The sequence below is a fragment of the Micromonospora sp. CA-249363 genome (assembly GCF_050950185.1).
In the GTDB taxonomy this organism is placed as follows: domain Bacteria; phylum Actinomycetota; class Actinomycetes; order Mycobacteriales; family Micromonosporaceae; genus Micromonospora.
In genome coordinates this window covers 1,590,788-1,648,035 of the sequence record NZ_CP192020.1, presented here as the reverse complement: position 1 = coordinate 1,648,035, position 57,248 = coordinate 1,590,788, and the positions used below count along the sequence as shown (strand labels likewise).

Genomic DNA, 57,248 nt, shown 5'->3' with positions numbered 1-57,248 from the left:
ACGTCGAAGTGCACCGGGCGGACCGTGCCGTCCGGTGCGACGAGCAGGTGCCGGCTGGCGTCGAGCGTGTCGTCCCGCAGCAGGCAGTCCCGGCCCAGCAGCCGGGCCAGCGCGGCGATGCTGGCATGCTCGGAGAGCCGCTCGGGCACCCCGTAACAGTCGATCACCGTCGGGAACTCGCCCGGCGCCTGCCAGACGTCACACACCACCGCGTACGCCGGCAGTCGCGCCGGGTCCGCCGCGGCCAGCGGCATCACCACCCGACCGAGCGCCTCGGCCAGCGCCGGGTAGACCTCCACGGGTCGTACCCGGTCGATTCTCCAGTTCCACAGCTCGGTCATTCCGCCTCCTCGCTGCGTTCGTCCCACCGGCCTCCGGATCGGGCCTTACTGACGATGGTGGGGGGCATTTGACCCCAGCCGGGGGCAAGTTACCGGTCTGTGACCATTCCGGGCAAAATTTCCCTGAGCGGCATTGCTCGGAGTAGCGGGAAGGTGACAGTTTATCGGGTATCGTGCGCCGACCGAACCACCGGGGCCGCGTGTCCCGGCACCGGTCAGCGCAGGACGACCAGATGCTCCCCGCGGGGCAGCAGCTCACCGACCACGGGCGCGCCCGGCAACTCACCGGCCACCAGCAGACCGCCGGACGTCTGCGCGTCGGCCAGCAGCAGCCGCTCCCCCTCGTCGGCCGCGCCGAAGTCCGTCCACGGGGTGACCCACTCCAGGTTGCGGCGGCTGCCGCCACTGACGTACCCGTCGCGCAGCGCCTCCCGCGCGCCCGCCAGGTACGGCACCCGGGCCGTGTCGATGGCCACGGTCAGCCGGCTGGCACGGGCCAGCTTCGAGGCGTGCCCGAGCAGGCCGAAGCCGGTCACGTCGGTGCCGCACCGGATACCGGCGGCGACCGCGGCGCGCGCGGCGTCCCGGTTCAGCGCGCTCATCGAGGCGACCGCCTCCGGGAAGCTCTCGCCGGTGGACTTGTGGCGGGTGTTGAGCACGCCCACGCCGAGCGGCTTGGTCAGGGACAGCGGTATCCCGGCGCGGCCGGCGTCCAGAGTGATCAGCTCTTCCGGTCGTACGGTGCCGGTGACCGCGAGCCCGTACTTGGGACCGTCGTCGTCCACGCTGTGCCCGCCGGCCAGGTGACAGCCCGCCTCCCGCGCCACGTCCTGGCCGCCGCGCAGCACCTCCCGGGCCAACTCCAGCGGTAGCACGTCACGCGGCCAGCAGAGCAGGTTCAGCGCCACCAGCGGGGTGCCGCCCATCGCGTACACGTCGGACAACGCGTTGGCCGCGGCGATGCGCCCCCAGTCGTACGCGTCGTCGACGACCGGGGTGAAGAAGTCCGCGGTGCTGACCAGGCCGGTGCGCTCGTCCAGGCGGACCACCGCGGCGTCGTCGCCGTGGTCCAGGCCGACCAGCAGTTCGGCGGTGCCGGTGGCCGGGCCGAGGCCCGCGACCATGGTCTCCAACTCGCCCGGCGGGATCTTGCAGGCGCAGCCGCCGCCGCGCGCGTAACGGGTCAGCCGTACGGGTTCCGTCATCTCCCCATGATCTCGGCAACCCGGTGCCGTCGCCACCGTGACGGCCCGGCGGTGGCCGAAACCGGACCCCCGTGGACGATCGTGACCGGTGTTACCGCTCCGTGACCAACTGGGTTGCGTTCCGCCACATCACGCCGCCTACAGTTGCCCAACCGGGGGTCGACCGACCCCGCTCCGGGGAGACGACAGGGACGGTGGACGACGTGACGACGGGCGAACCGCTCATCGTGCTGGACGCGGTCAACAAGTGGTTCGGACCGCTGCACGTACTGGACGACGTCTCGCTGTCGGTGGGTCGGGGCGAGGTGGTCGTGGTCATCGGCCCGTCCGGCTCCGGCAAGTCGACGCTGTGCCGTGCCATCAACAGACTGGAACCGATCAACTCCGGCACCATCACCTTCGACGGCCAGCCGCTGCCCGCCGAGGGCAAGCCCCTCGCCCGGCTTCGCAGCGAGGTGGGCATGGTCTTCCAGTCCTTCAACCTCTTCGCCCACAAGACCATCCTGGAGAACGTCACCCTCGGGCCGATCAAGGTCCGCAAGGAGAAGCCGGCCGTGGCCCGCGAGCGCGGTCTGGCCCTGCTCGACCGGGTCGGCATCGCGAACCAGGCGGACAAGTTCCCCGCCCAGCTCTCCGGAGGCCAGCAACAGCGGGCGGCGATCGCCCGGGCCCTGGCCATGCAGCCCAAGGCGATGCTGTTCGACGAGCCCACCAGCGCCCTCGACCCGGAGATGGTCGGCGAGGTGCTGGACGTGATGACGTCGCTGGCGCGCGACGGCATGACCATGGTCGTGGTCACCCACGAGATGGGCTTCGCTCGGCACGCCGCCAACCGGGTCATCTTCATGGCCGACGGCCAACTGGTCGAGGACGCCCCGCCCGCGGAGTTCTTCGCGAACCCGCGCAGCGACCGGGCCAAGGACTTCCTCTCCAAGATCCTCACGCACTAGGCGTCCGTAGTGGAGCGCGCCGCACAGGGGCGGGCTCCGTCGAAGAAGGAGAAGAGTATGCGTATGACGCGCGTGGCGGCGGTCGCCATGATGGCCTCCCTCGCCCTGTCCGCCGCGGCCTGCGGCAAGGAGGGTGAGCCGACGCCGAGCGCCGGTGGGAACGCCTCCGGCGCCGCCCAGGGCGACACCTGCAAGAGCTCCGGCGCGACCTTCACCCCGAAGACGGACGCTGCCGTCGCCGGCAGCCCCGCCTTCGAGAAGATCAAGACCGCCGGCACCGTCTCCGTCGGAGTCAAGTTCGACCAGCCGAACCTCGGCTACAAGGACGCCCAGGGCAAGCGGTGCGGCTTCGACATCGAGATCGCCCAGTACGTCGCCAGCACGCTCGGCATCGACCCCGCGAAGATCCAGTACAAGGAGATCGCGTCGGCCAACCGGGAGACCGCGATCAAGGGCGGCGAGGTCGACTACTACGTCGGCACCTACTCGATCACCGACAAGCGCAAGAACGACATCTCCTTCGCCGGCCCGTACTTCGTCGCCGGTCAGGACCTGCTGGTCCGCAAGGACGAGTCGTCGATCACCGGCAAGGACACCCTCAAGGGCAAGAAGGTCTGCTCGGCCACCGGCTCGACCCCGATCCAGAAGGTCCGCGACGAGGGTCTGACCGAGGCGAACAACATCGTCGAGTTCAAGACCTACTCGGAGTGCGTCTCGCAGCTGCTGGACAAGAAGGTCGACGCCGTCACCACCGACGACGCAATCCTCAAGGGCTACGCCGCGCAGGACCCGGACGGCCTCAAGGTGGTCGGCCAGCCGTTCAGCACGGAGAAGTACGGCATCGGTCTGCCGAAGGACGACAAGGCGCTGCGCGACTACGTCAACGACCAGATCGAGGCGGCCTTCAGCAACGGCACCTGGCAGAAGATCTACGACGGCACGCTCGGCCTGTCCGGCTCGGCCGGCACCCCGCCGAAGGTCGAGCGGTACTGATCGACCGGCTCGACACGAGTTGCGGCGCCGGGCGGGGTACGTCCCCGTCCGGCGCCCGTGGAGAGGGACTGAGAGCGAGGCATGGGCGAGTTCTTCCGCGTACTGACGGACAACGGGCAACTGTTCGTCGACGGGTTCACCAACACCGTCAAACTCTTCCTGATCGCCGCGGTCGGCAGCCTCGTCCTCGGCACGCTGCTCGGCGCGATGCGGGTCTCCCCCGTGCCGGCGCTGCGCGCGTTCGGCGCCACGTACGTCAACCTGGTGCGCAACACCCCGCTGACGCTGGTCTTCGCGTTCCTCGTGTTCGCGGTGCCGAAGCTCGACGTCAACTTCGACTACGACACCAGCGCCGCCATCGCGCTGACCGTCTACACCTCGGCCTTCGTGTGTGAGGTGATCCGCTCCGGCGTCAACACCGTCGCCGCCGGGCAGGCCGAGGCGGCCCGCGCCCTGGGCATGACCTTCAGCCAGGTGCTCTCCCTCATCGTGCTGCCGCAGGCGCTGCGCGCGATGGTCCCGCCGATGGTGAGCGTGTTCATCGCCATGCTGAAGAACACCACGATCGCCGCCGGTTTCTCGGTGCTGGAGGCCGGCGCGATTCCCGCGTACATGGCCGAGCGGGGCGAGCCGCAGTTCGCCGTCCTGCTCTGGATCACCATCGGCTTCCTGATCCTGATCCTGCCGCTGGTGGCGTTGCAACGGTTCCTCGAACGCAAGTGGCGGGTGGCGCGGTGAGCCCGGCTGCGGCGAACGGAAGGTGCGCGGTGAGCGCGAGGAGTGAGCTTGCGAGCCCCGCAGTCGCGAACGGAAGGTGGCTGAGTTGAGCCAGGCATCGGTCCTCTACGACCTGCCCGGGCCCCGCGCCAAGCGGCGCAACGCGCTCCTGGGGGTCGTCTCCACGGCCGGCATCATCGCGCTGCTCGCCTACATCGGCTACAAGTTCGCCGACACGGGCCAGTTCGAGGCCCGCAAGTGGGAGCAGTTCCAGTACGCCTCGGTGCAACGCGAACTGCTCGGCGGCCTGTGGGCGACGCTGAAGGCGGCCGGCATCGCCGCGGTCCTGGCGCTGCTGTTCGGCGCGATCTTCGCCAGCGGTCGCCTCAGCGACAAGTGGATCCTGCGGGCGCCGTCGACGTTCGTGGTCGAGCTGTTCCGCGCGATCCCCCTGCTGATCCTGATCTTCTTCGGCTACTACGTGCCACTGCAGTACGGCTGGTCGATCGACAAGCTGTGGGCGCTGGTCATCGGGCTGATGCTCTACAACGGCTCGGTGCTCGCAGAGATCTTCCGCGCCGGCATCAACGCGGTGCCGTACGGGCAGACCGAGGGCGCGTACGCGATCGGCATGCGCAAGAACCAGGTGCTACGGCTGATCCTGCTGCCGCAGGCCGTCCGGTCGATGCTCCCGGCGATCGTCAGCCAGCTCGTCGTGCTGCTGAAGGACACCGCGCTGGGCTTCATCATCACGTACCCCGAGCTGTTGTTCGTCGGCAAGCAGATCGGCGGCCGGTTGCCGTTCGGGCTGCCGTACGTGCCGACGTACCTGATCGTCGCGACGATCTACATCGCCATCTGCGGCGCGCTGTCGATCCTGGCCTGGTGGTTGCAGAAGCGGATGGGCCGCGCCCCGCGCACCGCCGCGAAGGTGCTGCCCGCCCAGGACGCGGGCGCGGACTCGGCCCGGATGATCTGACCGGGACCAGCACGAACAACGGGCGGGTGGCCTCAGCCACCCGCCCGTCGCGCGTCTGTCGGTCAGCGGGCGATCTCGGTGACCCGGGACTCGCGGACCACGGTGACCCGGATCTGACCCGGGTAGGTCAGCTCCTCCTCGATCTGCTTCGCCACGTCGCGGGCCAGCACGGCCGCGCCGATGTCGTCGACGTCGTCCGGCTTGACCATCACCCGGATCTCCCGGCCGGCCTGCATGGCGAAGACCTTGTCCACGCCGAGCTTGCCGGCCGCGATCTCCTCGATCCGCTCCAGCCGCTTGACGTACGCCTCGAGGCTCTCCCGCCGCGCGCCCGGCCGACCTCCGGAGCAGGCGTCGGACGCCTGGGTGAGGACGGCCTCGATGGTCTGCGGCGGCACCTCGTTGTGGTGCGCCTCGATGGCGTGCACCACGTCCTCGTGCTCGCCGTACTTGCGGGCCAGGTCGGCGCCGATGATGGCGTGGCTGCCCTCGACCTCGTGGGTGAGCGCCTTGCCGATGTCGTGCAGGAACGCCGACCGCTTGATGGTGGGTACGTCCAGCCGCAGCTCGGCGGCCATGATGCCGGCGATGTGCGCGGTCTCGACGAGGTGCTTGAGCACGTTCTGGCCGTACGAGGTGCGGTAGCGCAAGCGGCCCAGCAGGGTCACCAGCTCCGGGTGGATCTCGGTGATGCCGACCTCGACCAGGGCGTCCTCGGCGGCGCGCAGGCAGAGCTGCTCCACCTCCTGGCGGGCCAGGTCGTAGACCTCCTCGATCCGGTGCGGGTGGATCCGCCCGTCCAGCACGAGCTTTTCCAGGGTGAGCCGGCCGACCTCGCGGCGCACCGGGTCGAAGCAGGAGAGCAGCACCGCCTCGGGGGTGTCGTCGATGATCAGGTTGACGCCGGTGACCGACTCGAAGGCGCGGATGTTGCGGCCCTCGCGGCCGATGATGCGGCCCTTCATCTCGTCCCCGGGCAGGTGCAGGACGCTGACCACGCTCTCCGCGGTCTGCTCGCTGGCGACCCGCTGGATCGCGTCCACCACGATGTGCCGGGCCCGCTGCTCGGCGGTGTTGCGCGCGTCGGACTCGATGTCGCGCACCAGGAGCGCCGCCTCCCGCTTGGCGGACGTCTCGATGGCCTCGATCAGCTCGAGCCGGGCGGACTCGGCGGTGAGGCCGGCCACCCGCTCCAACTCCCGGCGGCGCAATTCCTCCGCCTCGGCCAGTTCGGCCTCGCGCTGGGCGAGCGCGGACTCCCGGGTGCCGAGGGCGGCGCTGGCCGCCGTGAGCTGCCGCTCCCGCTCGGCGAACCGCTCCACCTCCTCGGTGTGCAGTCGCTCCCGCTCGTCCATCCGAGCCGCTCGACGCTCCACCTCCGCAGCCTGTTCGCGGGTGGTGGCGGCGAGCACCGCGACCTCCCGCTCGCCGCTGCGACGCGCGGCCGTGCGGAGCTGCTCGGCGTCCGCCTCGGCCTGCTTGTGCGCCCGTTCCAGCACGGTGTCCGCCTCGGCGCGGGCGTCGTCGAGCACGCGCCGGGCCTCGGCCCGGGCCGCCTTCGCCTCGGCCTTGGCCGCCGCCGCTTCGGCACGGGCCGCGGAGGCGGCGGACTTCGCCACGTCGATCGTGCTGTTCGCCTGGTCTGCCGCGTCGCGCAGGGCGGCCAGGGACTGCTCCTGACGGTCCTTCTCGGCGATGAAGGCGGGATCCTCCGGGACGGGCGCCGAGCCGATCCGGCGCAGCGTCCGGATGCCGACCAGCACCGCCGCGACCACGACCACGGCGAGGATCAGGACGGCCGCGAGGAGCACCACGTCGAGGGCGTTCATGCCGGAACCCCGCGAGGTCCATCCGTGCGCCTGTGCCGCCGCCCCGCCATGGCCGCCTCCCCTGAACGTCATGACCGCAGCGACCGTGCCCAGGGCACACTCCTGCGGCTGTGGACGCCCGACCGGAGCGGCTGGCCGTAGATAGCTCTCTCCGCCGGCGGTGCCCTCGGGCATCGTCGGCGACCGGGTGCAGTTGTCGCGGCGTCCCGGACCGGCCAGTCCGGAACTGCCGCCAAAGGCCGTGGAGCCGGCCAAAGTGATGCTGTTCTGTTACGAGATCTATGTTGTGCGCTTAGCCTGCGATGGTCGGGCAATGTGAGCCTGTATGGCGAGGCTAGGTCTCCGAGGGCGGTCTGGTCAAGGACTCATGATCAAACCCCCCGAACGGAGAGAAGTTGAAGCGTCACGCAAAGCTGATGTCGTGTCGGACACGGCAGGACAAAGACGGCGAGCCGACGCCTCGATTCGGATGTCGTGCCTGTTCAGCGGCGGCGGCACCCTGCGCGGAGCCGACTCTGTGATACCGGCGACCCGATCCGCGCGCGCGGCGGCGCGGCGCGCACTCGCACCATCGGCGGATTGTCGATCATCTGACCTTCCCATACCGTCCACCCATGCTGCGGAGGTTGCTCCTGTTCGTGGGTGTGTTGGCGTTGTCGTTCGGTGCCGTGGTGGTGTTCGCGAACTGGCGAGCGACAACCGGCTCGGACGACCCGGCGGCGCTCAAGTCCGGTGAGCGGACCACCACCGCGGACGGGCGGATGAGCTTCACCGCGCCGGCGGGCTGGACCAGCCGTCCCTGCCCGCCGCGGGGCGAACCCGACTGCATCCAGGTCTCGCCGAAGGCGGGGGGCGACGGCGACATGGTCATGCTGGTGACCACCGAGCCGAACCCGGTGGAGGGCTCACCGATGGACCTGTTCCTCGTCGACGACCCCGCCGTCGTGCCATCCGATCCGACGGTCCGACGACTCACGCTCGACGGCGCGAAGGCCGTCCGGCTCGACGCCTACAAGCTCCCGCCCGGGCCGATGGCGAACATGGAGGAGTTCCCCGGCGTCCAGGACGTGATGGTCTTCGGCGTCATCCCCGACAGCACCGACGAATTTATGATCATGTGTCGGCACGGCGTGCTGCCGGCGGCGCAGATGCGGGCCGGCTGCGACCTGATCGTGGAGAGTCTGCGCTTCCCTCGCTGATCCGACGGTCGCGGCTCAGCCGTCGCGCCGCTCAGTCGATCGGGCGGTTGTCGCGCTCCAACTCGCCCTCGGCGTCGGCCAGGGCGTCGGCGTCGATCTGCTCGGCGAACTCGGCCGCCTCGGCGCTCTGCGCGGCGAGCGCGTCCTTCACCGCCCGGATCGCCACACCGGGCGGGTAGCCCTTGCGGGCCAGCATGCCCACCAGGCGGCGGAAGACCGCGTCCGGCTCACCCCGGGCGGTACGCAGCTTGCGCTCCACGAGGGCACGGGCGGTCTCCGCCTCGGTCTCCTCGTCCAGCTCGCCCAGCGCCTCGGTGGCCACCTCGCCGTCCACGCCCTTGCGGCGCAGCTCGTTGGCGAGCGCCCGGCGCGCGAGACCGCGCCCGGAGTGTCGACTCGACACCCAGGCTCGGGCGAACGCGGCGTCGTCGATGATGCCGACCTCGTCGTACCGGTCGAGCACCTCGGCCGACACCTCCTCGGAGATGCCCCGCTTGGCCAGCGCCCCGGCCAGCTCGGCGCGGGTACGCGGCCGGACGGCGAGTTGGCGCAGGCAGATCTCGCGCGCCACCTCGGACTCGTCGCGCGGCGGAGACGCCTGCTCGTCGGCCGGCGACTCGGCCCGGCGGCCGCCCCGGCGGGGGCGCGGCGGATCGGCGGCGTCGCCCGTACGGGGCGGACTGGCATCCCAGCCCCGCCCCGTACGGGCGCGTCGTCCTGCCATCTGTCAGCGACCGGTCAGAAGTCGACCGGCGGCAACTCCGGGCCACCGGCGGCGTCGCCCGCGCCGACCCCGACGCCGAGCTTCTCCAGGATCTTCTTCTCGATCTCGGCGGCCACGTCCGGGTTCTCCTTCAGGAACTCCCGGGCCTTCTCCTTGCCCTGGCCGAGCTGGTCGCCGTCGTACGTGTACCACGCTCCGGACTTGCGGATGATCGCCTGCTCCACGCCGACGTCGATCAGCGAGCCCTCACGCGAGATGCCCTTGCCGTACATGATGTCGAACTCGGCCTGCTTGAACGGCGCGGCCACCTTGTTCTTCACGACCTTGACCCGGGTGCGGTTACCGACCACGTCGGTGCCGTCCTTGAGGCTCTCGATGCGGCGCACGTCGAGCCGGACCGAGGCGTAGAACTTCAGCGCCCGACCACCGGTCGTGGTCTCCGGGCTGCCGAACATCACGCCGATCTTTTCCCGGAGCTGGTTGATGAAGATCGCCGTGGTGCCGGTGTTGCTGAGCACACCGGTGATCTTGCGCAGCGCCTGGCTCATCAGCCGGGCCTGGAGACCCACGTGGCTGTCGCCCATCTCGCCCTCGATCTCGGCGCGGGGCACCAGGGCCGCCACGGAGTCGATCACGATGATGTCCAGAGCGCCGGAGCGGATCAGCATGTCCGCGATCTCCAGCGCCTGCTCGCCGGTGTCCGGCTGGGAGACCAGCATCGCGTCGGTGTCGACGCCGAGAGCCTTCGCGTACTCCGGGTCGAGCGCGTGCTCGGCGTCGATGAAGGCGGCGATGCCACCGTTGCGCTGGGCGTTCGCCACGGCGTGCAGGGCCACCGTGGTCTTACCGCTGGACTCGGGACCGTAGACCTCGATCACCCGGCCGCGTGGGAGGCCACCCACGCCGAGCGCCACGTCGAGCGCGATGGAGCCGGTCGGGATCACGGCGGTCTGGACGACCGGCCGCTCTCCCAGCCGCATCACCGAGCCCTTGCCGAACTGCTTGTCGATCTGAGCGAGAGCAAGGTCGAGTGCCTTCTCCCGGTCAGGCCCTGCTGCCATGGTTGCCACCCCTGCCTTCGCCGGCGTCTTTGCTGAGCTTCGCGTCACGCGGACACGCTAGGCGCTAGGTCCGACAGAAAACCAGCCGACGGGCCGCGAGCTGTGGACGAGCACCCCGCTGTGGACAATAGCCGAACAGGTGTACGACTCGACAAGCGACACGCGGAACCGGCGAAAAGGCTGCTCAGCGTAGTCGCGCGGGTACGCGGTCGGGGTACGCGGCGCACACCGCCCGCCACACCAGGTGCGTCTGCTCACCCGCTGCCAACGCCTGCTCGACGGTCCGGCCGCCGAGTTGGGACAGCACCTGATCCCGGGCGATGCTGGCCGCGTAGCCCGGCCCGAACGCCTCCTCCAACCGCGCCCAGAAGTCGGTCAGCCGCACGTGATCAACCCTCCTCATCCGGTGCCCCGGTCGGCACCGGGCGCAACGCTAGCGCCACCAGGGGCACGGTCGCGACCGCCGCGAGCAGGGTGAGCACGGGATATCCGGCCGCCTGCATGACAAACCCGCTGAGCACCGCGGCACTCGCGCCGGCCAGTCCCATGATCATGTCGGAGAATCCCTGGACGCTCGGCCGCACACCGGCCGACACCGACTCGGAGAGCAGCGTCGAGCCGGCCACCATGGTCCCCGACCAGCCCAGCCCGAGCAGGGCGAGACCGACCGAGAGTCGTGGCGTGTGGTGCCCGGCGGTGCCGGCCACCGCGCAGGCGGCCAGCAGCAGCCCGACCCCGCCGAGGATCACCGCCCGCCGGCCGAGCCGGTCGGTGAGCCAGCCGACCACCGGGGAGAACGCGTACATGCCCGCGATGTGCAGACTCAGCACGACCCCGACCAGCCGCAGCACGTCGGCGTCGGCGTGCGACTCACCGAGCCGGACCGGGGTCATCGCCATCACCGCCACCATGACCAGGTGACCCACCGCCACGGCGGCGATGCCGAGCCGGGCGGCGGGCTGTGCGCGTACCACCGACCAGGCCGCCCGCATCCCGGCGCCGCGCGGCGCACGCACGCCGACCGGCGCGGAGGCCGGCCCCTGACCGCCGCCCGCCGGCGTCCCGGCGGCGTCCCGGCCCGGCACGGCGTCCGCGTCGACGGCCGACGGGTGACCGGTCGCCGGTGGCGACACCGCGTCGCCCGCCGCGAGTCGCCGCGCGGTGAGCAGCGGGTCGGGCCGCAACAGGCCGAGGAGTACGACGGCAGCCAGCACGAACGCTGTCGCGCTGAACGCGAAGGGGCCGGCCAGCGGCGGCAGTCCCCAGCCGGTGGTCACCTCATCGGCCAGGGCGGCGAAGTTCGGCGCGGCCACCGCGCCGATGGTGGTGGCCCAGACGATCAGCGAGAGCTGCCGACCTCGACGGGCCGGCTCGGCGAGGTCCACGGCCGTGTAGCGGGCCTGGAGGTTGGCGGCGGTGCCGCCACCGAACAGCAGCATGCCGAGAAGGAGCAGCGGCACCGAACGGGTGGCGGCCGCCACCACCACGAGGACGCCACCGACGGCACCCACCGCGTACGCCAGCACCAGGCCGGGCCGGCGACCGTGCCGGGCCATGATCCGGGTGACCGGGACGGCGAGCAGCGCCGCGCCGACCACCCCGGCACTCTGCGCGACGCCGGCCAGCGCGGTGCCGGCGACCCGGTCGGCGAGCAGCGCGCCGACGGAGATGCCGATGGTCACGCCGATGCCGCCGATGATCTGGGTGCTGAAGAGCAGCCGCATGGTGCGCCGCTGGATCGGCGCGACGTCGAGCCGGGCGGCGCTACGCGGCGCGGTCAGGTCGGTGGCCATCGGTGCTCCTCGAGGACGGGGACTTCCCATCCTCGCGCACCCACCCCGACCCCGACGCCCCGCGCCCGCCCGCCCGCACGCGCCCCGCGCCCCGCGCCCCGCGCCCCGCGCCCCGCGCCCGCGCCCGCGCCCGCGCCCGCGCCCGCGCCCGCGCCCGCGCCTGAAAGATCTGCGCAACTTCAGGGAAGTTGCTGGCTCGGCGCGCCGGGAAGCAGCAGTTTCCCCGAAGTTGCGCAGATCTTGGTTGGCGTCGGAGGGAGGGGCCCGGGGTGGACGTCAGCCGGTCATCACCCGCTGGTGCAGGGACGACACCGCCGCGCGGGCCGCCACGAACGCGCCGTGCTGCCAGGCCACCTCGTGGCTCAGCCAGTCCCCGGCGAAGTAGACCCGCCCGGCCGGCTGGAGCAGCAGGTCGTACCCGGCGGTGCCGTACCGGGGCGAGGTCCAGGCGCCCTCGATGTAGCGGGTCCGGTCCCAGGCGTGCGAGTACGAGGTGACGAGCTCGCTGCGGTACTTGTCGCCGTGGATCTTCACGCCCTGACTGACCGCCCGCTCCTGGCGGAGTTCGGGGGTGAGCCCGCTGTACGCCCGGGCGTTCGCCCCGGTGTTGTAGTAGCCGACGACCAGGCCCCGCTTGCCGTGGAAGCCGTAGGACGGGTACCAGATGTGCGACAGGTCGAGGTCGGTCTCGGTGATGCCGCCGTAGATCCGCTGGTCGGTCTCCCACCAGCGGCTGCGGTACTCCAGACCGATCTTTCCGGCGGCGGTGGCGGGGAAGTCGGCCAGCGCGGCGGTCACCGAGGCGCCGAGGTTGTGCGGCACCCGGGCCATCAGGTGCGGTGGCAGCGCGGCCACGCAGTAGTCGGCGGTGATCTGCGAGAGCCGGCCGCCCTGGCGATAGGTCACCTCGACCCGACTGCCCCGGTCGGTCACCCCGGTCACCTCGGCGTTGAGGCGGATCCGGTGCCCGCCGACGGCCTTGGCGAGGGCGCGGGGGATCTGGTCCATGCCACCGACCGGTTGGAACATCAGCATGGCCTGGTCGTAGCCGAACTCGAAGGAGAAGTACCGGCCCACGTTGCTGGCGAAGACGTCGGAGAGCGCGGGCGGCGCGCCGAGCATGCTGCCGACGTCGTTGCCCGCGCCGGGGTACGAGGAGAAGCCGCGACGGGTGGTGCCGGTATATGCCCAGTCGCTGGCCCGGCCGCCGATCGCGCCGAAGCTCTGCAGGAACGACAGCAGCCGCTCCCGGTCCTCGGTGGTGAGTCGCGCGTCCAGCGCGCCCTGGTCGGTCGCCTTCGCGAGCATCTCCGCGACGTAGCCGTAGACGTCGGCCTTGGCGGTGCGGTAGCGGACCGGCTCGGTCATCCCGGCGGACTCGTTGTAGATCCAGGCGTCGGCGTTCTGGTTGGTGAAGACCTCGACGGGTACGCCCAGCTCGCGGCAGTAGTCCATGGTGACCATCCACTGTGCGATGCGGCCCGGTCCGGCGTTGAAGTAGACGCCGTCGGAGAAACCGGCCCGCTGGGTGTGGCCGTCGAGGTCGGTCTCGACGTCGCCGCCGCGAATGGTCAGGTTCCGCCCGCCGACGCGGTGCCGCGCCTCCAGGACCGTGCAGTGGTAACCCGCCTTGCCCAACTCGTACGCGGCGGTGAGCCCCGCGATGCCACCGCCCAGCACGACGACGCTGGCGCCCGGCCGCCCGGACAGGGTGAAGTCGGACGGTTCCGGCGCCCGGAAGGCCGGGGTCGGCGACGCGGCGGCGCTGGGCGCGAGACCCATGGCGCCCATCGTGGCGAGCATCGCGCCGGCCCCTCCGCTGACCCCGACCGCGCGCAGGAATCCACGCCGGCTCACCGTCGACTGCGTCTGATCGCTCATGAACGCCTCCCCTACAAGATCGACTCAGGTGAGTCTGTGGAGGTCGTGTTACGCCGATCACGCAACGCCGTTTCCAGGAGGTATCAGACGTCCGATTCCTGTCGCGACACTCAGGACGGTGGGTGCCGCTCCACGGCGCGGAGAACGGCGTCCAGGCCCTCCTCGAACAGCAGGTCGTCGCCCCACCGGGAGTCGTCGAGGTGACCGGATGCGGTGAGGGTCGGGTAGGCGTCGGCGTGGGCGGTGACATGGTCGCGGGCGGCGGCCCGCGAGTCCGGGTCGGCGCTCCGGTGCCACGTGGCTTCCGTGAGCGAGGCGCCCACGACGTAGTTGGCCAGCGTTCGCGTGGCCACCGCGAGGTGGCGGCCACGGCAGCCGCCGCGCAGCAGCGCCGCCTGGAGGAACTCGGTGCGGGCCAGCACGTTGGGCCCGAGCATCGGACGCCCGACCAGGCCCGGCGCCCAGGGATGCCGGAGCATGGCGGAGCGCCAGCCTCGGACGAGGACGCGGACGTCCTGGCGCCAGTCGACGGTCGCGTCCGGGATCGGCACGTCGCCGAAGATCCGATCGAGCGCCAGGTCCAGCACGTCGTCCTTCGTCCGCACGTGCCAGTACAGGGCGGTCGCCGTGACGGCGAGGCGCTGGGCGAGGCTGCGCATCGTGAGGCCGTCGATGCCGTGCTCGTCCAGCAGGTCGACCGCCGTCCCGACGATCCGGTCGATCGTCAGTGGTGGCCTGCGCTCTGTTCGGGAGGGCTCCGGGCGTAGCCATACCGACGATGGTGGGCGGCGCTCTGTCATGCCGTCACCCTAGTTCGGTGGACAGGTAACTTAACATTGGTAAGCTACCTGAACGCCTGTACATTCCCCGCGAGGAGGTCACGTCATGCCTCTGCTGCGAGTCCACCTCGACACCGACCGGAGCACCGCTCGGCGCGTCCTGCACCTGCACCAGGAGGGCAGGAGCCATCACGAGTCGCGGGAGGCGGCCCGGGAACAGGCGTGGCGGCAGGGCCGGACCCCGGCCGGGGAGCCTGTCTTCGTCGGCGTCACGAACGGCCGCCGCAACGTGCAGTTGCTCTACGACGTCGAGGTCTACGCCGACACCGCCGACTGACGCCCCGCTTCCCGCGAGCCGCCGCAGCGCCGACTATCCGGCGAGGGCGCGGGCGGCGACGGTGAGGTCGGCGACCAGCCCCTCGTACGCGGCGTCCTGGTCGTCGGCGCGCAGCACCGCGGACGGGTGGATGGTCGCCAGCAGCCGGGTCGGCGGCGCGTCGGCCACCGCGCCGGCGCTGTCCACCGGGACCCGCTGGAAGTCCTCGGGGTGCTGGGCCGACGCGGGCCAGGGCAGCAGTTCGCCGCGCTGCCTCGTCACCCGGAAGGACGGGCCGAGCAGCGCCTTGGCGGCGGTGGCGCCGAGCACCACGACGACCGCCGGGTCGAGCCGGGCGAACTCGGCGACCAGCCAGGGACGGCAGGCGGCGATGTGGATCCGGTCCGGCGTCTGGTGGATGCGCCGCTTGCCGCGCAGCTCGAAGCGGAAGTGCTTCACCGCGAACTTCGGGGGTTGTAGAAGCCATCGGCCGATCTCTTAGAAGAGATCAACTAGAGGAGAGCACCCCCATGAGCACCGAGAAGGTAGAGAACGTGGCACGGCTGCTGATCGTGGCCGTTGTAGGCCTGGCCGCAGGCGCAGCCTCGTTCACGCACGTGCACGACTGGACGATGAGCAACAGCCCTGCCGGTACGCCTGGTTGGTTCGGTTGGGCTAACGCCGTCATCTCTGAGCTGCTGCCGGTCGGCAGTCTCCTGACGCTGCGGCACAACCGCCGGACCGGCAAGGGCATTGGCTTTCCGATTGCCGTGCTGATCGGCTCTGCTGGCTTCTCGCTCGCTGCGCAGTTGGCAGTAGCCAAGCCATCGGCAAGCGGTTGGTTGCTGGCAGCAGTTCCGGCAATCGCCTTCATGCTGCTGGTCAAGATGGTGCTTGCCGGTTTGCCGAATGCTTCTGTTGCCGATGACCAGCAAGCCACTCCCCTGCCGGTTGCTGATCAGCAAGACGTTCCGGAAAGCACTCCTGTTGTCCCTGCTCAGCAGCCTTTGCCGATTGCCGATCCTAAGCCTGTAGCCACTCCCCTGCCGATCGGCAAGTCACGCAAGCAGCGCAAGCCTGTTGTCCCGGCGCATCCGGAATCGGCAAAGACGAACGTTGCCGAAATCGTCAAGCGTGCCGAATCGCTCAAGCCGGAACTTGGCACCTGGCCCAAGGTTGCCGACGCACTTGGCATCAGCACTCGCACCTTGCAGAACTATCGCAAGGCGGTACCGGCATGAGACTCCGAGACTTCCTGCCGACCCCGCGTGAGTGGGCATACGGCACTCTTGCCGCCTTGCTGATCCTCTGCGCATACGGACCGGTCACCCACTTTCTAGGCATCCACTAATACCAACGAGAGGCACCAACATGAACCAGCCAACTTGCGTCACGCACGGACCGGTCACCGGCTTTGAGGCTCGTAAGGTGTGGAGCTTCACCGAGGATGACGCGCTAGAGGGCATGGCCTCTGTGCTGCTGTCCTGCGGCTGCTTGCACGAGGGAGTCACCACCCAGACGGACTACCTGGACGACAGGAAGATCACCACCCTGACCTATTACACGGGTGAGCCGATCATCACCTACGTCTCTAGCTACGACGACTAACAGCACCAGGCGCACGAGGAAGAGGGTCACCTTTCAGGGTGGCTCTCTTTTTCTTTGCCGTCAAACCGAGTTTGGTTCTGGCTGGTCCCGATTAGTTAAGTAGGCCACGAGGAAGAGGAGAAACCCGATGAGCCAGCAGAAGCGAATTGAGACAGCACTAGAGGTAGCCATCAAGCGTCAGAAGGAGATTGAACGCCTGACAAGTGAGCTACGCAAGGCACGGAAGGATTGGGAGTATGCAGACGTGTTTCCTATGCCCTGGTGAGGCAAGCGTCAGGATGGTGCACGTTCCCACAGGAGAGCGAGCATGGTTCTGTCAGGAGCACTACACGAAAGCTGAACAGCTTTGGCTAGCAATCTTCGGATGGGTACCGGAGCAATGAGAAAGGGAGCCCTCTTCGCGGAAGGCTCCCTTTCGATATCCGGAGTCATTAGCAGGAACGCCCTTTGCAGGATGAACCTCTCCGGAAACCTATGCTTCCTCGTCGCTCTCATTGAGGTGAGGACGCTTCTCAGCAATCCACTTCTCTACATCCGCCTTGAGCCAGATAGAGCCCATCTTGAGCGTGGCTGCTGGTGCCGGGAAGTCACGGCGGTTGATCAGGATGTACGCGCGCTGACGAGAGATGCCAAGCCGATCTTGGATCTCTGCTGCCCCGTACACCTCAAGCGCCATGAGCAGAGGCTAGGTCCACTTTGAGTAGGCATGTCGCGTCTATCACGTGCCTGCCCCCACAGGGGATGACACGTAAGGTTGACGTCCTGTAACCCCCCGCAACTTTGGAGGCAGCGTTGACCAGGCAGAAGCGCAACCACCGGACAGGCATCCTGGCGCGGTTGCTCAACAGGCTCCGCAAGCGGCCCCAGGTAGCCCTAGACGCGACTGGCTCTGCAACGGCATACCCGCACGGGGCAGGGGCGTATCTGCGCACTGAGAGCGCACCAGGGATGCCCGTTGGACACCGTCGCCAGGAAGACACGCCGACCATGATCATTGCCCGGCCGATGACACGAGGCGCTGAGTGGCGCAGCAGTCATGCCCTGAGGCGCATGAACCAGAGGAGCTACCGATGAGCCAGGGATCATCCGAGGTGGCTGAGCTACCGATCATCTCCGTAGAGGCTGGCACCAAGCCTGAGCTGATCGTGATGAAGCGAGACGATGAGGTTGTGGGATGGGCTCTCGTCTTCCCTGACGGCTCAGCCTGGCTGCTGCGCTCTGGTGTCCGCAGCATGATCCACTCAGGCTCCCTGGCGACGCTGGTCAACTTCTGGGCATCCATCTTTGACTGTGACGTCGGAGTGCCCGAGGAAGCCTAGAAACAAAAATAGCCCGGTACTCATCCTCAGGGACGGTACCGGGCTATTTGTTTGTCATGAGCTGTGGCTACCAAGATGGTCATCAAGCCTCTGCCCTAATAGGTCAACCTTGTCTCGCAGCGTTGATCCGCCGTTCGGGTTTAGTTCCTTCTCGATCCTCGCTAGGCGCTCAGGCACGCCAGGGATAGCAGCACGGCCAGGCCTAGCCGCCACCCCGTACCAGTCCTCACGGAACTCATCGTTCTGCCTGGCAAGCTTTCGGATCGGCTTAGCTATGAAAGCAATAAGCGTGATGAGGGTCAGAAGAGCACCAGCACCCGCGCCGACTATCAACAAAATTTCCATGCCCATAAGGCCTCCCCATTACTGGCCTTCAGGCCTCACATGATTGATTATGCGGACACCCAGAGGACATCCATTGATGCTTGCTCGTCGCTACCAACGGCAGTGTTGAGAGAGCCACCGGAGCTTTGGTATGCCTTCAGCTCTAGATAGTCACCCTCGTTCAGATAGATGACTGCCGTCCGCGCTGGAATACGTGTGGTGTTTCCAGATACCGCAGCAAGCAGCACATCAACACCAGGGATGATGCTTCCGTTTACTGACCAACTCAACAAGCGGAATCCCGTTGAGTTGTTAGCAAAGGCGCAACCACCTGACACCCGATACCAGCCCGGATACCGGGCAGTCCAACGAGTTGTGTTCGTTGTAGTCGAGTGACCTCCGACGCCATCAATATCGTTGTCGACAACCTCAGTGGTGAACGTCAAGGCTGTAGCGGTGATGTTCGGAATGGCCTGTGCAACAGTCTGGCGCAGTCTCGCCAAAGGTGGCTGAACCAGGAAGCCTAACCGTGCTGCTGTTAGGCGTGTGCCTGGCGCAAATGATGGTGGACTTGGCATAGATGTCTCCTTATAGACAAACTCCTTACAGAGCGACGATTGCTGGATTGGCTACACGAACAGGAGTGTTAGCACTCTGAGCCTTGACGATTCCGTTTACTGACCTGGTTACGGTGAAGATCTGCGGAGAGAGCGTCGTAACGTTGTCCCAGCTCGTCAGCAGCGGAGCGTTAGACACTCCACTGAGCAGCCCTGAGTACAGCCTGATTTCGCCTTCAGCTACGTGAGTAACTGTGGTCGAAACTAACCAGTCAGACGGCTCAGGCTGGCCGGTCACCCACACCTTTGCCTGAACGCTCGTACCGATGGCCTGTAGGCGCACTGTCAGGCTTGATGTGTTCGTGGCACCAGGCACCGTCACAAACGAGCTGACGGCACTCTCAACGCCACCAATCACCTGACGCACTACGGCGTTAACGTCGCCACTTGAGCGCCGGTAGAACCGAACGTCAACATGAGACGTGCCAACCACTCTGGCTCTCACGCCTAGTTCAGCGTGGTTGCCTGTTGGCGCTACAGAAATTCCAGGCTGGCTTACGGTGATATCGAGATCTGCTGTCGTGACACTTGTAACGGCTGTCTGCACAGAGCTACCAGCCGCACTGAGCGTGTGCCTGCCTACGGTGCCGTTGACATCGAGATTCGATGCGGACCCAGCAGCCAGAGTCCAGCCGCCACCCCAACCGTTGCTTACTGTCCTCGTGAAGGTGTCAGCAAAAGCAGGTGCGATAGCGGTAGCTGACATCTCTTCCCCACCAACCAGGATCGGAATAGGGAAGTTGGTTGCGTCAGTCGTCCACACGTCAATTGGCTTTGAGCTAACCAGCATGCTCGTAGCCGTGCTGGTGATAGCAGAAGCCACCACAGACGAGTCAGAGTCAACCCGTGTATCTGAGTCAACCTCGCCGACAGTCCATGGTGTGCCTGGTGTGGCATTGAAAGTGATATCCCAGTCATAGGCATCTAGGCGCTCTGTGTAGCCCTGAACCATGAGATCGATTGGGCCTGGTGGCAGAGTCGACGGTAGGTCAGTGACGGCTAGCAGATCACCTGAATCAAGCGCCGCAGCCTTTCTGGTCAACAGAGGATCAGCCGACCATGCAGACGAGGCCAGGTCGAATCTGACTCTTGGATAGCGAGCCTCATCGACTGTGCCTAGGTGCGTACGCCAACCAGCAGCATTAGAAGCCTGGCTGTCTGCTGCCAGATTCAGCGTTACCGCTTCCTCATAGACGCCAACACCATCGGGTGCCGATTGAATCGACAACGGGCCGGACTCAACAGCTACACGAGCTGACGAACCACCCTGACGAGTAACTGTCACGTCATTGCGGATAGCACTGTCATCCTCGATTGGTTCAAATGGAGTAGAGACGTGTCCACCCGAGTAAGACGCTTCTACCGGCGTTTGGTTGTAACAGCTAGCACGTGTCCGGTAGACCAGGCCTAGACCTGCTCGTGTCTCATGCAAGATTCCGCCGTCAGCGTCAGCACATGACTTGAGCAAGTTCAGGAACGTGTCTGCGCCTTGCTTACCCATCGGCTCTGTCACGTCAGGGTCACCAGCGACAATCACAGGAATTCCCTGCTCTGACCCTAGGCGCAATGCACGTCTGCCAGCAGTCTCACCAACGTAGCCGGCTGAGCCCTGAACGAAGCTAGTGGTACCGAATTCAGCCTCTTGAGGGAATACCGCCATGTGTGCCAAAGACATAGGAGGCAGAGTGTTCGGACCGACTGTCACTGAGGTGACGTTGCCTACGGTTCCCGTGTAGTTGGGTCCACCCGGGTCCATCACAAAGAAGCCACCCGAGCCAACGGCATGCCACTTCGAATTCACATCAACACTTCCGCCAACCTGAATCACATTGAGCTGCAAAGCAATCCAGCCGGTAGGCGAAACACCACCACCGTAGGTGCCTGTGCCGTTGTATACCGTTGCTCCGCTGGCATCCGTGCCAGTCCAGATGAAACCAGTGTTGTCAGCCGTCAAAGCCCAATCAGTAACGGTTCCTGTTGTCTTGAGACGTAGCAGGACTGGCGCACCTGAAGGAGGCGTTGAGTCGAACTTGAAGTAAAACAGGAATGTCCATGACGGCACGCTTGACTTTGGCTTGTTGTAAAACGTCAAGCTTGATGTGTTGGACTCCAAGCGTGCTGACGTAAACGCGCCAGGCAGGGAATCATCGCTAGCGAATGACACATCAGTCACCGCACCTGCTAGACCACCTGGCAGAGCACTAGCCGCACTTGTGCTATCAGAGCCATCCTCAAGAGGCAGGTACGCCGTTGGGGAATACTCGCTCAGTGCACGATAAATCGGAGAGCTGAAAGCCTTCTGACCCTGCCCGAGACGACGCATAATGCCCGCCGCCTCAACAGGCACCCACGAGTCTTCTTCTGTGATGTCCCATCTCTGAGGCCATGCCGAGATCTCACCTTGGAAGCGAGGATTCGACACGCTGTAGTTGCTGAAGCTGACAGTTGGAATCGGATTGTTCGTGTTGGTGGCAACAATGTATTGCCGGAATCCGCCGTTACCCGGACTGCGTAGAGACGCGTCCCCCACTGTCAGGTGCCATTCCTTAGGCTCAGGCGAACCGACCGGCCAGGCCTTGATGCTCAACTGAGAGCCCGCTACGCAGGCACGTACCCGAATAGGTGTGTTGGCATCGTAGGTCACGCCTGGTGCTGGCCTCGTCATGCCAAGTTCAGCCTGCACACCATTGACTGCTTTGGAAATCTTCAGAGTCATGACGTTGCCAGGATCGAACTCAGCCCTGAGCCAATAGAAGTTACTTCCATTTAGGTATCGAGCGACAAAGCCAGTCACGAGCGATGCGCCAGTCATAGCCGCAGACGGCGTAAAATCGGCTACTTGCTCTGAGTCAACAGCCAGGGCACCACCACCGAGGATCGCTGTCCGAACAGTGTTCAGAGCAGTCAGAGCCAAGGTTGCCTTACCCGCGCTCACGGTCCACTCTGACGCTCCACTGACAGACCAGGAGTAGCCGTCACTCGACGTACCTAGTCCGCCTGAGACAGTGCGGTTAAAGGTGTCCTTGAAAAGAGGCAGGCTGAATCTGACAGGAGTGTTCCTACCAATGAGCCCGTAGTAGACGCTCAGCGGATTGCGCGGACTGTACTTGCCCTGACGGTTGTTCAGAACAAAAGAGCAGCTACCCGAATCAACCGCTGATCCTTCTGCGGAACGACCACGCGTGATAGAGATTCCTCCGCCTGATGACGCGCTGCTCAGCCTGACATCCGAGGTGAAGTCAACCCAACCAAGGGTGTTCACATATAGCTCACCCAGCAGCGGAAGGGCAGTCTGCGGAAACGCCATGACTGCCTCCTCTCGTATTTATCTACCAAAAGCGATTTGCACGTCGCCGCGACCCTTGACGCGTACGAAGCGACGAATGATTTCTACGATTGCGTCATCAAACGCTGTGCCGCCCGAGTGGATTTCCAGCACGACAGTTCCGCTACCAGCAGCGCTATTGCTTCTGCCAGTCAGAGGAGTCACCTGAGCGCCACGATTCAGGCTCAGCAGCTCAGGACCACGCTCACCAACAAGTGCCAGACCCGAACCTGTGATGGTTCCACCCTTAGCCAGGAATGGAATGTTCGGAGTACCGAAATGCGCTGACGGAATGCTCATGCCGAGGAACGAGCCGCCACCGATGGTGAAGCTCAGGTTGTTCCACTTGCTGATGATCCAGTTCAGACCATTGCGGAAGGCATTCTTGAAGCCATCGAACATGCCTGAGGCTGCGCTAGAGATCTTGCCCTTTAGACCCTTGATCATGCTGACAAAGGCGCTGATCTTGCTGCCTACCCAATTCAGGGTCGATGCGGCAATCTCGCCTACCTTGCGCCAGGTGCCCGAGAAGAGCGCCCACCAGGCTTGTACGCCTGAAACGAGCATGCCAATGGCCCACTTCCAACCGCCAACAATCCAGTTGAAGACGAACTCAGCAGCAGCCTTGATGGCTCCCCACACGGTATTCCAGATCGTCTGAAACCATGTCGTCTTAGTAGCGATCAAAACAATTGCTGCGACCAGCACGATTATCGCCAGAATGATCCACGTTCCCGGCCATGACCACATCGATAGGTTGAGTACAGTCTGAACAACCGCCCAGATCCGCATAGCAACAACGATGGTGTAAATGGCACCAGCAAGAGCAGCGATACCGGCAGTCAGCGGAACAACCCAAGAGGAATTCTTAGCCAGCCAACCAAACGTCTTTTCGATAGTCGGGATAGCCTGCGCCAGTGTCGTTACCAAAGCCTGCTGTGCACGACGCTTGAAGCTCTCAAGCTTCGCACCAGCGCTTTGCTCAAGTGTCTTGCCTGCCGCATCCGCAGCACCAGCCACGTTGCCTAGCTGTCCTACAGCCTTGCTCGTGTCCATAGACAACAAGGCCTTTTGCATGTCCTCAGACTTGGTACCGAACAGGCCTACTGCAATCTGCGCACGCTGCGCCGGATCTTTGATTCCCCGTAGCTTGTCCAGAACAGATCCCAGGGCAGCAGTTGCCTTAGGTCCACCAGCAGCCACTGCCTGAGTCATTGACTTAGCATTCAAGCCAAGTGCCTTGAAGGCCTCAGCGCTGGTCTTAGAGCCGTCCTGAGCACGGATAGCGAATTCCTTCAAAGCATCCGCAGCAACGTCAGAGTTACGAGCACCACCAGCAACAGCCTGCGACAGCAGACCCATAGAGGTAGTGGCGTCTAGACCTAGCTGACGGAAGATGACCGGATATTCAGTGAACGTGTCTAGAAGATCCTGCTGCTTGTTGACACCCTGCTGTGTTCCTCGGGTCAGTACGTCAAAGGCCTCTTCCGCAGACTTCGCCATACCCGTCTTGAGCATGGTGGAGACAGCCGCAGATACCTTGTCTGACTCCTCAGTCATGACGGCACCAAGAGTCATGACCTTTGACGACACAGCCTCGATAGCTGCGTTGCTCGCATCCGATGGGACTAGAGCATTCTGGATGACACCCTTGATGGCATTAGTTGAATCCTGAATGGACTCACCTAGACCCTTGGCATACAGAGAGCCTGATACCTGGCCTAGCTTGGCAGCAACCTCAGGAGTAGCGCCTACCTGTGCTGCAAGCAGCGCATCAGACTTGCTCTTTTCCAGAGTGCCAGCCAGACCAGTAGCCAGACCAGCAGCCAGTACGGCACCAATCGCGGCACCAGCAACAGCCGCCTTACCTCTAATGTTGTCGAAAACCTTAGAAGCCTTATCCTTGGCGAGGACGTTAAAGACTACGCTTGTATCAGCCATCAGAACTACCCTCGCTCAGCTTCTTTCAGTTGTTTTTGCAAAGCCTCCAACGAGGCACACATGTCTTCGACTTCATCCATGGTCAGATCTGCCCAGTCTTGAGGATGAATGCTCAATTCCGCAGCAGCGGCAATCCACCACTTTTGCTTTAGCTCTTCGACCCTGCTTTTCCCAGGCCTTCCGGAGCTAGCGCCATAGCCATTTCGATTGTCTCGCGCTCTTCGGCAGTCAGCTTGCCTGTCTTGTCGGCATCAACAAGCATTCGGCCAAACTCTTCCTTGGTGAATTCAACCTTCAGTTCATCCATCATGAATTCAGGCATGTCCTCAAAGCGCAGCGTGTGATGATCCCTACGCAGGCAATGCCAGAGCATGACTCTACGGGCACGTACGTCACCCGACTGAACACCAATTGCGAACTGATCCCAGGGACCACCGAAACGCTTCTGTAGGATCTCTGCCTCAGACGACCTAATACGACCAGGACTAAATTCCCAAGTCTGCGCCTCTTCGCCTTCCGGCGTGTACGTAACAATCATCGTGTGTTCCTCGCGATTCTCTTTGCAGTCTTCTCCATGGCCTCTAGAACGGCCTTGCGATACTTCGCTGCGTTGTCTTTGATTGCCCTATCGAAATAGCCGGGCTGGCCTTCCTGCTGCACCCACACGTCACGGCCGAACACCTTGTGTCGCCAACCGCCTAGCCTGTTAAGGCGCTTAGGTGCGTGTGTGAAGCCACGTACGCCAGGTGTGCGCTTGATACGCAGACGGGCACCAGTAGCCTTGCCAGATAGCCGAGCCTCAGCCTTCAAGCCCTTCAGGACTTGTGTACGCAGACCAGCACCCTCTACGGGCATCCCGCCTGTCTGCATAGACATCAGTGCTGAGCGGACTTCTGACTTCGCAGGCTCTAGCGACTGGCGCATTTCCCTAGCCAGATCTCGACGAAGAGCTTTTCCGTCTGCCTCGTGCTTCAGTGCCCTACCCAAAGCCTGTAGCGCCTGCTGATCTACGCTCAGCTCAATCATGACTATCAGGCCGTTGCGCGAGTGACAGCACCAGAGGTCGGGTAGGAAACCTTGACCGACGCGTCGTCACCGACGTTGCCGCTAATAGGTGCCCATTCCTTGACCAGGACTGATCCTGTGTACTTAGGGTTTGATGTGCCTACGGACGCGTTCGATAGTCGGACTTCAAAAGTTACGACTGTGCCGAACAGTGCCCACATAATCGAGTCAAGCGCAGAAGCAGCAATATCCTGCTTGAACTCAATCGACAGGCCACCTGAACGCAGACCGCCTAGGACTTCCTTCCAGCCACCAGAGCCGAAAGTAGTAACGTCCTTCTCGTCAACCTCAGTCGTCAGCTCAATGCTGTTCGTGTAGGTAGACAGGTCCGTACCGTTGATTGCCAGGTACGCGGCAGTAAGAACCATCTTTGCCATTGGAAGCTCCAAAAGGTAATAAGAAACCCGGCACTCGCTATGAATGCCGGGCTGTGAGATTGCTTGGGATTAGGCCACGCCTAGAGCCACCATGAACAGGAAGCTAGGAGTAGTGCCGGAAATGGTGTAGCTGACCCTGTAGTAGGTGTCAGCGCTTGTAGTTGCAGATCGGAGGATCTGACTTCCAACGGCTGTAGCCGCAGCGAATGAGAGACGAGTAACCGGAGAGGCAAAGCCGGCGGCATCGTCAGAGTCGACAGTCACCGTCAGGCTTGGTGAGCCAGTGCCAGCCACAGACAGGACGTGTAGCGCCGCGTAGAGCTGCTTGCCGGCAGGGACGGCTACGGCCTGCACGCCTGGTGCGCTTCCTGTAGCCGTACGAGCTGTGCCAGGACTGTGCAGGGAGACACCCCGTACCAGCGGCCAGGTGCCTGAGGCCTCTGCCTTCCACGGAGCTACGTCACCAGGCTTGCCGCCAACCTCGTAGGAGGTCCGTAGGGCGTTGGTGAAGTACGCCAGGTTGCCTGCGCTCGCTGCGGTAGGGCAGACGGTCCAGGCACCAACAGCACCCAAGCCAGACCAGGAAGCATCGTCCACCTTGGACGGATCTCCTGACTCCCACTGACCCTCACCTGAGATCTTGGTTGAGGCCAGGCCTCCTAGAACTTCCTTCCAAGCGGGCTGACCCTCAACAGGGTTGAAGGCGGTTACCTCTCGCTCTTCACGCTCACTCGATAGCTCGACCTTGTTTGAAACTCCGGTTAGGTCAGCAGCACCAGCGAAAATACGCGTGTTGTGCAATACGAACTTCGCCATTGCTAGTCACCTACGTTCTTTCCTAGAACCTCTACGACGATCTCAGCGCCGAAATAGGCCTGCTCGTCGCCAAACTTGTATTTGCGGTAGCCCTGAATACGCTTGATAGAGAAGTCATCAGCGGCACCGTTCAGGGCGTACTCCCCTGGCTCGCCTCTAGCGGCATTGAGCGCAGCCCTGACGGACTTAGGTCCGGTACGAGACAGCAACTCATCTAGAAGCTTTTGGCCTGACTTGTCATCAGCAGACGAGACAAGGACAAGGCACGTGATCGTGGCTTTGTCGTATCCGCCGTAAGACTGGTTTGTGTCTAGCTCGACATCAGCCGGGAAGAAGCACGGCACGTTGACCGAATCCGGGTAGTAGCCGTAGCAGACAACACCAGGGATAGTGTCGACAGCGTTGGCTAGTTCCTTGCGTACCTGTGAGACGTTCATGGCTATCACCCAAATCCTGGTGACATGAACGGCCAGATAAGCGCCTCAACGTCAGGGTCAATCTTGCCTAGGCGGATGGCTCCCCATTCGGAGTTACCAGCAACGCCCTGAGGAGAGTCCTTACGCATATAAAGCCTGTTGGCCTGAATTAGCGTGGCTCTCTCGATTTCCTCAGGAACAGCAGGGAAGCCAAAGCGGGCTGTAACCCGCACACGTACGCCGCTGCTGCTTGACCAATTAGAGAAGGGCAGAAGTAGCCGGCTAATCGGCATTCCACGCTCTAGAGCGTTCTCAGGTCCCGTCTCGTAGCCTGTGACTGTCGACCAGGATGAGGCTCTACCTGTCTCGACCAGCAGGCCTGTCAGGCTGCCGATGTCATCGACTAGAAGCCACTCGCCTTCACGGTCCACGTAGGTCCGGCCGGCGGTTGAGTAGGTACGGCTGGTGATCGTTGCACCCAGGGCAAAGCCACCAGGACTCTTAGAACACTGCCGGTCAATCTGACGAGAGGCAGCCAGCAACGGTGCCGTCATGGCTTCATCCCGTGTCTCGTCATCTTCTGGGATGGAGCGAAACTCCTTGAATAGCTCAAGGCTTGCGTAAAGCGTTGAAGACATGGCTGACCGCCTCCCCTCTCATTTACGTAGTGGTCTTGCGTGGTGTGGATGCTGTCTGCTTGCGAGGGTTAGTAGCGGTACGGCCTTCAGGCTTTCCGTTCTTCTTCATCTCGTGAGCGCGAATAGCTGCGTTGACTTCCTTCACACGCTCATCAAGGCCACGAACTTCATAGCCTCTGCGCTCTTCCTCAAGAGCAGCAATCCACGAATCCTTTTGCTCGGTCATAAGAAACTCCTTGACATAGCAGTGAGAGGCCCATCCAAAAGACAGGCCTCTCACTAGCTAGGGATTATCAGAAGGTTGGCGTTACCAGACCAGTGCCACCGATCTTCGCTACACCATTGGTGTAACGGCGGAAGCTGTAGGCAAAGTAGCCGTACATAACCAGCAGGACACCCAGGCTTGCCGCAGCAGCCTGCTCAGCGCGGATGAATACCGGCGCGTTAGGGTCTTCCCAGAGGTGGCACTCATCAGCCGCAACAACGTAGATCTCATCCTCATTGGTGCCAGCACCAAGGTTGGTAGCGATATTCGCATCAACAACCACGAGGTTTCCGTTAGGCAGAACGCCACGAATACCCTTGCTGTAGCCCTCTCCGTTGTTTGTACCAACAGACTGAGCAGGAACAAAAGGCTGAGCGATCATAGGCCACTTGCTCATTAGCTGAGACTGGAACCAGTGCCAGCGGCGAGGGTGCATAACGATGTGACTTGGAGTTGCCTGAGCCAGAAGCGCAGTCTCAACAGCCGAGTTGGCTGCCAGCATCTTCGGGTACAGCTCTTCACCAGTAGGAGAAGCGTCTGTGTAGGCAATAGCCTGAGCAACAGCAGACAGACCAGTAGTAGCCTGGTTGATCAGAGTGCTGTCAAGCTTTGTGGCGTAGTCACGGAAGAGGTCGTTCATCACAATCTCTTCAGTGCCAGTGCCACGCTCGATTGCCTGACGAGAAAGCGTCTGCTGACCAGCCGCAGTCTGCACGTTCTCAGTCAGAAGAGTGTCATCCATGTTCGTTTCCGACACGGCTGAATTCTCAGACGCCTGAAGCGCAACAGACGAACCAGTAGTGATACGGCTGATGTTGACCGTCATGCCCTTCTCGGGAAGGTCATGCTTGTTGCAGATGTCAGCGAATGGACGCAGAGCCTTTACGGTCGGTGCGTACATTTCGGTTAGGTACTGAGGAACAACCAAACCCGAGAAGTTGCCTGTGCCAGCAGCACGCTCTAGGTACTGGCCGCGCTCTACACGCTCTTCCTGCATGTGACGTGAAAGGCGGTGGTCTGCCTCTGCGTCACGGTAAAGGAACTGGTTAGCAAGGTCGCGCACGAACTGAGAGCCCTTGCGGTCTGTGTCCTTGCGGTAGGTACGCTCTTCGGTTCCTACGCGGGCTACACGGTCATAGGCAGGCTTAGCAGCACCAGTAGCACTACGCTCGCCATAGGCCTTCTCGTTGGCCTCCTGGTCAGCCGCAGCAGCACGGGCAGTCTCAAGGCGAGCCTTTACAGTCTCGATTTCCTTCTTAGCCTGCTCACGCTTCGCTGTCAGCTCACGAACCTGCTTCTCCTCATCCTCGGAAGCGTTAGACCGGTTGTCAGCCTTGCCACGCTCGATGATGTGGACGATTTCAGTATTGGCGCGCTCACGGTCGCGCTCTGCCATCTTCAGCTCTACTTCAAGAGACTGAATAAGTTCAGTTACGTTCATTTTAGTTTTCACTTTCGCGTGAAGGGAAATGGAAAACCCTTCCGCACGCTTCTGCGTCACTACCGGTCTGATCTGCCGGCTTGATCCGTAAAGCTGCTCCCTGGTCTGATTGCCAATACGAGCTTGCGGTTTATGGGCGGTATGACGGCACTACTGATCCATGTCAAGCAGGGCTTCAAGTAGCGCAAAACTGCGACCAGTAGGCGCAGAAGTAGTAGGAACATCGGCCACACCACGCAGCCGAGAATTAAGACGCTCAACAGCCGCGCGTGCGGCACCAAGCGGAAGATGCTCTAGGTCCGACATGATTTCTCGGGACCTGGCAGCAATAGACGTGTGAGGGTTAGAGCCGTAGTTGACTGCGGACACGTCGCCTCTGTGAAGGTCAAGCTGAGTAATGCGGAACTCTGAGAAATCGTCGCTCCACTCCCCTTCCTCAACCAGGAAGGCAAAACTCATTTGATCGATGTTGCGATCCTCGATAGCCAGAACCAGATCCTTGACGTCCTGGCGCTCAGGATTGAGCAGAGCTATCGAACGCAGACCTAGAGCGTCTACAGACAACTCAAGCGTCTTGTTGGTTGTCCGAGCCATGGTCACGCCTCTGTGGTTCACCAGGAACGCGACATCAGGATCAGCGGCTAGCGTCTTGTCGAATGCTCGGGCATCAATAACCTCGTTGTAGCCACCGAACATGTCCCAGATCTCATAGGGCTTCTCGACTACAGAGGCGTAGCCGTCTAGCTGATAGAAGCTCTTGCCGTCCCGCTCGATGAGGTTGGCGCGTAGCTGCTTGGCCTCAAAGCCCAGTGAACGAGCTGCACCACCAGGCGCAGCGTTGGCACCAGGACGTGTGCCCTGTGCTCCCAGAGCAGCCGCACGCAGGCTTGCCGCCTGCTGGTGTGCTGTAGAGATAGTCATGACGTAGCCGCCTTTGGTTCAGGAGTGCGATTCGGCGCACCAAACAGCCGATCGAATTCGGCTAGCTGAGAATCGGTATACGGAGGAAGGTTGTCCTGTTCCCTAGACTCACTAGGGGTCAGTTGCCGTGAACGGATCTTGATTTCGTTCATCTCGGCTCGTGTCTTTGGGTCCATCCGCAGCAGAGCGTCTGAATTCAACTTGACGTACTGCGGTGAAGGGGTCAGCTTCGTTAGCTTGTTCTCACGGCGGATGATTGCAGGTCCGAGATTCATGATGAGGAACTGAAGGTTCCGCTGTGTGATGCTCGCGTAGGTCATGTTGCTGCCACCAACAGCCGCGTCGATCAGGTCACTCGGGCAGCCAAAGAAGCGGGCAATCTCGTTGAGTCCATATCTCTTGGCCTCAAGCCATTGAGTCTGGCTGTCTACCGCCTGAATAGGCGTGTACTCCCAATCCTTGCCGTGTACAAACACGTCGCCAGAGTCGACAGTCGCCTTAAACCTCGCCTTGGCCTCTGCTGCCTTCGCAGGATCAACAGTCTTCTCATTGTTCTTCAGGATGGCTGCTGGAATCGCGTTGCCATCGAACCAGTCTGTTGCGTAGTCCTGAATCGACAGGTACTCACCGATGGACAACGCCGCGTACTGGATTGGTGAGAGTCCGTACGGCAGACCAGCTACGGTGTACTGCTTCTCATGCCAGATGTCGGCAGGATCGAACGTCTCACTACCGACCCGATAGCTAAGCTGTCCACCCCGGTAGACGACTGTCACCTCATTCAGCGGTAGCAGCTCGATCCTGTTTGGCAGGCCTCTACCGTTCCGCTCAGTGATCAGGCCAAAGGCGTTGCCAGCCCGGTCTAGGTCAACCTGAGTCGAGTAAAGCCATTCCTGCATGTCGCAGTTGTCGCCACCAGGATTGATCAGCACAGGAGGCTTAGAGACTTCCAACTGCTGTCCGTTGACTCTGCGAAAGACATCAACGGGCATTGTCGAGATCAGGTCTGCTCGTAGCCTCAGGCATGCCCAGACTGCGGAGTGACGTAGAGCTGAGTCGTTAGTGACGTTCACCCTGCCCTTACGGCCTGAGCTAGAACGAGGCGGAATCAAATCCTGCGCCTGCTGGCTGATATTGGCGTGACGTTCCTCTCTTGTGAAAACGTCACGGACTCTTTGAGTAAAACTAAGCACAGCGACCCTCCTAACCAAATGAATCGGATAGGTCGTAGTCGCCAGAGCCGACCGAATCCTTACGAGTTACATAAGCCCACCGGGCTAGCAATGCGGCAGTGAGGAAGCTGGTATCAACCTCTGAACGTGCCCGGTCGAAATACCAGACATCACGAGACGTACGAGTCCGGGCACCTTCAACCGCTAGGTCTAGCCTGTTCTCTTGCCTGTGGCGGAATGACTTCTCAGTCACGGCGTTCACGAACTGAAGGCACGCAGCTACGTAGTCAGGTCCGTTGACTGCGGCCAGGTCTCCTGGCTCAGGCTCGTCAGGATTCTCAGGAACCGTGAGCTTTAGAGGAGCTAGCTCAAGCGTGATTGCTTTCAGCGGGGAATTCGGATCGATGCCGATAGCAATGAGCTGATCACCGTACTTTTCCTTGATTTCAGCCAGGTAGCCAGGCACCCAAGAGACACCAGGATCAGCCCGGATAATTTCTAGATGCTCTGTCTCATCCTCACGGACACCCCAAAACGCGACAGCGGATTGAACCTTGTTGCCGACTCCCCACGCACAAGCACCAATAGCAAACTTCTGCTCGTCTGCTGGCTCTGAGTTCGCATCGGCTAGAGCATTCCAAGCCTCAGTGCTGATCAGGTGGTTACCAGCCTTCACAGGCCAGACACCTAGACGCTCTCTGGCGAACGCAGCTCGTGAGCTTCGCTTTAGCTCAGCCTGAATAGTGCGATCCTTGATACGTCCGTATGCAGGGTTAGCGTCAGCCCAGAGCTTCTTATCGGCCAGGTCTAGTTCGTCTACCGGAATCTCTGCACCGATAGACCATTCAAACCAGGCTAGGCCTTCCTCGCCTGCATGCCCTGCCTCACGTAGCCGGCTGAACGGACCATCAACCCCTGCCTTCTCAGGAGGAGTCGAGACGAACCACGTTTGCGGATTAGGTCTAGCCGCTGCTGTGTAACCGAGCGCTGCCTCATCCTCGTCGGTGTAGTCGTAGGCCTCGTCATGGATTACCCGGTCAATAGTCTTAGACCTGGCTGCGTTTCCTCGGGCACACACCATGAGGCATGCGCCGGTAGTCAGCGTGATCCTGTGTGAACCATTCTTCTTGCGCAGCCATCCCCTAGCTAGCTTCTTCTTGAGCCCTAGGCTGGCAGGGGAATTCTTGATGAACTCCGCTACCTCAAGTAGCACAGCCTCAGCGTTCTCAAGCCGCTGTGAAGTCAGCAGGATCTTTTCGTGGAACAGGAACAGCCCTGCCAGGATCAGCACGATCAGGACGAACGTCTTACCGTTCTGCCTAGGCACTACAAGGCCTACGGTGTGCGCAGCCCAGATCTTTGTTTCTAGGTCATCCGGATCAGGAATCTCGGCAAGCGAGGTACGCAGTACGTACTTCTGCCAAGGGTCAAGCCTGATACCTAGCTTCTCGGCTAGCCGGATTGCTTTCTCACCAGCAGTCCAGCACTGAGCCTCAGGGACGTTGCCGATCCTTGGAGTCTGGTTGCCTTTAATCTTCGTTGAGGAGGTCATCTAGATCAGATCCCTCCTCGTCTGCGCCCAGCCTGTTAAGCCGGTCGATAACGTCTGTCAGTTGCTTTGAGAGCCCTACAGCGTCTCTGTCAGAGGCCAGGGCAAGACGTGCCGTCAGGTGAGCCCTGAGAGCTTCTAGGGCTTCCGCGTGAGTGCCAGTCGAGACGATCTCCACAAAGTCAGGTGTAGCCGTCTGCTCTTGCTCGCTCATGGCTCACACCTCCTTGGGGGGATAAAAAATGACTTGGCACGGGGTGATCTAGCCGGCTGATTCTTAAAAAATCTTGGACAGCCGAGACTTGATGCGATCGATGGTCACGACCAGCCATGTAAGAGCAGCGTCTAAGAACGCCAGAGGGTTGCTAGGCATAGCTGTTACCACTTCCTAGATGTGTTCAGAGGAGCAGGCACAGGCCCATTGCCTCTACTTGAGTTGCACTTCTTTCCACACGTAGGACATCCCTTCACTCCGTGAGCAGGACGCTTGTTGTGTGGGTCGGCTCTGTCCTGGTCTGGCTTCACAGAGACAGGGATGAGGTAGTCAGCAGTAGTAGCGCCGTCGTGCTTACAGATGTGGCAGACGTACTCATAGAACTCAAGACAGATCCGCTTGGCTTCTAGGTAGGGACCTGAGTGCATCCAGTAGTAGTGCTTCCTGTCAGCCATGGCCCTACCCGCTATTCTGCTGTAATCGCTGCTTGACTCTGCGTGCTCTAATGGCAGCGTGGAACGTGACTGGTTTGACTGGGCGAGCCTGATCTTCAACATGACTGCGACCAGTGCAGGCCTCATAGGTTTGTTCGTCGCTGTTCGTGCGTACAAGGTCGCTAAAGCGCAACACCGTACCTCATTTGACTTGCGCATACTGGAGGAGCTTGAAGAAATTCTTTTCAATCCAAAGTTTCGCGACGAATTCAGCCGAATTTACGACGCACATCTAGGCGACGACCATAGTATCGACATCGGACCGGTAAGGCGGCTCTTCGATTCATACGGAGTCAACTACCGCTTGGATCGATTCTCACAGAATCGGCGGCGCGGGCTGAAGCTGTGGAACTACTTCACACATGCAAAATTGCATCGTTTCATTATCGAGAGCCCTGCCGAGGGGACATACCTTCGCTACTCGGAAAATCGCTCCTATTGGGCGCTGTTCCGGCTATCCACGGAGCTTGAAAAGGCAAGACTAAGCTGTCTGGACTAGGTTTTTGTTTGAAATGAGGGAGGCGCATCAATCGTTGCACCAGCCGTGCGCCCCTACCTCACTTGTCGAACCACTGACGGATGACTACCCGCTGCCAAGTCTCTAGTTCAATCCCGAGATCACGAGCTAGCTTGATTACTTTGTCGCTAGGACGCTTGCCATTGACCTTGGATACCTTTGGAGATCCGGTAAGAGCAAACGCCGCAGCGGAGCACGGGTTGATGTCCACCCACTGCCCATCAACCCGTAGCTCTGCCTTAGAGAAGTTCAGCTTTTCAGGGCCAGGCTCACCAACCATGACAGGTCTAGTCTTACCGATCTCAACGTCACGAGAGTAGCTACACGTTTCTGTGTGCTTAGTGTTCATCCAATCAGGCCAACTGTTCGCAGGAACCCTCACGCTGATCTCACGGCTAGCCGGAGTGTTGGTCAGCTTGTCTAGGTACAGGTGACCGTCACGCCTTAGGAATTCGTTCGCTACAAGCGTGTAGGTGTCGCCAGCCTTCTTCACCCAGAGGATTGAGACGTTCTCTACCTCTAGGCCATAAGGCTTCAACCACTCCTCTAGGTCCGGCATGCGGCCGGCTCTCTCATTGGCTGTCTTAGGCGTAGCTGTAGCTACGATCTCTGTCCATCCATCTGATGTCATTGTCTTGCTCTCCTCTGATTCTGATGAAATGAGGGAGGCACGGGAGGAGAGCTGAAATCAGCACCGCGCCTCAACCTCAAACCTTCCCACCATTCCAACCTGACGCCGCCTTTATATGCGCGCATCCGTCTTTCTGCTCTCCCACTTATTCCTTACTGACGTAGCACCCTTGAATAGGGCTGCAAACGCCTATTTGTGACCAAGATCATGAAGAGTTTGATTCTGCCTAGTGCCGATTGCTTAGACGTAAGCGCAATACGTCTAAGAGGAGCACTGAATGAATTGCGATTGGGCAGACCCGCATAGCGCTGATTACCGCGCTGACCTTGTTTCCACTATCGAGAAGGTGCGGGATCTCGTAGCCGCCTTATCTCGCAACGAGTGGAACGCACCTGTAGAGCCGGCAGACCTAGAGTCTGAGCTGTATCTCTTCCTGTTCCGTAAGCCAACCCTGCTGAACGCTAAGCAATCCACGCTCTTTGGCACCCTGTATAGGCACGCTGCGGATCTGTGCTTCAGACAGCGTAAGCAGGCTGGCGCAGTGCTCATCGGCCGAGACGCGCTAGGAGCAATTCTGAGGGAATGGAACAGCATGCCTAACTACGTCTGGGAAGTAGTGCACGGCCCGACGTTCTCTAAGGCTGCTGGTGGCCGATATCTAGAGCTGTTGACTCAGGTCTACCGTGACGGCTGTAACCCGTTCCTCATGAGCAAGCCAGATCAGCGAACCATCCTGCGTGCCCTAGACAGGCTCATTGAGGTGCTAGCCGATGTCATGTGCGGCAGGCCTGAGAGCTTCGACGTAGCCAAGCACGACCAGGCGGCTACGGAGCTTCCCTACGCGGCTCTAGACGATGATGAGACGTTCATGGGACACCAGGGCACCTACGCCTGTGCGGAAGGGCACGAGATCACGGCCAGGCTCGCTGTGAGGCCTCCACAGCGCCTAGGCATGGAACGTGTCTACGGTCATCGTCACTGCGCCTGCGGCGAGGAGCTAGCGCTAGCCGCAGTGTGACCCATCAGGTACAGGTAACCGGGATCTAGTGAGAAGGCTCTTAGGGCTTCCTCTACTAGATCCCGGTACTTCTCTGTCTGAATTGGCTTGGTGTCGTTCTTGTAGGCCTGTGCTTCTGCCTTGCGCCAGGCTCGATGTCCGCTCTTAGCCTTCTTGCAATCCTCGCAGCGGCACTTGTGATAGTCATACATGTACTTGGTGCCATGGACTGCACCTGCTCTGTTCTTTCGCACCCAGCCTTCTGAAATCTTTTTGTTGAGGCGGTACTCCGAATAGTTCCGCCTGCACTCGTCACAGCGGCAGGCGTGCCCGACGTAGGCGTAAAGGGTGCCGTGCTCAATGGGCTTGCTCATGTCTATTCTCTCGGAATTAGAAAGGCTCCCCACACGAGGCAGGGAGCCCTTACGTTGTTGTCTGTCTGGTCACCACTCGTCCATGCCCTCAAACACTGAGCTGAAGTCTGTGATTGCGTCTTGCGTTGCCTCTGCCTGAGTCGTCTGCGCCTGTCTCTTGGCTGTAGCGAACTCCTGACGCTTGCGCTTCTCCTCAGGGCTGTTCCACTGCTGCACACGCTGATTCCTGCTGGTGCCACATGGGGCAGAGCGCTTGCGTGTGGCAGCCTTAGGAGCGTTTGCATGGCGCACGAAAGGCACGTCGCACAGGAAGTACTCATTACCTCCGTGCACCTTGCTCTGTCTCTCCGACAGAATCCAGCCCTTCTCCTTAAGCTCCTTGAGAAGCCTCTTCACAGTCGACACTGACATGCCTGACTTCTCGGCAATGGTGTCTTGATGCGGGAAGGCGCTATTGAAGCCACCCCAATGAAACTTAATGATGGAGTACAAGCCGTACGCTGGCGCGGATACCTCGCCTGTAGCAAGAGCCTGCATGAGAGCGTAGGGAACCATGACGAACTGCGATGACGCAGGATATGTAGTCTCGTTGGACATGATGCTATTCCTTCAATTTCGATCTAGTGATTCGGTTCCTCGTCTCAGGGCCGGCAAGATGTGAAGCCTGCCGGCCCTTTCACATGAGATCGAAAGAGGAACCGCACGGAGCACTTGCCCCATTCACTTAACTATAACGGCAGTTTGATCTTGGAACTTCCCTCGTTACCAAAGCTTAATTCTCGTCAAGATGTCAGCTACTTACAGTTATTCTCGACAAGTGTTAGGGGTTGCCTCTGGTGAAACAAGAGAGGAGACAACCTAAAGCCTCTGAGAGGCTTTCTAAGGCTCCGAGAAATCCCTACCCATGCACGGACACCTAAAGAGGCCTGTTAGGCGCTCAGAATCGCTCTCAGAGGGCAGGGCGGCGCGGGAAAGCCTGTCGCGTAGCCGCTAAGCGCTCTTTAATCCGCCCGCAGGAGCGTGCGCTATCTACATCCTCCGGATTTCACTTCAACGAAGTTGAAACGGCGCAAGCCGGAGGAGCGTAGCGACGAGGCGCAGTGCCTTTGCTTCTTTCGGAGAAAGAAGGGTGTTGCCCCTATAAAGATCTTTTAAGATCTAGACTCTTATGACACGTCTCAGATTTGAGCGATGCACATAGCTCAGATATGGAACAAGAGCAGGTCAGAGGCCTTGTATTTGCTCACTCAGCTCAGTTCTGGCATAAGAGCAGGTCAGGGCATGCAAAAGGCCGGCAACCCCTGAGGATCACCGGCCCTGTGCGGACATGTCAGCGGCTAGCCGCCTTCAAGCGCTTTGCCATATCACCGGTCCAGATCACCAGGGTTTCCACCTTGGACGCACGAGGCTTGAGGACAGTCGCGTAATTACTAAGAGTGATCTTGTCCCGGTGCTGCTCGATGTAGGCGTTAGCCGCATCAAACTTTTTGCCGTCAAGCGGAACAGAGGCAAACACACGGATTTCTGAATCAAGCAGCAGCTTGCGCCTGGCGTTGTGGTCTGCGTCTTCCCACATCTCCGCGTATGTCTCGCCAGTACTGCGGATCTCTTCACGCTCTTCAGTGTCTGGCATGGCGGACAGCTTGGTAATACGCGTTTCAAGCGCCTGAATCTGCGGCTGCAACAGCTTTGCGAGGTTGGCAGGCTTCTTGGCTGCCTCTGCGTAGAGGTAGGCGTAGGACTCCTCAGCCTGCGCTAGTTCCTGGCGGTGAGACTGCGCCGGAATCTTGACCTTCTCCAACACTTCAAGGTGCCCAACCTGAGACAGGAATACGGATTCAACGTCTGCCTCTAGCTCATCGAGCGGAACGGCCTTTGCCTGGCACTTGGTGTCGCTGTTCTGCGTCTTCAGGTATCCCCATGAGGAACGGCATCCGTAGTAGGCGAACAGTCCCCACTTGGTTTTTTGGCGACGCATATACATCCGCTCACCGCAGTACGGGCAGAAGGCAATCTTCAACAGCAGGGCTGCGTTCTCGGTACGGGTGGAGCCATCGTGTACGGCAGTCTCATCAAGCTTGGCCTGCAACAGGTCAAACGTCTTACGGTCGATCAGCGGATCAGCGCGCTTTATCGGCATGCCGTCCGGACCGTGCACAGGCTCACCGGCTAGCTCGGTCTGACCAAGCAGGGCACGTGAGCGCAGCATGTCTCTGATCGTCTTGGAATTCCACAGAACAGGCTTGGTCAGCCGATCACCCTTACGGACCTTCTGGCCTTCCTCCACACATGCGCCCGCGTGCTTAGGAAAGAGCTTGACCGTTACGGCCTCAGAGCCATTCTGCGGAGTGATGGTCACTTCACCCTCACCGAGACTCACGATGCCGGCTACAGGTGCCCTGGTGGCCTTGTCGGCAAGCTGGATTCGGTATTCACGAGGGCTAGGAATCCCCTGATCGTTGAGGTGCCGCATGATGCTCATCTTTGACTGACCGTTAATCACACGGTCAATGATGTCTAGGACAACCTCAGCGGTTTCCTCGTTGTGGACTAGCCGCCACTCGTTGCCCCGCTTCTCAGGGACGAGGTGATACGGGAACATCCCTCCACCCCATCGACCACTAGCCCGCATGAAGGCCTTTGTGTCTCGGTTACGCTCCCTGATCACGTTCGCTTCCATCTCGGCGGCGAAAGCAAACAGCATGAGCATGAGCTGAGTGATGGTGTCCAGCGGCCCATTGCGGAAGTCAAGGATCATGCGTGGTCCGCCACCAGGACCAACGGCGAAGATAATCAGCTTCCTGTTCTGCACAGCCCATTCCGACAGCTTGTGCATGTCTCGCATGCTGCGGATGGCTCGGTCTGCTCGTGACCACACGATGCCGTCATAGGCACCAGGACGCTTGAGCCAGGCACCAAGCTCGGGGCGTTCGAACGGGCTGAGCTTGATGGCAGACACGTCTAGGTCACGTGCCCACCCGATGATCTGGCCTCCCTGCTCTGCCCCCGCAGTCTCTACGTCTGCGGTCTGGCGTTCGGGTGAGGTGGAGGGATCAGCCTCGCCACGGTGACGAGACAGGCGGACGGCTCCTAGCAGGCGCAGCGTGGTCATGGCTGCTAGAGTAGGTGCTTCTACAACCTCAATACAACGCAACGGCGTTCGTCAGGTAGATCTGGCCCGGGTCGAGACCGGCGTCGTCGACCGCCCGGCGCAGCAGCCGACCCGCCGGACCGACGAACGGCAGGCCCTTCTGGTCCTCCATGTCGCCGGGCTGCTCGCCCACGAACACCACGCGGGCGCTCTCGTCACCCCGCCCGAAGACGGTCTGCGTGGCGTCCCGGTACAGCTCGCAGCCGCGACAGCCGCCCGACGCCGCGCGCAACTCGTCGATGGTGTCGGCATCGGGAGGGATGAACCGCTGGGCACCGGGGGCGTCGTCGGTCTGCTCGGCCATGCCGACTGTTATATACCTGTTCGGTAGGCGCTGCCGGGTACGCCCCGGGTGAGACCCGGCGACCCCGCGTCAGTAGCCGCCCCCACCCCCACCGCCGCCACACGACGCGAGCGCGATCAGCACGATGATGATCACGATGACCGCGACCGCGACCCCGATCCAGAGCCCTCGATTGCCGCCTGAAGCCATGTCAGCCACCTCCGTCGGCGCGCATACCCGCCACCGACACGGCAAACCTCTCGACCTGTACGCCGGACGGCAGGTCAGGTGGCGAACCCGGACGGTGGACCGGGATGGGCCGCGCGCGCCAGGGCGGCGGCCAGGGGCGTCAGGTCCTCGACGGCCAGCGAGCTGACGGTGACGCGCAGGGCGGGCGGCGCGGCGATCCGGTAGAGGACGCCGGGCGCCACCACCCAGCCGGCATCGCGTAGGGCGGTCACCGCGCTGGTCTCGTCCGGCACCGGCAACCAGACGTTGATGCCGCTGCGCCCGTGGGCGGTCAGGCCGTGCTCGGCGAGCGCGGCCAGCAGCCCCGCGCGCCGCAGCTCGTAGCTGTGCGCCGCGTGGCGTACCACCTCGTCGACCGCCGGGTCCCGCCAGAGGGCGAGCACCAGCCGTTGCAGCACGGTGGACACCCAGCCGGCGCCGACCCGCGTCCGGCCGGTCACCCGGGCCACGGTGGTCTCGTCGCCGGCCAGCACCGCCAACCGCAGGTCCGGTCCGAAGGGCTTGCTCACCGACCGCACGAAGGCCCAGGTCGTGGTCGCGCCGGCAAGTGGGTGCAGGGGTACGCGGGCCAGCTCGGCGGCGTGGTCGTCCTCGATGAGCAGCAGGTCCCGTCGGCCGGCGAGCAGCGCGCGCAGCTCCTCGGCGCGGGCGGCGGAGACGGCGGCGCCGGTCGGATTCTGGGCCCGGCTGGTGACCACCAGCGCCCGCGCGCCGGCGGTCAGCGCGGCCGCCACCCCGGCCGGAAGCGGCCCCTCGTCGTCCACCGGTACGCCGATCGTGCGCAGTCCGAGGGCGGCGACCAGGTCGAGCAGGTTGGCCCAACCGGGGTCCTCCACCGCGACCGCGTCGCCCGGGCGCAGGTGAGCGCCGAGGAGTCGTTCGATGCCGTCCAGCGCGCCACCGGTGAGGGTGAGATCGTCGGCGGGTACGCCGTCGGCGCGCAGCCGGGCGCGGGCGGCCTCGGCAAACTCCGGGAGCACTCCGGCCTGCGAGTAGCCGATCGGTGGGCCGGCGTCGGCGGCGAGCGCGGCCAGGTGCGGGCCGATCGGAGGCAGCAGCCGGGGATCGGGCTCGCCCCGGGACAGGTCACGGGCGCCGGGCAGGGGTGCGGGGCGCAGCGCGGAGCGACGGGTCGCCACCGGCGGGCGGGGGCGGACGCGGGTGCCGTGCCGGCCGGCGGTGACGAGCACGCCACGCTGGCGCAGCTCCTGGTAGGCGCGGGCGACGGTCGCCGGGCTGACGGCGAGGTCGGCGGCGAGGGCCCGGACCGGCGGCAGCGCCGCGCCGGGTGGCAGCGCGCCGGTACGGATGCCCGATTCGATGCTGGCCGAAATCGTGGCGGCCGTGGTCCCGGTGAGCTGATAACGTGCTGGCACAAACAGGAGATTGTACTAGAACAAAGGGGCGTGCGCATGTATCCACCCACCGCCCGGACCACCGCCACCCGTTCCCGCGACAAGATGAGCTACGACCGCGAGGCCGCGCACGCCGTCCTCGACGAGGCGTACCACTGCGCGCTCGGCTTCACCGTGGACGGCGAGCCCCGCGTACTGCCCACCCTGCACGTCCGCGTCGGCGACACCCTCTACCTGCACGGGTCCACCGGCAGTCGGCCCCTGCTCGCCGCCCGGGGCGACGGGTTGGCCGTCTGCGTCGCGGTCACGCTGCTCGACGGGCTGGTCTACGCCCGCTCCCAGTTCCACCACAGCGCCAACTACCGCTCGGTGGTCGCACACGGCACCGCCCGACTGGTCACCGACCCCACGGAGAAGAGCGCCATGCTCACCGCGCTCGTCGAGAAGGTGGGCGCGGGCCGCAGCACGGACAGCCGCCCGCCGACCCGGCGCGAACTCGCCGAGACCGCCGTACTGGCGCTGCCGCTGCGCGAGGTGTCCGTCCGGTCGCGGACCGGCGGCGTCCGCGAGGACGAGGCCGACCTGCACCTGCCGCACTGGGCCGGCGTCCTGCCGCTGCGGCTGACCGCCGGGCTGCCGGAGCCCGCCGCCGGGGTCACCGCGCCGCTGCCGGCGTACCTGCGGGCGGCCCGGACGCCCTGGCACGACCCGGCGCCGCTCAGCGGTGAGCACGTCCGGCTGGAGCCGCTGGACCTGGCGCACGCCGACGACCTGCACGCCGCCACCGCCGACGACGACGTCTGGCGGCACCTGACCGTTCCGCGGCCCACCGAGCCGGCCGGGACCGCCGCGGTGATCGCCACCGCGCTGGCCGCTCAGCAGCGCGGCGAACGCGTGCCCTGGGTGCAGCGCTGCGCCGCGACCGGGACGGTGGTCGGCAGCACCTCGTACTACGAGATCGACCCGGAACGGCAGTCAGTGGCGATCGGGCACACCTTCCTCGGCCGTCCGTGGTGGCGTACCGGGATCAACACCGAGGCCAAGCTGCTGCTGCTCGGCCGGGCCTTCGACGAGCTGGGCTCGGTACGGGTGGTCTGGCACACCGACATCCGCAACGGTCGCTCCCAGGCGGCCATCGAACGGCTCGGCGCGACCCGGGAAGGGGTGCTGCGGATGCACCGCCAGCGTCCGGACGGCTCGTGGCGGGACACGGTGCAGTACGCCATGACCGTCGACGAGTGGCCGAACGCACAGGCCACGCTGCGGAAAAGACTTCGCCGGACGGCACCGGTGACGTGATGATGGCGGGCGTGCTGGGGATCACCGACATCTGGACGTACGTGCTGGGCACCGTGGCCATCATCCTGCTGCCCGGGCCGAACTCGCTCTTTGTGCTCTCCACCGCCGCCAAGCGGGGCGTGGCGGCCGGCTATCGAGCGGCGGGCGGGGTGTTCGTCGGCGACGGGGTGCTGATGGTCCTCTCCGCCGCCGGGGTGGCGTCGCTGCTCAAGGCGTACCCACCGTTGTTCCTGGTGATCAAGTACGCCGGCGCCGCGTACCTCGGTTATGTCGGGGTGACCATGCTGCGCGGCGCCTGGCGGCGCTGGCGCGACCGCAACGACCCCACCACGCCGCGGCTCATCGACGCCGCGGAGCCGGCGCAGATGCGCAGCCCGTTCCGCAAGGCTCTGGTGATCAGCCTGTTGAACCCGAAGGCGATCCTGTTCTTCATCTCGTTCTTCATCCAGTTCGTCGACCCCGGCTACGCGTGGCCGGCGCTGTCGTTCCTGCTGCTCGGCCTGATCGCGCAGGTCACCAGCGCGCTCTACCTGACCGCGCTGATCTTCGCGGGCACGTTCCTGGCGACCCAGTTCCGCCGTCGCCGTCGCCTAGCGGTGGGCGGCACCACAGCGGTGGCAACCCTCTTCCTGGCCTTCAGCCTCAAGCTGGCCACCGCCAGCGCAGGCTAACCCGCCCCACCGCCCTCCCCTCCCCTCCCCGCCGCCCGCCGCCCTCCGCGCCCCGCCGCCCTCCCCGCCCCGCCGCCCCGCCGCCCCGCCGCGATCTTGCACTTTGTGTTGCCTTTCTGTGCCTTTTGCACTGCTTTGTCACCACAGAAAGTGCAAGATCGGCGCGTGCGGGCAGGTGCGGGGGCGCGCGGGCGCGCACGGGGGCGTGCGGGGGCGCGCGGGCGCGCACGGGGGCGCGCGGGCACGTGCGGGCGCGCGGGGGGGCGTGCGGGGGCGTGCGGGCGCGTGCGGGGGCGTGCGGGGACGGGGTCAGGTGCCGTCGCCGCCGCCGGAGCCGCCTCCGACCCCGGCCCCTCCGGCCGTGCCGCCCAGGCCGTAGCCGGGTTTGATCGGGGCGTCGGGGTGGCGGCTGACGTGGGCGGAATGGCCGATCTGGGCGGACCAGTCGGCGTGGGCGGCGGCCGCCGCGTGGCGGTTGATGGCGTGGCGCAGCCAGCCGTCCACGGTGGCGACCCAGTCCCGCTGCCCGGCGTCGGCGTGCCAGATACGGAACCGGCTGATGCTCTGGTGCGTGATGCCGGCCAGGGCCAGCCGGCGGTCCATCCAGGTGATCACCTCCAGGCCCACCGAGTTCGTCACGAAGATCAGTTCCAGCTCGGTGATCGGGCCGGCGTAGAGCGGCCCCACCCAGTAGCCCCAGCGCTGGTGCAGGCCCAGGGTGTGCTCCACCCCGGGCAGGCCGCCCTCCACCAGTCCGGCCTGGCGGATCGAGAAGCCCAGCGTGTCCAACGCCGCCAGCACGTGCTGCTGGGTGGGGACCGGGTGCACGAAGACCGGCACCATGGCGCCCTGGTCGAGGTCCGGGTCGACGGACACCTCGGTCCGCAGACCCATCCGCAGACTCAGCAGCGGCACCCCGCCGAAGGTGGTCACCGGGGTCTCCCACGGCAGCGGCAACGCGAAGTCGACCGCCCGGCGGCGGCCCGCCGGGACGACGAACCGCCCGGCGATCGGTAGCTGGAAGAACTGCATGAGGCGTCGGGGGGCCGCCGGGTCGTCCGGCTCGACCGTCGTGACCAGGCCGAGCCGGATGTGGCGTACGAGCACGTCGTCCGGGCCGGCGGCGAGGGTCACCCGCCCGGGCAGGCGCAGGCCCGGACGGGTGCTCGGGTTTCCGAGCGTGGTCTGCACGGACAGCCCGGTCCAGCCGGACTCCCGAGACACCCCCGTCAACCGCATCGCGCCCCCCAGGTCACCTCAACTGTCGCGGACCTGGCGGGGGATCACCCGGAACTTGCGGGAATTCTCCTAGCGGAGTCGGCGGCCGCGCGGCACCGTGTCGGTCTCGTCGTCGAACTCCCCGATGACCTCCTCCAACAGGTCCTCGAGAGCGACGAAGCCGATCGGGCGGGCCGGGCCACCGCCGTTGCGGACCAGCGCGAGCTGAGACTGCCGGGCGCGCATCGCGGCCACCGCCTCGGTGACCGTGGACGTCGCCGGCAGCGTGAACGCCGGCGTCATCAGCTCCTCGGCAGTGGCGGCCCGACCGGTGGTGACCGCCCGTACCGCCTCCCGGACGTGCACCAGACCGCAGACGTCGCCGCCCGCGTCCAGCACCGCCAGTCGTGACCGGCCGCTGTCCCGGCTGACCTGCTCGATCCGCTCGGCCGGGTCGTCGCGCCGGACGGTGACCATGGTGGCGAACGGTTCCATCACCTGGGCCACGGACGTGCCCTGCAACTCGAGCATGCTGGTGAGCAGTTGGTGCTGCTCCGCGCCGAGCAGCCCGTGCTCGCGGGACTGTTCCAGCAGGATCCGCAGCTCGTCCGGGCCGTGCACCTGGGCCAACTGGTCCTGCTGGTGGACGCCGACCAGACGCAGGATCGCGTTGGCCAGCGCGTTCAACGCCGACAGCACCGGCCGGGACACCCGGGCGAAGGCCCGGAACGGCAGCGCGAGCAGCGTCGCCGACCGCTCGGCGTCGGTGATCGCCCACGACTTCGGCGCCATCTCCCCCACCACCAGGTGCAGGAAGGTCACCAACCCGAGGGCGAAGACCAGGGCGATGACGTGACTGGCCGCGTCGGGCAGACCCACCACGTGCAGCAACGGGCTGACCAGGTGCTCGATCGCCGGCTCGGCCAGCGCGCCGAGCCCCAGCGTGCACAGGGTGATACCGAGCTGTGCGCCGGCCAGCATCAGCGACAGCTCGCGGACGCCGTCCAGCGCGGCCCGCGCCGCCCGGCCACCGGCGGCCGCCGCCTGCTCCAGCCGGTACCGCTTGCTGGCCACCAGGGCGAACTCGGCGGCCACGAAGAACCCGTTCAGCCCCAGCAGGACGCCGGAGCTGATCAACGCGATGCCGGGGCTCATGCGGACACCTCGCGCCGCTCGCCACGGTCGGTGAGTTGCAGCCGTACCGAGTCGGCGACGTGCCGGTCCACGGCCAGCACCTCGACCAGCGCGCGGGGCTCCGCCTCGCCCTCGTCGGCCTCGACGCCCTCGGGCAGCAGGCTGATCTCCAGCCGGTCACCGACCTCCGGCACCCGGCCCAGCTCGCGCATGACCAGCCCGGAGAGCGTGTCGTACTCCGGCGCCTCGGGCAGCGCGATGCCGGTGCTGTCGGCGACCTCGTCGATCCGCCACCGGGCCGGCACCACCCAGGAGCCGTCGTCCTGGCGGGCGGGCGCCCGCTCCGGCGGGTCGTCCTCGTCCCGGATCGGACCGACCAGCTCCTCGGCGATGTCCTCCAGCGTGATCACGCCGGCGAAGCCGCCGTACTCGTCGACCACGCAGGCCATCTGCCGGTGCCCGGAGCGCAGGCGGTCCAGCACCGTGGGCAGGGGCAGGGTCTCCGGTACGAGCAGCGGCGGCCCCGCCACCGCGCTGACCGGGGTGGTGGCCCGCTCGGCGGGCGGTACGCCCAACACGTCGGCGATGCCCACGATGCCGAGCAGGTCGTCGACGCCCTCGGCGCCGCGTACGGGGAAGCGGGAGTGCCCGGTATCCAGCAGCTCGACCACCCGGCTCACCGGCTCGTGCCCCCGGACGGTGTGCACGTCGACCCGGGGCACCATGGCCTCGCCGGCGGTCAGCTCACGGAAGTCGAGCCCCCGGTCGAGCAGCGTGGACATCTCGGCGTCCAGGCTGCCCTCCTCACGGGACTCGGCGATGATCTGTTCCAGGTCGGCGGGGGTCGCGCCGCTGGGCAGCTCCTCGATCGGTTCGATGCCGACCCGGCGCAGCAGCCGGACCGACGCCCGGTCGAAGAGCCGGATCACCGGACCGGCGATGGCCAGGTAGAGGAGCGTGGACCGGCTCAGCGCCCGGGCCAGCGGCTCGGCCCGGGCGATGGCGAGGTTCTTGGGCGCCAGCTCGCCGAGGACCATCTGCACGACGGTGGCGATGATCAGGGCCAGCGCCACCGACAGCGGCAGGCTCACGGACTCGCTGACGCCGGCGACGCCGAGCAGGTCGGCGAGGCCGCCACCGAGGTACGGCTCGGCGACGTAACCGACCAGCAGCGCGGTGACGGTGATGCCGAGTTGGGCGCCGGAGAGCATGAAGGAGAGCCGGCTGGTGACGGTGAGGGCCCGGGCGGCGGCCTGGTCGCCGTCGTCGGCGAGCTGGCGTAGCTTGCCCCGGTCCACGGCGACGTAGCCGAACTCCTGCGCCACGAAGTAACCGGTGGCGGCGGTGAGCACGATGATGAGAAGGAGACCGACGACGATCAACACGGGTCGCTCAGGGCTCCCGGGGTCGTCGGGACGGGGATATGCCGGGCACGACCCGGCTGGCTACTGCTGCCCTCCTGGGCAGAGGAGTCGATCATGCCGTCATTTTATCCGCCCCGGCTGGAGGGCCGCTGAGAGATGGTCGCGATGCGGGCGGCCGGCCCCGGACTCGAGTCCGGGGCCGGCCGCCTGGTGGTGCGGGGTCAGTACAACCAGTTGCACTCGGAGGTGCCGCCGTAGCGACGAGACGTGTCGAAGACGAAGTATCCGCCCCAGTAGAGGTTGGCCTCCTTCTCGAACCTGTTCGCCTCGTACGGGTTGCCGGTCGTCAGTTTCGAGTAGGCCGACTGGATTCCGTAGTCCGCCAGGAAGTTCGCCGCGGACGGGTACCGCGAGTACGCGTCGGAGTGGATCACCTCGTGGCGTGGGAGATCCGGGCCCCTGATGTCGGCGGAGGTCCGTCCGTAGCCGAAGCGGATGTTCGCCCGCTTGTACGCCTCACACCGCAGGCGGGCCCGGTAGGAACTCTCGCTGCCGCCGTAGAAGAAGTAGTCCCCGACGGTCGCCGGTTGATCTCCTGCCGGGGAGGTGCCGTAGCACACCCGCGAGCCGAAGCCCGGGTCACACCAGCTGCCGCCCCCCAGGACCCGGGTGGCGACGAGGTTGCTGCCGTTGAGGTCGTTTCCGCCGCGGGTCCTCGCGTACTCGGACCGTTGGACGATCGTCTCGGCGATCGGGGAGTCGGCACTCTCTCCGGACATGTTGAAGGCGACCACCCGGAACTCATGCAATTCGCCGTCCGAGAATCCGTACTTCAGGGAGGCGGAGGTGCCGGTGGCAGGCAGTGGCAGACGAATCCAGTGCCAGTCCCCGGCAGTCCGGTACTCCATCCAGTAGTACACCCCGGCGGTGCTGCTCCTGGTCCAGCTCAGGTACACCTGGCTGACCCCGTTGGAGCTGGCGGAGAGCGACGACACCCGCGTGGGCACGGGCGGCATGGGTTTGGCCGAGGCGACGTTGCTCGGCGAGCTGTCACCGGACATGTTCGTCGCCCGCACCCGGAAGTTGTACGTGGTGCCGTTGCCCAGGTAACCGGCCACGAAGGTGCAGCACGACGTGATCGGCACCTTGACCCTGGTCCAGGTCGACGAGGTGCTCGTCTTGTATTCGACCAGGTAGTAGACGTTCGGCGTCGTACTCCTGGTCCACGTCAACGTCACCTTGCCGTTCCCGGCCGCCGCGCTCAGCCCGGACGGCGCCTGCGGGAACGGCGGCATGGGTCGGGCCGACGCGGTGTTGCTCGGCGAACTGTCCCCCGCCTGGTTGGTGGCACGTACCCGGAAGTCGTAGGTCGTGCCGTTGCCGAGGTACCCGGCCACGAAGGTGCAGCACTGGGTGACCGGCAACTTGAGCCGGGTCCAGTTGGCCGCGCCGGAGGCCCGGTACTCCACGAGGTAGTACACCTTCGCCGTGGAGCTGGCCGTCCATCGCAGCGTCACCTTGCCGTCGCCGGCACTGGCGGTCAGACCGGACGGCGCCTGGGGAAACGGCGGGAGGGGGGTCGCCGCCGCGACGTTGCTGGTCGCCGACTGACCGGCCATGTTGCTGGCCGCCACCTTGAACTCGTAGCGGTGGCCGTTGGTGAGGTAGCCCGCGGTCATCGTGCAGCAGGTCGCCGGCAGTGCGACCTTCTGCCAGGACTGTCCGGCCGTCGCGTCGCGGAGGTAGACGTCGTAGTAGACGCCGCCGGTCGGGCTCGCCGTCCAGTTCAGGACGACCTTCCCGTCCCCCGAGGTGGCGGTGAGGCCCGACGGTGCGGACGGTGCCGGTGGCAGGGGCTTCGCGCTGGCCACCGACGTCGGCGTGGACTCCCCGCCGCCGTTGATGGAGGTGACCTTGAACTCGTAGACGTCGCCGTTGGTGAGGTAACCGGCGGTCATGGTGCAGCAGGTGGTGACCGGCGTGCTCACCTTCTGCCACGACTGGCCGGCGCTCGCGTTGCGCAGATAGACCTGGTACCAGGAGCCGCCGGTCGGGCTGGCCGTCCAGTTGAGGATCACCTTGCCGTCGCCGGCGGTGGCCGTCAGCCCACTCGGCGCCTGAGGCACCCCGCCCACGGCGGTGACCCGGACGGTCGCCGAGGCGGAACCCTCCCCGCCCTGACTCTCACCGGTCACCTTGAACTCGTAGACATGGCCGTCGGCCAGATAGCCCCGGGTCGCCGAGGTCGTGCTGCTGGGCAGCGAGGACTTGGTGAACGTCGCCTGTCCCGCGGTGACATCGCGCTGGTAGACCCAGTAGAGAAGGCCGGGCGCCGGCGCGTCCCAGTTCAGTTCGATGTTGCCGGACCCGGCCGGTTGACCGCGCAGGTTGGTCGGTGCGGCCGGACGGGGCTGGCTGCTCGTCGCGGACGCCACGTTTCCGGTGGGGCCCTCACCACCGGAGTTGATCGCGGCGATCTTGTACTCGTACGAGTGGCCGTTGGTGAGATAACCGGCCGTCATCGTGCAGCAGCTGGTGACCGGGGTGGCGAGCTTGGTGAAGGCGGCGTCCCCGGCGGTGACGTCCCGCTGGTAGACCTGGTACCAGAGATCCGGACCGGGAGCCGTCCACGCCAGCTTGATGGTGCCGTCGGCCTGGGCCGTCGCGGTCAGCGCGCTGGGGGCCGCCGGCAGCGGGGCCGTCGGCGTCACCGCGACGACGTTGCTCGCCGTGCTCTCCCCGCCCGACCCGCTGGCGGCAACCTTGAACTCGTAGCGATGGCCGTTGGTGAGATAACCGGCCGTCATCGTGCAACAGGTGGTGACCGGGAAGTCGAGCTGGTTGAACACCGTCTCGCCGGCGGTCACGTCCCGCATGTACACCAGGTGCCAGTTGTCGGCGACACCGTCCCAGGTCAACACCGCCTGGCCGTCCCCGGCCGTGACCCGCAGGTTGGTCGGGGCGGCGGGCGCCGCGACGTCCGCGGTCGCGGAGGCGACGGCGGACGTCGGTGACTCACCGGCGGCGCCGAGCGCGCTGACCTTGTACTCGTAGGTGTGCCCGTCGACCAGACCGCCGGCGGTCATCGTGCAGCAGGTGTCGACCGGCCACTCCAGCCTGGTGAAGTCCGTCTCGCCGGCCGTGACGTCGCGCTGGTACACCTGGAACCAGACCTCGGGCTGCGACTGCTGCCAGGTGAGCTTGATGCTGCCGTCCGGCTGCGCGGCCGCGGCCAGGGCCGTGGGGGTGGCCGGAAGGGGTCGCTGCGCCGTCGCCGTGGCCACGCCGGACTGCGTCGACTCGCCGCCCTTGCCGAGGGCGGCGACCTTGTACTCGTAGGTGTGCCCGTTCGCCAGGCCGCCCGCAGTCATCGTGCAGCAGGTGTCGACCGGCCACTCCAGCCTGGTGAAGTCCGTCTCGCCGGCGGTCACGTCGCGTTGGTAGACGTAGAACCAGTCGGTGTTGTTGGCGTGGGTCCACTGGAGTTTGATGTCGCCGGTGCTCTGGGTGGTGGCGGTCAGCCCGGTGGGCGTCGGCGGTCTGCTGTGGAACGCCGTCGCGGTGACCTCGGCCGACCGTGGCGACTCGCCGCCGCCGTGCACGGCCACCACCTGGAACGCGTACTGATGGCCGTTCTCCAGGCCGCTCATCGAGAGGGTGGTGTCCTGCGGGGAGGAGTCCCACTGCCGACTGGCCTCGGTCTCGCCGGCGGTGACGTCCCGCCGGTAGACCTCGTAGCGCCAGACGTTCGGAACGGCGTTCCAGTTGAGCGTGACGACACCGCCGTCGGCGGCGGCCGCCACCAGACCGGTCGGTGTCGTGGGCACTCCGATGGTGACCGTCACCGTGGCGGAGGCGGAGAGCGGTCCGGCCCCGGCGGTGTTGCGGGCCGCGACCCGGAACTCGTAGGCGTGGCCGGTCTCGTAGAACACACTCAGCTCGGTGGAGTTTCCGGTGATCCCGGTGGCGACCCGCGCGAAGTGGGTCTGCCCCGCCGTCACGTCCCGCTGGTGGACCTCGTACGTCAGGCCGCTGCCGGCGGGCGCCTGCCAGCGCAGGCTCACGGTGCCGCTGGTGTCGGCCTGCGCCGTCAGGGCGGTGGGCGCGGCGGGCAGCGTGGCCGGATCGGGCGTGGGCCGCGGCCAGTCGACCTCGACGAACCGGGGCCGGTAGGTGCTCACGTCGCTGTAGACGGCGTCCGCGACGAGACTGTTGACGTTGTACGACACCAACAGCTTCCCGGCGCGTGCCAACTCCGGGTGCACGCGGGAGTCGTACACCATGCTGCCCCCGATGGTGCTCGGTTCCGGGGCGGTGAACAACGGCACCGGGCCGACGAAGGGCCCGGTCGGCGAACTGGCGGTGTAGGCCACGAAGTCAGCCGAGAAGATGAGGTTGTTCTCCTGGGTGACCAGGACGTAGGTGCTGCCCACCTTCTGCATGCCGAAACCGGCGCCGACGCCGGACAGCACCCGGGCGGAATCGCCCTGGGTCGTGGACCAGCCGCTGCCGGTCCAGAACTGCCAGGCACCGGAGAGCCCGCCGGCCGGTACCCGGGCGACGTGGGCGAAGCGCATCTGGCCGACGGATTCGGCCCCGTAGATGTAGGTGTACGCGCCGTCCTCGAGCACCGCCGAGCCCCAGGCGACCCGGCTGCCGTAGCCCCGGTCCACGACGCTCCGCACGGTGAGCGCCGGCAGGTCGAAGGTGACCACGGCGCTGTCCAGTTGGGCGAAGTCCAGCGGCCCGCTGCCCGTCGTCTTCATCCGCTGGTAGACCACCCGCAGCACGCCACTCTCGACGGTGCCGTCGCCGACCCAGTACTTGTCGGCGCTGCCATCGGTCGGACGGACGAGCGAGGCGGGGGCGGCGGTCGAGCCGCCGTGCAGGGTCTGGACCAGGTCGGATCCGTCCTGCACCACGATGGAGTTGTTCACCATCGGGGTGTTCTTCGGCAGAGTGTGGTCGGCGTTGACGGTTCCGATCAGGCTGTCCGAGAAGAGCCAGGCGTTACGTCCGTCCGGCAGCGGGATCGAGACGGTGCTGTCTCCACTCGTCCACCTGCCGCCGGTGTCGCCGTACGAGTTGAATTCGGTGTTGAGTGCGGCGGCCGTCATCCCGCCCTCGGGCAGGGCCGCGGCGGCAGGCCCGGAGGGCACGCCGACCAGCAGGCCGAGGGTCACCGCAGCGGCGAGTGCGCCGGCGACGCGGGGCCGGGCCCGCGAAAGTCTCTTCATTTGTGTCTCCCGTTGTGAGGCGCACATCGTCACAACGGTGGATTCGAAGCAGCAAGAGACGTTCGGACGCGCCGATAGATACGTGTACATCTAGAGATGGAACAGGAGTATGTGCTAGGGCCTGTTCCATGAAGGCGGTCGGGCCGAGGCGGAGTCCGGGCGGCCCGGTCGAGTCACCGGTCGGCCAGCTCGTCGGTGTCGAGCAGGCTCCGGTCGAGCCGCCCCGACCGGTACGCGGCCCGCCCGATCATCTGGGCCGCCACCGGCGCGGTCGCCAACTGGAAGACCGCAATCAGCAGGATCATGCCCAGGTCCGCCGGGGACCGCAGCCGCAGCGCGATCCCGAGCAGCAGCAGGAGCACCCCGAGCACCTGCGGCTTGGTGGCCGCGTGCATCCGGGACAGGGCGTCCGGGAAGCGCAGCACACCGATCGCGGCGGCCAGGGCCAGCAACGCGCCGGACACCAGGCAGAACGCGCCGACCCAGTCCGCGATCGTCGCGATCACCGCTGCTCCCTGACCGCGAAGCGGACCAGCGAGACCGAGCCGACGAAGCCGAGCAGGGACAGCACCACCAGCACCGGCAGCGTGGTGGCGTGCCGGTTGACGGCCGCCTCCGCGCCCACCGCGCCGACCATCGTGGCGAGCAGCATGTCCGCGGCGATCACCCGGTCCAGCAGCGACGGCCCCCGGTAGAGCCGGATCAGCGCGAGCAGCGCGGTCACCGACAGCAGGGCGGTGAGGACGACGGCCAGGAACGTGATCATGGTTGGGTTCCCTTCTCGGCGGGACCGGCCTCGACGAGGCGCAGCTCGTCCGCGCTGCCCACCGCCCGGATGATGCGGCGCTCGACCTCGAGGGTGCGGTCCCGGGCGAGCGCCAGGTCGGCCGGGCCATGGGTGTCCAGCACGTGCAGGTAGAGCACCCCCGGCTCCCGGTCCACCTTGAGGATCAACGTGCCGGGCACCAGCGAGACCGCCTCGGCGGTGAGCGCCAGGTTCAGGTCCGTCCGCACCCGCAACGGGACGGCGATGATCGCTCCGCGAGGCCGGTAGCCGGGTTGCACGGCGATCCGGGCGATGTGCAGGCTGGCGCTGACGAGTTCGACGACGAACCGACCGGCGAACACCAGCACCGCCTTCGGCCTCACCCGCCCACCGAAGGTGACCGCCGGCAGGGGGAAGAACAGCAGGACCGCGCTTCCCACCAGCAGGCCGCCGACGACGTTCGCCAGATTGATCTCGCCCCAGAGCAGGTTCCAGACGAGCACCAGCCAGCCCAGCGCCAGCGTCTGGTCCCGCCAACGTCCGAGCCGACCTCCCGGGGCGGTGTTCGTCGGAGGCGCGCCGCGGCCCGTCACGGTACGCCGCCGGGCAGGACAGCACGCACGTACGGCGTACGCGAGAGCAGGTCGGTGGCCGCGTCGGCGGTGACGTCGAAGAGCGGACCGGCCAGCACGGTCAGCGACACCCCCAGGGCGACCAGGGCGACGGTCGCGCCGACCGTCAGGGCGGGCAGCCGGACGGTGGGTTCGTCGGTGGCGATCCGTGGCGCCCGCCAGAACGCGATGTTCCACACCCGGGAGGCCACGTACAGGGTGAGCAGGCTGGTGAGCGTCCCGGCCGCCACCAACGTCGCGGGCAGCGCCCCGCCGGCCGCCACCCCGGCCTGGAGCAGACCGAGCTTGCCCAGGAACCCGGAGAACGGGGGCACCCCGGCGAGGTTCATCGCCGGGACGAAGAAGAGGACGCCCAGCAGGGGCGCCAACCGGGCCAGCCCGCCGAGACGGCGCAGGTCGGTGCTGCCGGCGCGCTCCTCGACCAGCCCGGCGACCAGGAACAGGGTCGTCTGGATGGTGATGTGGTGCACGACGTAGAAGATCGCCCCGGCGAGCCCGGCGGCGGTGCTCAGCGCCACCCCGAAGATCATGTAGCCGATGTGGCTGACCAGGGTGAACGAGAAGAGCCGCTTCATGTCCGACTGCGCCACCGCGCCGAGGATGCCGACCACCATCGTCAGCCCGGCGACGACCATGAGCAGGCCGTCCAGCTCGCCACCCGGAAAGAGCAACGTCTCGGTACGGATGATCGCGTACACGCCCACCTTGGTGAGCAGCCCGGCGAACACGGCGGTCACCGGCGCCGGGGCGGTGGGATAGCTGTCCGGCAGCCAGGCCGAGAGCGGAAAGACCGCGGCCTTGATCGCGAACGCGAGCAGCAGCATCAGTTGCAGGGTCACCCGGACGTTGTCCGGCAGGTCGTCCAGACGCTGGGCGAGCTGCGCCAGGTTGAGCGTGCCGGTGGCCGCGTACACCAGCCCCACCCCGGCCAGGAAGATCATCGAGGAGAGGACGCTGACCACCACGTACGTCGATCCGGTGCGGATCCGCGCCTCGGTGCCGCCCAGCGTGATCAGCACGAAGCTGGCCGCCAGCAGGATCTCGAAGCCGACGAACAGGTTGAACAGGTCGCCCGCCAGGAACGCGTTGGTGACGCCCGCGGTGAGCACCAGGTAGGTCGGGTGGAAGATGACCACCGGCGCGCTCTCGCTGGTCTCGCTGCGACCCTGGCCGATCGAGTACACCAGCACGCACAGGGTCACCGCCGAGGACACCACGAGCATCAGCGCGGCCAACTGGTCGGCCACCAGCACGATGCCGACCGGTGGCGGCCACCCACCGACCGCGAGCACCACCGGGCCGTGCCGGTACGCCTGCACCAGCAGCACCAGCGCGACGGTGAACGTCACCGTCAGGCAGAGCACGCTGACCGTACGCTGCACCCGGGGCCGGTCGGCCAGCAGCAGGGTCAGCGCCGCGCCGAGCAACGGCACCACCACCGGCAGGGGCAGGAGCCGGCTCACGACACACCGTCCTGTTCGCCGCGTCGGAGTCGGCGGCGGGCCGGCTCCGGGTCGACCTGCTCCGGATCGCCGTTCGGGCCCTCCCCGCCACGGTCGACCGCACCCACCTCGTGGTGCTCCGCGCGGCGGATGATCTGGCGGTCCTCCAGGTCGTCGGGCACCTCGTCGTCGCCCGTGAGATACCAGCTCCGGTACGCCACGGCGAGCAGGAACGCGGTGAACCCGAACGTGATCACGATGGCGGTCAGCACCAACGCCTGCGCCAACGGATCGCTCATCCGGTCCACCGGGCCGGTGCCCACGACGGGAGCGCCGCCCGCCCGGCCACCCAGCAGGATCAGCAGGTTGACGCCGTTGCCGAGCAGGATCACGCCGAGCAGGATCCGGGTGAGGCTGCGCTCCAGCAGCAGGACCACCCCGCACCCGACGAGCGCCGCGACGGCGAGCACCAGCACCAGCGTGGGCCCGGCGCCATCCGCCGTCATCGTCGCACCCCGTTCACGACCGGCCGCTCTTGTCGACGGCCAGACCGCTGCTCTCCGTACCGGTGGCCTCGATGTGCCGGTCCACCTCGGCGCCGAGGCTGCGCAGGATGTCCAGCAGCAACCCGATCACGATCAGGTACACACCGATGTCGAAGAAGAGCGACGTGACCAGGTGGACGTCACCGACCAGCGGCAGGGACACGTCGAGCTTCGCGCTCTCCAGCACCGACCCACCGGCCAGCAGCGCCACCGCGCCCGTACCCACCGCCAGGGCGAGTCCCGCGCCGAGGATCAGGCCGGCGCCCACCGGGGCGGCATCGGTCAGCTCGTACCTGCCGCCGGCCAGGTAGCGGACGACCAGCGCGAGCCCGGCCACCAGGCCGCCCGAGAATCCGCCGCCCGGCGCGTTGTGCCCGGAGAAGAGCAGGAACAGCGAGAACAGCACCACCGTGTGGAAGATCAGTCGGATGACCACCTCCAGGACGATCGACCGCTGCTCCTCGTAGAGGGTCGGGCCACCCCGCAACCAGACCGGACGGTCGGACCCCGGCGCCCCGGCGGCGGACTCCGGCCGGCGCGGCCTCGGCCCGGTACGGGACCTCTCGAAGATCAGACTGGCCACCCCGGTCGCGGCCACCACCAGCACCGACACCTCCCCCATCGTGTCCCAGGCGCGGATGTCGACGAGGGTCACGTTGACCACGTTGCGGCCGTACCCCTCGCCGACGGCCAGGGCCGGGAAGACGGTGGAGATGTCCGGCGCGCGGCGAGCGCCGGCCGCGACGAGCGCGAGCCCACCCGCCACCACGCCCATCGCCACGCCGATCGCCCGACGTGTCCACCGGCTGCGGCGCAGCGGCCGGGCCGAGAACCGCTGCGGCAGGCGGCGCAGCACCAGCACGAACACCGCGATGGTCGCGGTCTCCACCAGGAACTGCGTCAGCGCCAGATCCGGTGCGCCGTGCAGGATGAACAGCATGGCGGTGCCGTAGCCGGTGACGCCGACCAGCAGCATCGCGGTCAACCGCCGACGAGCGCCGACCGCGAGCAGCGCGGCCACCGCGATGACCACCACGACCACCGGTTGCAGCGGGTTGTCCCAGAGCGGAAGGCGGGCCCGCCACGGGGCGGCGGCGAGCATCGCCCCACCGGGCAGCAGCACGAGGGTGACGAGGATGATGCCGAGGTACTGCGGCAGGGAGCCACGCTGCGTCGCGCCGGTGACCCCGATCGCGAACCGGTCGAACCGGCCCACGACCCACTCGTACCCCTGGTTGCCGCCGACCGGCGACCGGAGCCGGGCCAGCGCGGGAGCGAGCGGCCCGCGCAGGGCGAAGAGCAGGCCGCCGCCGGCGAGCGCCAGCACGGACAGACCGAGCGCCGCGGTCGGCCCGGGCCAGACCGTCAGGTGCGCGTCGAGGCCGCCGAGCAGTTCGGCGTACGGACTCAGCAGGCCGTCCAGCACGCCGGCGGCGGGACCGGCGAGCAGCCCGACGACGGCGAGCACGGCCGGTGGGAGCAGCATCGACGCGGCGATCGGCGTCGGTGGGACCGGTTCGACGCCGGGTCGGTCGGCGAACGCGCCCCAGAGGAAGCGGGCGCTGTACGCGACGGTGAGCACCGTCCCGGCGACCAGGCCGGCGAGGAGCACCGGATCGCTGGTGAACGCCGCGAACACCGCCTCCTTGGCGACGAACCCGACCAGCGGCGGTACGCCCGCCATCGACGCCGCCGCCAGCACCGCGACCCCGAACAGCGGCCGGGACCAGCGCCGCAGCCCGGACAACTCGCGCAGGTCACGGGTGCCGGCGCCGTGGTCGATGACGCCGACGACCAGGAACAGCGCCGCCTTGAACAGGGCGTGCGCCAGGAGCATCGCCGTACCGGCCAGAGCGGCGTCCGGTGTGCCCGCGCCCGTCACCGCGACCAGCAGGCCCAACTGGCTGACCGTCCCGTACGCGAGCAGCAGCTTGAGGTCGGTCTGTCGCAGCGCCGCCCAACCAGCGACGATCATCGTCGCCACCCCGGCCACCTGGACCAACGGTCGCCACGGTCCCACCGGGGCGAGGACCGGCGCGAGCAGCCCGACCAGATAGACGCCGGCCTTGACCATGGCGGCCGCGTGCAGGTAGGCGCTGACCGGGGTGGGCGCC

The 57,248-nt window shown here is 65.3% G+C and carries 52 protein-coding genes and 2 pseudogenes (2 of these 54 running past the window's edge); 14 read left to right on the top strand and 40 right to left on the bottom strand.

Translation table 11 applies throughout. The features are described from left to right. Together ACQPZK_RS07710 and selD are read right to left on the bottom strand one after the other, a co-directional pair. On the bottom strand, positions 1–341 hold the 5' portion of the coding sequence (locus ACQPZK_RS07710; RefSeq protein WP_357122620.1) for a hypothetical protein. 139 nt of this gene lie to the left of the window's left edge; the window shows 341 of its 480 coding nt (coding positions 1–341); its start codon is at positions 339–341; its stop codon lies beyond the left edge, outside the window. Between the two features lie 215 nt (positions 342–556). Further along, positions 557–1,546 (bottom strand): selenide, water dikinase SelD, encoded by a 990-nt coding sequence (gene selD, locus ACQPZK_RS07705; protein WP_433537619.1) that lies wholly within the window; start codon positions 1,544–1,546, stop codon positions 557–559. Between the two features lie 194 nt (positions 1,547–1,740). Here selD and ACQPZK_RS07700 point away from each other — a divergent pair, with 194 nt between their 5' ends. The 4 genes from ACQPZK_RS07700 (at position 1,741) to ACQPZK_RS07685 (ending at position 5,185) form a co-directional block, all read left to right on the top strand. Beyond that, positions 1,741–2,496 (top strand): amino acid ABC transporter ATP-binding protein, encoded by a 756-nt coding sequence (locus tag ACQPZK_RS07700; protein WP_421475094.1) that lies wholly within the window; start codon positions 1,741–1,743, stop codon positions 2,494–2,496. A 57-nt stretch (positions 2,497–2,553) separates the two neighbouring features. Next, on the top strand, positions 2,554–3,489 hold the full coding sequence (locus ACQPZK_RS07695; protein ID WP_433537618.1) for a glutamate ABC transporter substrate-binding protein: 936 nt from the start codon (positions 2,554–2,556) through the stop codon (positions 3,487–3,489). Between the two features lie 81 nt (positions 3,490–3,570). Continuing rightward, entirely contained in the window at positions 3,571–4,227 is a 657-nt protein-coding gene (locus ACQPZK_RS07690) for an amino acid ABC transporter permease (RefSeq protein WP_433537617.1), read from the top strand. Positions 4,228–4,312: 85 nt separating this feature from the next. Then, on the top strand, positions 4,313–5,185 hold the full coding sequence (locus tag ACQPZK_RS07685) for an amino acid ABC transporter permease (RefSeq protein WP_433537616.1): 873 nt from the start codon (positions 4,313–4,315) through the stop codon (positions 5,183–5,185). Between the two features lie 62 nt (positions 5,186–5,247). Here ACQPZK_RS07685 and rny read toward each other — a convergent pair whose 3' ends face one another. Then, a complete protein-coding gene (gene rny / locus ACQPZK_RS07680; protein WP_433537615.1) occupies positions 5,248–7,014 on the bottom strand; it encodes a ribonuclease Y in 1,767 nt (588 codons plus the stop codon). Positions 7,015–7,628: 614 nt separating this feature from the next. On the opposite strand from rny, the gene ACQPZK_RS07675 reads away from it, so the two are divergent. Continuing rightward, positions 7,629–8,213, top strand: a complete 585-nt coding sequence (locus ACQPZK_RS07675; protein WP_433537614.1) for a hypothetical protein — start codon at positions 7,629–7,631, stop codon at positions 8,211–8,213. 31 nt (positions 8,214–8,244) lie between these two features. Here the strand turns inward: ACQPZK_RS07675 and ACQPZK_RS07670 are convergent, their stop codons facing one another. The 6 genes from ACQPZK_RS07670 to ACQPZK_RS07645 form a co-directional block, all read right to left on the bottom strand. Then, complete coding sequence (locus ACQPZK_RS07670; RefSeq protein WP_433537613.1) at positions 8,245–8,937, bottom strand: regulatory protein RecX; 693 nt, start codon at positions 8,935–8,937, stop codon at positions 8,245–8,247. A gap of 14 nt (positions 8,938–8,951) precedes the next feature. Beyond that, complete coding sequence (recA, locus tag ACQPZK_RS07665) at positions 8,952–9,998, bottom strand: recombinase RecA (RefSeq protein WP_088990914.1); 1,047 nt, start codon at positions 9,996–9,998, stop codon at positions 8,952–8,954. A 184-nt stretch (positions 9,999–10,182) separates the two neighbouring features. After that, a complete protein-coding gene (locus ACQPZK_RS07660; protein ID WP_433537612.1) occupies positions 10,183–10,383 on the bottom strand; it encodes a DUF3046 domain-containing protein in 201 nt (66 codons plus the stop codon). A 4-nt stretch (positions 10,384–10,387) separates the two neighbouring features. Next, entirely contained in the window at positions 10,388–11,791 is a 1,404-nt protein-coding gene (locus ACQPZK_RS07655; RefSeq protein WP_433537611.1) for an MFS transporter, read from the bottom strand. Between the two features lie 276 nt (positions 11,792–12,067). Next, positions 12,068–13,672: an FAD-dependent oxidoreductase gene (locus ACQPZK_RS07650; protein WP_433537610.1), complete on the bottom strand. Its 1,605-nt coding sequence runs from the start codon at positions 13,670–13,672 to the stop codon at positions 12,068–12,070. A gap of 110 nt (positions 13,673–13,782) precedes the next feature. Next, entirely contained in the window at positions 13,783–14,472 is a 690-nt protein-coding gene (locus ACQPZK_RS07645) for a TetR/AcrR family transcriptional regulator (RefSeq protein WP_433537609.1), read from the bottom strand. An 85-nt stretch (positions 14,473–14,557) separates the two neighbouring features. On the opposite strand from ACQPZK_RS07645, the gene ACQPZK_RS07640 reads away from it, so the two are divergent. Then, entirely contained in the window at positions 14,558–14,788 is a 231-nt protein-coding gene (locus tag ACQPZK_RS07640; RefSeq protein ID WP_433537608.1) for a hypothetical protein, read from the top strand. Between the two features lie 33 nt (positions 14,789–14,821). On the opposite strand, the pseudogene ACQPZK_RS07635 reads toward ACQPZK_RS07640, so the two are convergent. Continuing rightward, positions 14,822–15,229, bottom strand: a pseudogene (locus ACQPZK_RS07635) (uracil-DNA glycosylase family protein); the annotation flags it as partial. Between the two features lie 68 nt (positions 15,230–15,297). On the opposite strand from ACQPZK_RS07635, the gene ACQPZK_RS07630 reads away from it, so the two are divergent. From ACQPZK_RS07630 to ACQPZK_RS07620, 3 genes are all read left to right on the top strand, one after another. After that, positions 15,298–16,008: a DUF2637 domain-containing protein gene (locus ACQPZK_RS07630; protein ID WP_433537607.1), complete on the top strand. Its 711-nt coding sequence runs from the start codon at positions 15,298–15,300 to the stop codon at positions 16,006–16,008. 130 nt (positions 16,009–16,138) lie between these two features. Further along, positions 16,139–16,375 carry a hypothetical protein gene (locus ACQPZK_RS07625; protein WP_433537606.1) on the top strand — a complete coding sequence of 79 codons (237 nt, stop codon included), beginning with the start codon at positions 16,139–16,141 and terminating at the stop codon, positions 16,373–16,375. Between the two features lie 127 nt (positions 16,376–16,502). Beyond that, positions 16,503–16,640: a hypothetical protein gene (locus ACQPZK_RS07620; RefSeq protein ID WP_433537605.1), complete on the top strand. Its 138-nt coding sequence runs from the start codon at positions 16,503–16,505 to the stop codon at positions 16,638–16,640. A gap of 207 nt (positions 16,641–16,847) precedes the next feature. Here ACQPZK_RS07620 and ACQPZK_RS07615 read toward each other — a convergent pair whose 3' ends face one another. Then, entirely contained in the window at positions 16,848–17,051 is a 204-nt protein-coding gene (locus tag ACQPZK_RS07615) for a helix-turn-helix transcriptional regulator (protein ID WP_433537604.1), read from the bottom strand. Between the two features lie 394 nt (positions 17,052–17,445). Here ACQPZK_RS07615 and ACQPZK_RS07610 point away from each other — a divergent pair, with 394 nt between their 5' ends. Continuing rightward, entirely contained in the window at positions 17,446–17,694 is a 249-nt protein-coding gene (locus tag ACQPZK_RS07610) for a hypothetical protein (protein WP_433537603.1), read from the top strand. A gap of 54 nt (positions 17,695–17,748) precedes the next feature. Here the strand turns inward: ACQPZK_RS07610 and ACQPZK_RS07605 are convergent, their stop codons facing one another. The 14 genes from ACQPZK_RS07605 to ACQPZK_RS07540 all read right to left on the bottom strand — a co-directional run bounded on the left by ACQPZK_RS07605 (position 17,749) and on the right by ACQPZK_RS07540 (position 32,775). After that, on the bottom strand, positions 17,749–18,045 hold the full coding sequence (locus ACQPZK_RS07605; protein WP_433537602.1) for a hypothetical protein: 297 nt from the start codon (positions 18,043–18,045) through the stop codon (positions 17,749–17,751). 41 nt (positions 18,046–18,086) lie between these two features. After that, positions 18,087–18,596 carry a hypothetical protein gene (locus ACQPZK_RS07600; RefSeq protein ID WP_433537601.1) on the bottom strand — a complete coding sequence of 170 codons (510 nt, stop codon included), beginning with the start codon at positions 18,594–18,596 and terminating at the stop codon, positions 18,087–18,089. A 25-nt stretch (positions 18,597–18,621) separates the two neighbouring features. Then, positions 18,622–21,942: a hypothetical protein gene (locus ACQPZK_RS07595; protein ID WP_433537600.1), complete on the bottom strand. Its 3,321-nt coding sequence runs from the start codon at positions 21,940–21,942 to the stop codon at positions 18,622–18,624. A gap of 18 nt (positions 21,943–21,960) precedes the next feature. Next, on the bottom strand, positions 21,961–23,901 hold the full coding sequence (locus ACQPZK_RS07590) for a phage tail tape measure protein (protein ID WP_433537599.1): 1,941 nt from the start codon (positions 23,899–23,901) through the stop codon (positions 21,961–21,963). A gap of 148 nt (positions 23,902–24,049) precedes the next feature. Next, on the bottom strand, positions 24,050–24,439 hold the full coding sequence (locus ACQPZK_RS07585) for a hypothetical protein (protein WP_433537598.1): 390 nt from the start codon (positions 24,437–24,439) through the stop codon (positions 24,050–24,052). Positions 24,440–24,932: 493 nt separating this feature from the next. Further along, positions 24,933–25,343, bottom strand: coding sequence for a phage tail tube protein (locus ACQPZK_RS07580; protein ID WP_433537597.1), 411 nt, complete (start codon positions 25,341–25,343; stop codon positions 24,933–24,935). Positions 25,344–26,161: 818 nt separating this feature from the next. After that, the gene (locus ACQPZK_RS07575; RefSeq protein ID WP_433537596.1) at positions 26,162–26,596 is read right to left on the bottom strand and encodes a hypothetical protein; all 435 of its coding nucleotides are present in this window, start codon (positions 26,594–26,596) and stop codon (positions 26,162–26,164) included. A gap of 5 nt (positions 26,597–26,601) precedes the next feature. Beyond that, a complete protein-coding gene (locus tag ACQPZK_RS07570; RefSeq protein ID WP_433537595.1) occupies positions 26,602–27,213 on the bottom strand; it encodes a hypothetical protein in 612 nt (203 codons plus the stop codon). A 22-nt stretch (positions 27,214–27,235) separates the two neighbouring features. Further along, positions 27,236–27,439: a hypothetical protein gene (locus ACQPZK_RS07565; protein ID WP_433537594.1), complete on the bottom strand. Its 204-nt coding sequence runs from the start codon at positions 27,437–27,439 to the stop codon at positions 27,236–27,238. 67 nt (positions 27,440–27,506) lie between these two features. Then, the gene (locus ACQPZK_RS07560; protein WP_433537593.1) at positions 27,507–28,979 is read right to left on the bottom strand and encodes a hypothetical protein; all 1,473 of its coding nucleotides are present in this window, start codon (positions 28,977–28,979) and stop codon (positions 27,507–27,509) included. Positions 28,980–29,069: 90 nt separating this feature from the next. Then, positions 29,070–29,840 carry an HK97 family phage prohead protease gene (locus tag ACQPZK_RS07555; protein WP_433537592.1) on the bottom strand — a complete coding sequence of 257 codons (771 nt, stop codon included), beginning with the start codon at positions 29,838–29,840 and terminating at the stop codon, positions 29,070–29,072. Further along, positions 29,837–31,033 (bottom strand): phage portal protein, encoded by a 1,197-nt coding sequence (locus ACQPZK_RS07550; protein WP_433537591.1) that lies wholly within the window; start codon positions 31,031–31,033, stop codon positions 29,837–29,839. Before ACQPZK_RS07550 ends, ACQPZK_RS07555 begins: the two co-directional genes overlap by 4 nt. A gap of 10 nt (positions 31,034–31,043) precedes the next feature. Further along, positions 31,044–32,564 (bottom strand): hypothetical protein, encoded by a 1,521-nt coding sequence (locus ACQPZK_RS07545; protein WP_433537590.1) that lies wholly within the window; start codon positions 32,562–32,564, stop codon positions 31,044–31,046. After that, complete coding sequence (locus ACQPZK_RS07540; protein ID WP_433537589.1) at positions 32,542–32,775, bottom strand: hypothetical protein; 234 nt, start codon at positions 32,773–32,775, stop codon at positions 32,542–32,544. The genes ACQPZK_RS07545 and ACQPZK_RS07540 overlap by 23 nt, the downstream gene beginning before the upstream one ends. 513 nt (positions 32,776–33,288) lie before the next feature. Here ACQPZK_RS07540 and ACQPZK_RS07535 point away from each other — a divergent pair. Further along, positions 33,289–33,768, top strand: a complete 480-nt coding sequence (locus tag ACQPZK_RS07535; protein WP_433537588.1) for a hypothetical protein — start codon at positions 33,289–33,291, stop codon at positions 33,766–33,768. Positions 33,769–33,826: 58 nt separating this feature from the next. On the opposite strand, the gene ACQPZK_RS07530 is transcribed toward ACQPZK_RS07535, so the two are convergent. After that, positions 33,827–34,417, bottom strand: a complete 591-nt coding sequence (locus ACQPZK_RS07530; RefSeq protein ID WP_433537587.1) for a hypothetical protein — start codon at positions 34,415–34,417, stop codon at positions 33,827–33,829. 346 nt (positions 34,418–34,763) lie between these two features. On the opposite strand from ACQPZK_RS07530, the gene ACQPZK_RS07525 reads away from it, so the two are divergent. Continuing rightward, on the top strand, positions 34,764–35,435 hold the full coding sequence (locus tag ACQPZK_RS07525) for a hypothetical protein (protein ID WP_433537586.1): 672 nt from the start codon (positions 34,764–34,766) through the stop codon (positions 35,433–35,435). 422 nt (positions 35,436–35,857) lie between these two features. On the opposite strand, the gene ACQPZK_RS07520 is transcribed toward ACQPZK_RS07525, so the two are convergent. The 4 genes and pseudogenes from ACQPZK_RS07520 to ACQPZK_RS07505 form a co-directional block, all read right to left on the bottom strand. Next, entirely contained in the window at positions 35,858–36,385 is a 528-nt protein-coding gene (locus tag ACQPZK_RS07520; RefSeq protein WP_433537585.1) for a helix-turn-helix domain-containing protein, read from the bottom strand. A gap of 733 nt (positions 36,386–37,118) precedes the next feature. After that, complete coding sequence (locus tag ACQPZK_RS07515; RefSeq protein ID WP_433537584.1) at positions 37,119–38,900, bottom strand: recombinase family protein; 1,782 nt, start codon at positions 38,898–38,900, stop codon at positions 37,119–37,121. Between the two features lie 40 nt (positions 38,901–38,940). Further along, a pseudogene (locus ACQPZK_RS07510) lies at positions 38,941–39,243 on the bottom strand (uracil-DNA glycosylase family protein); the annotation flags it as partial. A 263-nt stretch (positions 39,244–39,506) separates the two neighbouring features. Further along, positions 39,507–40,847 carry an aminotransferase class I/II-fold pyridoxal phosphate-dependent enzyme gene (locus ACQPZK_RS07505; RefSeq protein ID WP_433537583.1) on the bottom strand — a complete coding sequence of 447 codons (1,341 nt, stop codon included), beginning with the start codon at positions 40,845–40,847 and terminating at the stop codon, positions 39,507–39,509. Positions 40,848–40,883: 36 nt separating this feature from the next. Between ACQPZK_RS07505 and ACQPZK_RS07500 the strand changes: the two genes are divergently transcribed. After that, the gene (locus ACQPZK_RS07500) at positions 40,884–42,125 is read left to right on the top strand and encodes a bifunctional pyridoxamine 5'-phosphate oxidase family protein/GNAT family N-acetyltransferase (protein WP_433537582.1); all 1,242 of its coding nucleotides are present in this window, start codon (positions 40,884–40,886) and stop codon (positions 42,123–42,125) included. Further along, entirely contained in the window at positions 42,125–42,796 is a 672-nt protein-coding gene (leuE, locus tag ACQPZK_RS07495) for a leucine efflux protein LeuE (protein ID WP_433539138.1), read from the top strand. Before ACQPZK_RS07500 ends, leuE begins: the two co-directional genes overlap by 1 nt. A gap of 309 nt (positions 42,797–43,105) precedes the next feature. Here leuE and ACQPZK_RS07490 read toward each other — a convergent pair whose 3' ends face one another. From ACQPZK_RS07490 to ACQPZK_RS07445, 10 genes are all read right to left on the bottom strand, one after another. Next, positions 43,106–44,035, bottom strand: coding sequence for a sporulation protein (locus ACQPZK_RS07490; protein WP_433537581.1), 930 nt, complete (start codon positions 44,033–44,035; stop codon positions 43,106–43,108). 69 nt (positions 44,036–44,104) lie between these two features. After that, positions 44,105–45,169 carry a hemolysin family protein gene (locus ACQPZK_RS07485; protein WP_433537580.1) on the bottom strand — a complete coding sequence of 355 codons (1,065 nt, stop codon included), beginning with the start codon at positions 45,167–45,169 and terminating at the stop codon, positions 44,105–44,107. After that, the gene (locus ACQPZK_RS07480; protein ID WP_433537579.1) at positions 45,166–46,533 is read right to left on the bottom strand and encodes a hemolysin family protein; all 1,368 of its coding nucleotides are present in this window, start codon (positions 46,531–46,533) and stop codon (positions 45,166–45,168) included. The genes ACQPZK_RS07485 and ACQPZK_RS07480 overlap by 4 nt, the downstream gene beginning before the upstream one ends. Positions 46,534–46,733: 200 nt before the next feature. Beyond that, a complete protein-coding gene (locus ACQPZK_RS07475; protein WP_433537578.1) occupies positions 46,734–51,749 on the bottom strand; it encodes a fibronectin type III domain-containing protein in 5,016 nt (1,671 codons plus the stop codon). Positions 51,750–51,922: 173 nt separating this feature from the next. Then, entirely contained in the window at positions 51,923–52,252 is a 330-nt protein-coding gene (gene mnhG, locus ACQPZK_RS07470) for a monovalent cation/H(+) antiporter subunit G (protein ID WP_433539137.1), read from the bottom strand. Further along, positions 52,252–52,515 carry a monovalent cation/H+ antiporter complex subunit F gene (locus ACQPZK_RS07465; RefSeq protein WP_433537577.1) on the bottom strand — a complete coding sequence of 88 codons (264 nt, stop codon included), beginning with the start codon at positions 52,513–52,515 and terminating at the stop codon, positions 52,252–52,254. The genes mnhG and ACQPZK_RS07465 overlap by 1 nt, the downstream gene beginning before the upstream one ends. Further along, positions 52,512–53,108: a Na+/H+ antiporter subunit E gene (locus ACQPZK_RS07460; RefSeq protein WP_433537576.1), complete on the bottom strand. Its 597-nt coding sequence runs from the start codon at positions 53,106–53,108 to the stop codon at positions 52,512–52,514. Before ACQPZK_RS07460 ends, ACQPZK_RS07465 begins: the two co-directional genes overlap by 4 nt. Beyond that, positions 53,105–54,610: a Na+/H+ antiporter subunit D gene (locus ACQPZK_RS07455; protein ID WP_433537575.1), complete on the bottom strand. Its 1,506-nt coding sequence runs from the start codon at positions 54,608–54,610 to the stop codon at positions 53,105–53,107. Before ACQPZK_RS07455 ends, ACQPZK_RS07460 begins: the two co-directional genes overlap by 4 nt. After that, positions 54,607–55,095 (bottom strand): Na(+)/H(+) antiporter subunit C, encoded by a 489-nt coding sequence (locus tag ACQPZK_RS07450; RefSeq protein ID WP_433537574.1) that lies wholly within the window; start codon positions 55,093–55,095, stop codon positions 54,607–54,609. Before ACQPZK_RS07450 ends, ACQPZK_RS07455 begins: the two co-directional genes overlap by 4 nt. 13 nt (positions 55,096–55,108) lie before the next feature. Beyond that, a protein-coding gene (locus ACQPZK_RS07445; RefSeq protein ID WP_433537573.1) for a Na+/H+ antiporter subunit A crosses the window boundary here: on the bottom strand, positions 55,109–57,248 show its 3' portion. 695 nt of this gene lie beyond the right edge of the window; only the last 2,140 of its 2,835 coding nucleotides appear in the window; its start codon lies off the right edge, out of view; the stop codon is at positions 55,109–55,111.

Bases quoted from the DNA above. Each gene is read 5' to 3' on its own strand.
- selD (WP_433537619.1), bottom strand. From the start codon at position 1,546: ATGACGGAACCCGTACGGCTGACCCGTTACGCGCGCGGCGGCGGCTGC.
- ACQPZK_RS07695 (WP_433537618.1), top strand. From the start codon at position 2,554: ATGCGTATGACGCGCGTGGCGGCGGTCGCCATGATGGCCTCCCTCGCC.
- ACQPZK_RS07690 (WP_433537617.1), top strand. From the start codon at position 3,571: ATGGGCGAGTTCTTCCGCGTACTGACGGACAACGGGCAACTGTTCGTC.
- rny (WP_433537615.1), bottom strand. From the start codon at position 7,014: ATGAACGCCCTCGACGTGGTGCTCCTCGCGGCCGTCCTGATCCTCGCC.
- ACQPZK_RS07675 (WP_433537614.1), top strand. From the start codon at position 7,629: ATGCTGCGGAGGTTGCTCCTGTTCGTGGGTGTGTTGGCGTTGTCGTTC.
- ACQPZK_RS07670 (WP_433537613.1), bottom strand. From the start codon at position 8,937: ATGGCAGGACGACGCGCCCGTACGGGGCGGGGCTGGGATGCCAGTCCG.
- recA (WP_088990914.1), bottom strand. From the start codon at position 9,998: ATGGCAGCAGGGCCTGACCGGGAGAAGGCACTCGACCTTGCTCTCGCT.
- ACQPZK_RS07655 (WP_433537611.1), bottom strand. From the start codon at position 11,791: ATGGCCACCGACCTGACCGCGCCGCGTAGCGCCGCCCGGCTCGACGTC.
- ACQPZK_RS07650 (WP_433537610.1), bottom strand. From the start codon at position 13,672: ATGAGCGATCAGACGCAGTCGACGGTGAGCCGGCGTGGATTCCTGCGC.
- ACQPZK_RS07645 (WP_433537609.1), bottom strand. From the start codon at position 14,472: ATGACAGAGCGCCGCCCACCATCGTCGGTATGGCTACGCCCGGAGCCC.
- ACQPZK_RS07640 (WP_433537608.1), top strand. From the start codon at position 14,558: ATGCCTCTGCTGCGAGTCCACCTCGACACCGACCGGAGCACCGCTCGG.
- ACQPZK_RS07630 (WP_433537607.1), top strand. From the start codon at position 15,298: ATGAGCACCGAGAAGGTAGAGAACGTGGCACGGCTGCTGATCGTGGCC.
- ACQPZK_RS07625 (WP_433537606.1), top strand. From the start codon at position 16,139: ATGAACCAGCCAACTTGCGTCACGCACGGACCGGTCACCGGCTTTGAG.
- ACQPZK_RS07620 (WP_433537605.1), top strand. From the start codon at position 16,503: ATGAGCCAGCAGAAGCGAATTGAGACAGCACTAGAGGTAGCCATCAAG.
- ACQPZK_RS07615 (WP_433537604.1), bottom strand. From the start codon at position 17,051: ATGGCGCTTGAGGTGTACGGGGCAGCAGAGATCCAAGATCGGCTTGGC.
- ACQPZK_RS07610 (WP_433537603.1), top strand. From the start codon at position 17,446: ATGAGCCAGGGATCATCCGAGGTGGCTGAGCTACCGATCATCTCCGTA.
- ACQPZK_RS07605 (WP_433537602.1), bottom strand. From the start codon at position 18,045: ATGGGCATGGAAATTTTGTTGATAGTCGGCGCGGGTGCTGGTGCTCTT.
- ACQPZK_RS07600 (WP_433537601.1), bottom strand. From the start codon at position 18,596: ATGCCAAGTCCACCATCATTTGCGCCAGGCACACGCCTAACAGCAGCA.
- ACQPZK_RS07595 (WP_433537600.1), bottom strand. From the start codon at position 21,942: ATGGCGTTTCCGCAGACTGCCCTTCCGCTGCTGGGTGAGCTATATGTG.
- ACQPZK_RS07590 (WP_433537599.1), bottom strand. From the start codon at position 23,901: ATGGCTGATACAAGCGTAGTCTTTAACGTCCTCGCCAAGGATAAGGCT.
- ACQPZK_RS07585 (WP_433537598.1), bottom strand. From the start codon at position 24,439: ATGATTGTTACGTACACGCCGGAAGGCGAAGAGGCGCAGACTTGGGAA.
- ACQPZK_RS07580 (WP_433537597.1), bottom strand. From the start codon at position 25,343: ATGGCAAAGATGGTTCTTACTGCCGCGTACCTGGCAATCAACGGTACG.
- ACQPZK_RS07575 (WP_433537596.1), bottom strand. From the start codon at position 26,596: ATGAACGTCTCACAGGTACGCAAGGAACTAGCCAACGCTGTCGACACT.
- ACQPZK_RS07570 (WP_433537595.1), bottom strand. From the start codon at position 27,213: ATGTCTTCAACGCTTTACGCAAGCCTTGAGCTATTCAAGGAGTTTCGC.
- ACQPZK_RS07565 (WP_433537594.1), bottom strand. From the start codon at position 27,439: ATGACCGAGCAAAAGGATTCGTGGATTGCTGCTCTTGAGGAAGAGCGC.
- ACQPZK_RS07555 (WP_433537592.1), bottom strand. From the start codon at position 29,840: ATGACTATCTCTACAGCACACCAGCAGGCGGCAAGCCTGCGTGCGGCT.
- ACQPZK_RS07545 (WP_433537590.1), bottom strand. From the start codon at position 32,564: ATGACCTCCTCAACGAAGATTAAAGGCAACCAGACTCCAAGGATCGGC.
- ACQPZK_RS07540 (WP_433537589.1), bottom strand. From the start codon at position 32,775: ATGAGCGAGCAAGAGCAGACGGCTACACCTGACTTTGTGGAGATCGTC.
- ACQPZK_RS07530 (WP_433537587.1), bottom strand. From the start codon at position 34,417: ATGACATCAGATGGATGGACAGAGATCGTAGCTACAGCTACGCCTAAG.
- ACQPZK_RS07520 (WP_433537585.1), bottom strand. From the start codon at position 36,385: ATGTCCAACGAGACTACATATCCTGCGTCATCGCAGTTCGTCATGGTT.
- ACQPZK_RS07515 (WP_433537584.1), bottom strand. From the start codon at position 38,900: ATGACCACGCTGCGCCTGCTAGGAGCCGTCCGCCTGTCTCGTCACCGT.
- ACQPZK_RS07500 (WP_433537582.1), top strand. From the start codon at position 40,884: ATGTATCCACCCACCGCCCGGACCACCGCCACCCGTTCCCGCGACAAG.
- leuE (WP_433539138.1), top strand. From the start codon at position 42,125: ATGATGGCGGGCGTGCTGGGGATCACCGACATCTGGACGTACGTGCTG.
- ACQPZK_RS07490 (WP_433537581.1), bottom strand. From the start codon at position 44,035: ATGCGGTTGACGGGGGTGTCTCGGGAGTCCGGCTGGACCGGGCTGTCC.
- ACQPZK_RS07485 (WP_433537580.1), bottom strand. From the start codon at position 45,169: ATGAGCCCCGGCATCGCGTTGATCAGCTCCGGCGTCCTGCTGGGGCTG.
- ACQPZK_RS07475 (WP_433537578.1), bottom strand. From the start codon at position 51,749: ATGAAGAGACTTTCGCGGGCCCGGCCCCGCGTCGCCGGCGCACTCGCC.
- ACQPZK_RS07465 (WP_433537577.1), bottom strand. From the start codon at position 52,515: ATGATCACGTTCCTGGCCGTCGTCCTCACCGCCCTGCTGTCGGTGACC.
- ACQPZK_RS07450 (WP_433537574.1), bottom strand. From the start codon at position 55,095: ATGACGGCGGATGGCGCCGGGCCCACGCTGGTGCTGGTGCTCGCCGTC.